Source organism: Rhizobacter fulvus, from assembly GCF_964020785.1.
The window spans coordinates 4842192-4897293 of sequence record NZ_OZ224516.1 but is presented as its reverse complement, the minus strand read 5'-3'; the positions used below and the strand labels follow the sequence as shown (position 1 = coordinate 4897293).

56 protein-coding genes and 2 tRNA genes (2 of these 58 only partly in view) are annotated in these 55102 nt (G+C 68.3%); 36 read left to right on the top strand and 22 right to left on the bottom strand.

Going from position 1 to position 55102, the window contains the following annotated elements; translation table 11 throughout:
• Positions 1 to 691 carry the 3' portion of an enoyl-CoA hydratase gene (locus tag ACWH49_RS23240; protein ID WP_448173601.1) on the top strand. It extends 92 nt beyond the left edge of the window, so 691 of the gene's 783 nt are visible here — the last part of the coding sequence; the start codon falls outside the window, past its left edge; its stop codon occupies positions 689 to 691.
• A gap of 14 nt (positions 692 to 705) precedes the next feature.
• Here ACWH49_RS23240 and ACWH49_RS23235 read toward each other — a convergent pair whose 3' ends face one another.
• The 3 genes from ACWH49_RS23235 to ACWH49_RS23225 form a co-directional block, all read right to left on the bottom strand.
• Positions 706 to 1566 carry a phosphate/phosphite/phosphonate ABC transporter substrate-binding protein gene (locus ACWH49_RS23235; RefSeq protein ID WP_448173600.1) on the bottom strand — a complete coding sequence of 287 codons (861 nt, stop codon included), beginning with the start codon at positions 1564 to 1566 and terminating at the stop codon, positions 706 to 708.
• Between the two features lie 84 nt (positions 1567 to 1650).
• Positions 1651 to 2211, bottom strand: a complete 561-nt coding sequence (locus ACWH49_RS23230) for a GNAT family N-acetyltransferase (protein ID WP_448173599.1) — start codon at positions 2209 to 2211, stop codon at positions 1651 to 1653.
• Positions 2212 to 2220: 9 nt separating this feature from the next.
• A complete protein-coding gene (locus ACWH49_RS23225) occupies positions 2221 to 3906 on the bottom strand; it encodes an electron transfer flavoprotein-ubiquinone oxidoreductase (protein WP_448173598.1) in 1686 nt (561 codons plus the stop codon).
• A 150-nt stretch (positions 3907 to 4056) separates the two neighbouring features.
• Between ACWH49_RS23225 and ACWH49_RS23220 the strand changes: the two genes are divergently transcribed.
• From ACWH49_RS23220 to ACWH49_RS23210, 3 genes are read left to right on the top strand one after another with little or no spacing between them, the layout of a single operon-like run.
• On the top strand, positions 4057 to 4839 hold the full coding sequence (locus ACWH49_RS23220; RefSeq protein WP_056469706.1) for an SDR family oxidoreductase: 783 nt from the start codon (positions 4057 to 4059) through the stop codon (positions 4837 to 4839).
• Positions 4840 to 4841: 2 nt separating this feature from the next.
• On the top strand, positions 4842 to 5510 hold the full coding sequence (locus ACWH49_RS23215) for a YceH family protein (protein ID WP_448173597.1): 669 nt from the start codon (positions 4842 to 4844) through the stop codon (positions 5508 to 5510).
• Positions 5511 to 5524: 14 nt separating this feature from the next.
• Positions 5525 to 5944: an acyl-CoA thioesterase gene (locus tag ACWH49_RS23210; protein ID WP_448173596.1), complete on the top strand. Its 420-nt coding sequence runs from the start codon at positions 5525 to 5527 to the stop codon at positions 5942 to 5944.
• A 9-nt stretch (positions 5945 to 5953) separates the two neighbouring features.
• Here the strand turns inward: ACWH49_RS23210 and ACWH49_RS23205 are convergent, their stop codons facing one another.
• Both ACWH49_RS23205 and ACWH49_RS23200 read right to left on the bottom strand, forming a co-directional pair.
• Positions 5954 to 6511, bottom strand: a complete 558-nt coding sequence (locus ACWH49_RS23205; RefSeq protein WP_448173595.1) for a LuxR C-terminal-related transcriptional regulator — start codon at positions 6509 to 6511, stop codon at positions 5954 to 5956.
• 2 nt (positions 6512 to 6513) lie between these two features.
• Positions 6514 to 6948 carry a PaaI family thioesterase gene (locus ACWH49_RS23200; protein WP_448173594.1) on the bottom strand — a complete coding sequence of 145 codons (435 nt, stop codon included), beginning with the start codon at positions 6946 to 6948 and terminating at the stop codon, positions 6514 to 6516.
• A gap of 109 nt (positions 6949 to 7057) precedes the next feature.
• On the opposite strand from ACWH49_RS23200, the gene ACWH49_RS23195 reads away from it, so the two are divergent.
• Genes ACWH49_RS23195 through ACWH49_RS23185 form a run of 3 tightly spaced genes read left to right on the top strand, consistent with a single transcriptional unit; the run spans position 7058 to position 9648 of the window.
• Positions 7058 to 7765, top strand: a complete 708-nt coding sequence (locus ACWH49_RS23195) for a CoA transferase subunit A (RefSeq protein ID WP_056469683.1) — start codon at positions 7058 to 7060, stop codon at positions 7763 to 7765.
• A 2-nt stretch (positions 7766 to 7767) separates the two neighbouring features.
• Positions 7768 to 8406 carry a 3-oxoacid CoA-transferase subunit B gene (locus ACWH49_RS23190; RefSeq protein WP_448173593.1) on the top strand — a complete coding sequence of 213 codons (639 nt, stop codon included), beginning with the start codon at positions 7768 to 7770 and terminating at the stop codon, positions 8404 to 8406.
• 21 nt (positions 8407 to 8427) lie between these two features.
• Complete coding sequence (locus ACWH49_RS23185) at positions 8428 to 9648, top strand: lanthionine synthetase C family protein (RefSeq protein WP_448173592.1); 1221 nt, start codon at positions 8428 to 8430, stop codon at positions 9646 to 9648.
• Position 9649: 1 nt separating this feature from the next.
• Here ACWH49_RS23185 and ACWH49_RS23180 read toward each other — a convergent pair whose 3' ends face one another.
• Genes ACWH49_RS23180 through ACWH49_RS23170 form a run of 3 tightly spaced genes read right to left on the bottom strand, consistent with a single transcriptional unit; the run spans position 9650 to position 12986 of the window.
• Positions 9650 to 10537, bottom strand: a complete 888-nt coding sequence (locus ACWH49_RS23180; RefSeq protein WP_448173591.1) for a hypothetical protein — start codon at positions 10535 to 10537, stop codon at positions 9650 to 9652.
• Positions 10538 to 10560: 23 nt separating this feature from the next.
• On the bottom strand, positions 10561 to 11943 hold the full coding sequence (gene cls, locus ACWH49_RS23175; RefSeq protein ID WP_448173590.1) for a cardiolipin synthase: 1383 nt from the start codon (positions 11941 to 11943) through the stop codon (positions 10561 to 10563).
• Positions 11940 to 12986, bottom strand: a complete 1047-nt coding sequence (locus ACWH49_RS23170) for a quinone-dependent dihydroorotate dehydrogenase (RefSeq protein WP_448173589.1) — start codon at positions 12984 to 12986, stop codon at positions 11940 to 11942. Before ACWH49_RS23170 ends, cls begins: the two co-directional genes overlap by 4 nt.
• Positions 12987 to 13063: 77 nt before the next feature.
• Here ACWH49_RS23170 and fumC point away from each other — a divergent pair, with 77 nt between their 5' ends.
• The 4 genes from fumC to ACWH49_RS23150 all read left to right on the top strand — a co-directional run bounded on the left by fumC (position 13064) and on the right by ACWH49_RS23150 (position 16681).
• Positions 13064 to 14467 (top strand): class II fumarate hydratase, encoded by a 1404-nt coding sequence (gene fumC / locus ACWH49_RS23165; protein WP_448173588.1) that lies wholly within the window; start codon positions 13064 to 13066, stop codon positions 14465 to 14467.
• A gap of 9 nt (positions 14468 to 14476) precedes the next feature.
• Positions 14477 to 15136, top strand: a complete 660-nt coding sequence (gene rpiA / locus ACWH49_RS23160) for a ribose-5-phosphate isomerase RpiA (RefSeq protein ID WP_448173587.1) — start codon at positions 14477 to 14479, stop codon at positions 15134 to 15136.
• Positions 15137 to 15240: 104 nt separating this feature from the next.
• A complete protein-coding gene (locus ACWH49_RS23155; protein ID WP_056469654.1) occupies positions 15241 to 15426 on the top strand; it encodes a hypothetical protein in 186 nt (61 codons plus the stop codon).
• A gap of 64 nt (positions 15427 to 15490) precedes the next feature.
• A complete protein-coding gene (locus ACWH49_RS23150; RefSeq protein WP_448173586.1) occupies positions 15491 to 16681 on the top strand; it encodes an esterase/lipase family protein in 1191 nt (396 codons plus the stop codon).
• Here ACWH49_RS23150 and mnmC read toward each other — a convergent pair.
• From mnmC to earP, 4 genes are all read right to left on the bottom strand, one after another.
• Entirely contained in the window at positions 16629 to 18404 is a 1776-nt protein-coding gene (gene mnmC, locus ACWH49_RS23145) for an FAD-dependent 5-carboxymethylaminomethyl-2-thiouridine(34) oxidoreductase MnmC (protein WP_448173585.1), read from the bottom strand. The genes ACWH49_RS23150 and mnmC overlap by 53 nt on opposite strands.
• 5 nt (positions 18405 to 18409) lie before the next feature.
• Positions 18410 to 19339 carry a heme-dependent oxidative N-demethylase subunit alpha family protein gene (locus ACWH49_RS23140; protein ID WP_448173584.1) on the bottom strand — a complete coding sequence of 310 codons (930 nt, stop codon included), beginning with the start codon at positions 19337 to 19339 and terminating at the stop codon, positions 18410 to 18412.
• A 19-nt stretch (positions 19340 to 19358) separates the two neighbouring features.
• A complete protein-coding gene (gene efp / locus ACWH49_RS23135) occupies positions 19359 to 19913 on the bottom strand; it encodes an elongation factor P (RefSeq protein WP_056469642.1) in 555 nt (184 codons plus the stop codon).
• A gap of 94 nt (positions 19914 to 20007) precedes the next feature.
• Positions 20008 to 21048: an elongation factor P maturation arginine rhamnosyltransferase EarP gene (gene earP / locus ACWH49_RS23130; protein ID WP_448173583.1), complete on the bottom strand. Its 1041-nt coding sequence runs from the start codon at positions 21046 to 21048 to the stop codon at positions 20008 to 20010.
• Between the two features lie 37 nt (positions 21049 to 21085).
• Here earP and uvrC point away from each other — a divergent pair, with 37 nt between their 5' ends.
• The 7 genes from uvrC (at position 21086) to ACWH49_RS23095 (ending at position 27806) form a co-directional block, all read left to right on the top strand.
• A complete protein-coding gene (gene uvrC, locus ACWH49_RS23125; RefSeq protein WP_448173582.1) occupies positions 21086 to 23017 on the top strand; it encodes an excinuclease ABC subunit UvrC in 1932 nt (643 codons plus the stop codon).
• Positions 23004 to 23549: a hypothetical protein gene (locus tag ACWH49_RS23120; protein WP_448173581.1), complete on the top strand. Its 546-nt coding sequence runs from the start codon at positions 23004 to 23006 to the stop codon at positions 23547 to 23549. The genes uvrC and ACWH49_RS23120 overlap by 14 nt, the downstream gene beginning before the upstream one ends.
• A 28-nt stretch (positions 23550 to 23577) precedes the next feature.
• Entirely contained in the window at positions 23578 to 24144 is a 567-nt protein-coding gene (pgsA, locus tag ACWH49_RS23115; protein WP_448173580.1) for a CDP-diacylglycerol--glycerol-3-phosphate 3-phosphatidyltransferase, read from the top strand.
• A gap of 44 nt (positions 24145 to 24188) precedes the next feature.
• Positions 24189 to 25058 carry a DMT family transporter gene (locus ACWH49_RS23110; RefSeq protein WP_448174385.1) on the top strand — a complete coding sequence of 290 codons (870 nt, stop codon included), beginning with the start codon at positions 24189 to 24191 and terminating at the stop codon, positions 25056 to 25058.
• Between the two features lie 216 nt (positions 25059 to 25274).
• Positions 25275 to 25547 (top strand): HU family DNA-binding protein, encoded by a 273-nt coding sequence (locus ACWH49_RS23105; protein WP_056469630.1) that lies wholly within the window; start codon positions 25275 to 25277, stop codon positions 25545 to 25547.
• Positions 25548 to 25578: 31 nt separating this feature from the next.
• Positions 25579 to 25654 (top strand) — tRNA-Val (locus ACWH49_RS23100).
• Positions 25655 to 25856: 202 nt separating this feature from the next.
• Complete coding sequence (locus ACWH49_RS23095; protein ID WP_448173579.1) at positions 25857 to 27806, top strand: SurA N-terminal domain-containing protein; 1950 nt, start codon at positions 25857 to 25859, stop codon at positions 27804 to 27806.
• Between the two features lie 59 nt (positions 27807 to 27865).
• Here the strand turns inward: ACWH49_RS23095 and ACWH49_RS23090 are convergent.
• The 4 genes from ACWH49_RS23090 to ACWH49_RS23075 form a co-directional block, all read right to left on the bottom strand.
• Positions 27866 to 27941 (bottom strand) — tRNA-His (locus ACWH49_RS23090).
• 32 nt (positions 27942 to 27973) lie between these two features.
• Complete coding sequence (locus ACWH49_RS23085; protein WP_448173578.1) at positions 27974 to 30283, bottom strand: sensor histidine kinase; 2310 nt, start codon at positions 30281 to 30283, stop codon at positions 27974 to 27976.
• A gap of 10 nt (positions 30284 to 30293) precedes the next feature.
• Positions 30294 to 31031 (bottom strand): LuxR C-terminal-related transcriptional regulator, encoded by a 738-nt coding sequence (locus ACWH49_RS23080; protein ID WP_448173577.1) that lies wholly within the window; start codon positions 31029 to 31031, stop codon positions 30294 to 30296.
• A 73-nt stretch (positions 31032 to 31104) separates the two neighbouring features.
• Entirely contained in the window at positions 31105 to 32082 is a 978-nt protein-coding gene (locus ACWH49_RS23075; protein ID WP_448173576.1) for an NADPH:quinone oxidoreductase family protein, read from the bottom strand.
• 95 nt (positions 32083 to 32177) lie between these two features.
• Between ACWH49_RS23075 and surE the strand changes: the two genes are divergently transcribed.
• The 6 genes from surE to ACWH49_RS23045 are packed head-to-tail and all read left to right on the top strand — an operon-like array spanning position 32178 to position 37666.
• Positions 32178 to 32933: a 5'/3'-nucleotidase SurE gene (gene surE, locus ACWH49_RS23070; RefSeq protein WP_448173575.1), complete on the top strand. Its 756-nt coding sequence runs from the start codon at positions 32178 to 32180 to the stop codon at positions 32931 to 32933.
• On the top strand, positions 32930 to 33826 hold the full coding sequence (locus ACWH49_RS23065) for a protein-L-isoaspartate(D-aspartate) O-methyltransferase (RefSeq protein ID WP_448173574.1): 897 nt from the start codon (positions 32930 to 32932) through the stop codon (positions 33824 to 33826). The genes surE and ACWH49_RS23065 overlap by 4 nt, the downstream gene beginning before the upstream one ends.
• A gap of 2 nt (positions 33827 to 33828) precedes the next feature.
• The gene (locus tag ACWH49_RS23060) at positions 33829 to 34731 is read left to right on the top strand and encodes a peptidoglycan DD-metalloendopeptidase family protein (RefSeq protein WP_448173573.1); all 903 of its coding nucleotides are present in this window, start codon (positions 33829 to 33831) and stop codon (positions 34729 to 34731) included.
• 26 nt (positions 34732 to 34757) lie between these two features.
• Complete coding sequence (gene rpoS, locus ACWH49_RS23055) at positions 34758 to 35837, top strand: RNA polymerase sigma factor RpoS (protein ID WP_448173572.1); 1080 nt, start codon at positions 34758 to 34760, stop codon at positions 35835 to 35837.
• Positions 35838 to 35874: 37 nt separating this feature from the next.
• A complete protein-coding gene (locus tag ACWH49_RS23050; protein ID WP_448174384.1) occupies positions 35875 to 36789 on the top strand; it encodes an alpha/beta hydrolase in 915 nt (304 codons plus the stop codon).
• A 16-nt stretch (positions 36790 to 36805) separates the two neighbouring features.
• On the top strand, positions 36806 to 37666 hold the full coding sequence (locus tag ACWH49_RS23045) for a YbgC/FadM family acyl-CoA thioesterase (protein WP_448173571.1): 861 nt from the start codon (positions 36806 to 36808) through the stop codon (positions 37664 to 37666).
• Positions 37667 to 37669: 3 nt separating this feature from the next.
• On the opposite strand, the gene ACWH49_RS23040 is transcribed toward ACWH49_RS23045, so the two are convergent.
• The 3 genes from ACWH49_RS23040 to ygfZ all read right to left on the bottom strand — a co-directional run bounded on the left by ACWH49_RS23040 (position 37670) and on the right by ygfZ (position 39952).
• Positions 37670 to 38641, bottom strand: a complete 972-nt coding sequence (locus tag ACWH49_RS23040) for an NRDE family protein (protein WP_448173570.1) — start codon at positions 38639 to 38641, stop codon at positions 37670 to 37672.
• Complete coding sequence (locus tag ACWH49_RS23035) at positions 38629 to 38937, bottom strand: DUF4936 family protein (protein ID WP_448173569.1); 309 nt, start codon at positions 38935 to 38937, stop codon at positions 38629 to 38631. The genes ACWH49_RS23040 and ACWH49_RS23035 overlap by 13 nt, the downstream gene beginning before the upstream one ends.
• 76 nt (positions 38938 to 39013) lie before the next feature.
• Positions 39014 to 39952: a CAF17-like 4Fe-4S cluster assembly/insertion protein YgfZ gene (ygfZ, locus tag ACWH49_RS23030; RefSeq protein WP_448173568.1), complete on the bottom strand. Its 939-nt coding sequence runs from the start codon at positions 39950 to 39952 to the stop codon at positions 39014 to 39016.
• Positions 39953 to 40032: 80 nt separating this feature from the next.
• Between ygfZ and mltG the strand changes: the two genes are divergently transcribed.
• The 12 genes from mltG (at position 40033) to ACWH49_RS22970 (ending at position 53487) form a co-directional block, all read left to right on the top strand.
• Positions 40033 to 41028: an endolytic transglycosylase MltG gene (mltG, locus tag ACWH49_RS23025; protein ID WP_448173567.1), complete on the top strand. Its 996-nt coding sequence runs from the start codon at positions 40033 to 40035 to the stop codon at positions 41026 to 41028.
• On the top strand, positions 41025 to 41639 hold the full coding sequence (gene tmk, locus ACWH49_RS23020; protein WP_448173566.1) for a dTMP kinase: 615 nt from the start codon (positions 41025 to 41027) through the stop codon (positions 41637 to 41639). Before mltG ends, tmk begins: the two co-directional genes overlap by 4 nt.
• A gap of 38 nt (positions 41640 to 41677) precedes the next feature.
• On the top strand, positions 41678 to 42670 hold the full coding sequence (gene holB / locus ACWH49_RS23015; protein ID WP_448173565.1) for a DNA polymerase III subunit delta': 993 nt from the start codon (positions 41678 to 41680) through the stop codon (positions 42668 to 42670).
• Positions 42667 to 43065 carry a PilZ domain-containing protein gene (locus tag ACWH49_RS23010; RefSeq protein WP_056469587.1) on the top strand — a complete coding sequence of 133 codons (399 nt, stop codon included), beginning with the start codon at positions 42667 to 42669 and terminating at the stop codon, positions 43063 to 43065. Before holB ends, ACWH49_RS23010 begins: the two co-directional genes overlap by 4 nt.
• 64 nt (positions 43066 to 43129) lie before the next feature.
• Positions 43130 to 43936, top strand: a complete 807-nt coding sequence (locus tag ACWH49_RS23005) for a TatD family hydrolase (RefSeq protein WP_448173564.1) — start codon at positions 43130 to 43132, stop codon at positions 43934 to 43936.
• Positions 43937 to 44024: 88 nt separating this feature from the next.
• The gene (locus ACWH49_RS23000; protein WP_448173563.1) at positions 44025 to 44576 is read left to right on the top strand and encodes an ankyrin repeat domain-containing protein; all 552 of its coding nucleotides are present in this window, start codon (positions 44025 to 44027) and stop codon (positions 44574 to 44576) included.
• 107 nt (positions 44577 to 44683) lie between these two features.
• The gene (locus ACWH49_RS22995) at positions 44684 to 44899 is read left to right on the top strand and encodes a hypothetical protein (protein WP_056469577.1); all 216 of its coding nucleotides are present in this window, start codon (positions 44684 to 44686) and stop codon (positions 44897 to 44899) included.
• Between the two features lie 747 nt (positions 44900 to 45646).
• The gene (locus ACWH49_RS22990; protein ID WP_448173562.1) at positions 45647 to 47086 is read left to right on the top strand and encodes a DUF3375 domain-containing protein; all 1440 of its coding nucleotides are present in this window, start codon (positions 45647 to 45649) and stop codon (positions 47084 to 47086) included.
• Positions 47070 to 47825, top strand: coding sequence for a DUF4194 domain-containing protein (locus ACWH49_RS22985; protein ID WP_448173561.1), 756 nt, complete (start codon positions 47070 to 47072; stop codon positions 47823 to 47825). The genes ACWH49_RS22990 and ACWH49_RS22985 overlap by 17 nt, the downstream gene beginning before the upstream one ends.
• Complete coding sequence (locus tag ACWH49_RS22980) at positions 47822 to 51247, top strand: ATP-binding protein (RefSeq protein WP_448173560.1); 3426 nt, start codon at positions 47822 to 47824, stop codon at positions 51245 to 51247. Before ACWH49_RS22985 ends, ACWH49_RS22980 begins: the two co-directional genes overlap by 4 nt.
• Entirely contained in the window at positions 51207 to 52400 is a 1194-nt protein-coding gene (locus ACWH49_RS22975; protein ID WP_448173559.1) for a Wadjet anti-phage system protein JetD domain-containing protein, read from the top strand. Before ACWH49_RS22980 ends, ACWH49_RS22975 begins: the two co-directional genes overlap by 41 nt.
• Positions 52401 to 52854: 454 nt before the next feature.
• Positions 52855 to 53487 (top strand): GIY-YIG nuclease family protein, encoded by a 633-nt coding sequence (locus ACWH49_RS22970; protein ID WP_448173558.1) that lies wholly within the window; start codon positions 52855 to 52857, stop codon positions 53485 to 53487.
• A gap of 42 nt (positions 53488 to 53529) precedes the next feature.
• Here ACWH49_RS22970 and ACWH49_RS22965 read toward each other — a convergent pair whose 3' ends face one another.
• The 3 genes in view from ACWH49_RS22965 to ACWH49_RS22955 are tightly spaced (at most 60 nt apart) and all read right to left on the bottom strand, a layout consistent with a single transcriptional unit that may run on beyond the window.
• A complete protein-coding gene (locus ACWH49_RS22965) occupies positions 53530 to 54171 on the bottom strand; it encodes a hypothetical protein (protein WP_448173557.1) in 642 nt (213 codons plus the stop codon).
• A gap of 60 nt (positions 54172 to 54231) precedes the next feature.
• The gene (locus tag ACWH49_RS22960; RefSeq protein WP_448173556.1) at positions 54232 to 54894 is read right to left on the bottom strand and encodes a hypothetical protein; all 663 of its coding nucleotides are present in this window, start codon (positions 54892 to 54894) and stop codon (positions 54232 to 54234) included.
• Positions 54891 to 55102 carry the 3' portion of a hypothetical protein gene (locus ACWH49_RS22955; protein ID WP_448173555.1) on the bottom strand. The gene runs 541 nt beyond the window's last position, so only the last 212 of its 753 coding nucleotides appear in the window; its start codon lies off the right edge, out of view; its stop codon occupies positions 54891 to 54893. Before ACWH49_RS22955 ends, ACWH49_RS22960 begins: the two co-directional genes overlap by 4 nt.

Here is a 55102-nt window from a genome sequence, read left to right as displayed (position 1 = left end):
GTCCGAGGCACTGCTGACGGCGTTGCAGCAGGAACTTGACGGCGTCGCCGAGGACGCCAGCGCGCGCGTTGTCGTGCTCGCCGCCTCGGGCAAGGCCTTTTGCGCGGGCCACGACCTGAAGGAGATGCGCGCCGCGCCGTCGCTGGACTACTACCAGCGCCTGTTCGCCCAGTGCGGCGCGATGATGCTGAGCGTGCAGAAGCTGCCGGTGCCGGTGATCGCGCGGGTGCAGGGCCTCGCAACGGCGGCCGGCTGCCAGCTGGTCTCGATGTGCGACCTGGCGGTGGCGGCGAGCGACGCGCGATTCGCCGTCAGCGGCATCAACGTCGGGCTGTTCTGCTCGACGCCGAGCGTCGCGCTGTCGCGCAACCTGGCGCGCAAGGCCGCGTTCGAGATGCTGGTCACCGGCGAGTTCATCAGCGCCGCGCAGGCGCTCGACAAGGGCCTGGTGAACCGCGTCGCGGCGCCGGACCGGCTGGATGCCGAGATCGAGTCGCTGGTCGCCAGCATCGTCGCCAAGCCGCGGGTTGCGATCGCGATGGGCAAGCAGCTGTTCTACCGCCAGCTCGAGACCGGCATCGAGGCGGCCTACGAAGACGCCGCGCAGACCATGGCCTGCAACATGATGGACGCCAGCGCGCTCGAAGGCGTGCAAGCCTTTATCGACAAGCGCGCGCCCGACTGGCGCTGAGCGCGCGCCGCCGGCTACTTCTTCGCCAGCCAGCCCAGCAGCGCGCGCAGCTGCGGCTCGGTGCCGGTGTCGAACTCCTTGATGCCGATGCGCTGCAGCGTCGCCTGGCCGGCCTCGGTGTCCTTCAGCTGCCCGAGCGCCTTCTGGATCGCGGCGACCTGCGCCGGCGTGACCTTGGCGTTGGCGATCAGCGGGAAATAGGGCTGCGCGATGCTCTTGTGGATCAACGTCGCGCCGTCCTTCTCGAACTCCTTGCGGGCGCCCGAGTACGAGGCCACCGCGCCGACATCGCCGAAGCCGTTGTCCAGGAAGAACTTCACCGCGGCCTGCTCGCGGACGAACTGCACCTTCTCGCTCGTGACCGTGATGCCGCGATCACGCAGCTCGGCGGTGCAGAAACGCGCCATGTAGGAGACCTGCTCCGGCAGCACCCAGCGCTGGCCCTTGGCCTGGTCGAGCGACTTGATCGGCGACCCCTTGCGGGTGAACAGCATGCACTGGCCGTCGGGCTTGGCGGTGGCGACATAGCGGTAGCCGTAGTCCTGGATGCCGCGCGCCGGGAAGTCGCTCGGCCGCGCCATCACGTAGTTCAGCCGGCCGCTGCGCATGCCTTCCTCGAGCTGGGCGAACTCGCGGATGAAGACGACGCGCACCTGCTGCTTCGCCGCCACGCCGATCGCCTGCGCCAGATCGCCGTACTTGGCGATCACGCGCGCGTGGTCGGTGCCGCCGGACGTGCCCTCGCTGATGCCGAGCACGATCTCGTTCGGCTCGGGGGCCGATTGCGACCAGGCGGGCAGGGCGGAGGCAAGCAGCACACCCAGCAGCGCACCCGCCCGCGTGACAACGCGCACGGCCGCTCGAATCGGAATCATCATCTGTCTCCAGGACGCCCCACGGGCCTGCCGGCTCTATCGGCGCGCCATGCCGGCGACGAAGGGCGGCTGTGCAATCAAACGTTACGGTGCTGACGGTGCGATCGGTGCCAGCGCCAGCTGCACGTGCACCACGCCGTCCTCCTCGGGCGACACGGTCATCGGCAGGCCGCTGCGGGCGAAGACCCGCAGCATCGGCAGATTGCGGGCCAGCACTTCGGCGTCGAAGCGCTCGATGCCGTCGTCACGCGCCAGCGCGGTGAGCACGTCCAGCAATTTGCCGCTGATGCCCTGGCCCTGCACGTCCTCCTCGACCGCGAACGCCACTTCCGCGGCGCGGGCACCGGTCGCCGCCGGCAAGGTCACGTAGCCGCCGCTGCCGACGATGATCTCGCCGGCCTCCGTCGGCAGCGTCACGACCAGCACCACCCGCTCGTGGAAGTCGGGGTCGCACAGGCGGTCCAGGTCGGCCTCGCTCAACTCGTGCTTGAACGAGAAGTAACGCAGGTAGACCGACTCGGGTTCGAGTGCGTGGAACGCCGCCTGCAGTCGGTCGCGGTCGTCCGGGCGGATCGCGCGTACCACCGCCCCGCTGCCGCCCCGGAGCGTGAACGCCTCGCGGAAGCCGCGTGCCGCGTCGTTCATGGGCGCGGCCTACATGCCGGCATAGTTCGGCCCGCCGCCGCCTTCGGGCGCGACCCAGACGATGTTTTGCGTCGGGTCCTTGATGTCGCAGGTCTTGCAGTGCACGCAGTTCTGCGCGTTGATCTGCAGGCGGTCCGTGTTGTCGGCGTTCTTGACGAACTCGTAGACGCCGGCCGGGCAGTAGCGGCTCTCGGGGCCGGCGTACTTCGCGAGGTTCACGGTGACCGGGATGCTCGCGTCCTTCAGCGTCAGGTGCGCCGGCTGGTGCTCGTTGTGGTTGGTGTTGCTGATGAACACGCTCGACAGGCGGTCGAACGTGAGCTTGCCGTCCGGCTTGGGGTAGGTGATCTGCGGGCAGTCGGCGGCCGGCTTCAGGCGGGTGTGGTCGGCCTCGGTGCGGTGGATCGTCCACGGCGGCGACTTCACGCCCATCATCGGCAGCAGCCATTGCTCGATGCCGGTCATGAACGAGCCGACGTACACGCCCTTCTTGAACCACTGTTTGAAGTTGCGCGACTGGTCGAGCTCGGCCTTCAGCCAGCTGGTTTCGAACGACTGCGGGTAGGCGCTCAGCTCGTCGTGCTGGCGGCCCGCGGTGACCGCGGCGAACGCGGCGTCGGCTGCCAGCATGCCGGTCTTGATCGCGGCGTGGCTGCCCTTGATGCGCGCGGCGTTCAGCGTGCCGGCCTCGCAGCCGATCAGCGCGCCGCCCGGGAACACCAGCTTGGGCAGGCTCAGCAGCCCGCCGGCGGTGATCGCGCGCGCGCCGTAGCCGATGCGCTTGCCGCCTTCGAGGAAGGTCTTGATGCGCGGGTGCGTCTTCCAGCGCTGCATCTCCTCGAACGGGCTCAGCCAGGGGTTCTGGTAGTCCAGGCCGACGACCAGGCCGAGCGTGACCAGGTTGCCCTCGAGGTGGTACAGGAAGCCGCCGCCGTAGGTCATCGGGTCCATCGGCCAGCCGGCGGTGTGCACCACCAGGCCGGGCTGGTGCTTGGCCGGGTCGATCTCCCACAGCTCCTTGACGCCGATCGCGTAGGACTGCGGGTCCTTGCCGGCATCGAGCTTGAAGTTGGCGATCAGCTGGCGGCCGAGCTGGCCGCGCGCGCCCTCGGCGAACACGGTGTACTTGGCATGCAGCTCCATGCCGAGCTGAAACTCGCCGGTCAGCTCGCCATTCTTGTCGACGCCCATGTTGCCGGTGGCGATGCCCTTGACAGCGCCCGCCTCGTTGTAGAGCACCTCGGTGGCGGCGAAGCCCGGGAAGATCTCGACGCCCAGCCCCTCGGCCTGCTGCGCGAGCCAGCGCACCACGTTGCCCAGGCTGATGACGTAGTTGCCTTCGTTGTGGAAGCAGTCGGGGATCAGGAAGCTCGGCGTGTCGAACGCGCCGGTCTCGCTCAGGAACAGCACCTGGTCGGCGGTGACGGGCTGGTTCAGCGGCGCGCCGAGTTCCTTCCAGTTGGGCAGCAGCTCGGTCAGGGCCTTCGGGTCCATCACGGCGCCGCTCAGGATGTGGGCGCCGGGCTCGGAGCCCTTCTCGAGCACGACGACCGAGATCTCCTTGCCCTGCTCGGCGGCGAGCTGCTTCAGCCGGATGGCGGTCGCCAGGCCGCCGGGGCCGCCGCCGACAACGACCACGTCGTATTCCATCGCTTCGCGCGGGCCGTGTGCGGCAAGGATTTCAGCGGGCGTCATGCGGCTTCCTTCGGGTTGTCATTGGCGGTGGATTCTAGGCGCGCAGGCGCCTCGAACAGCCCCTTGCCGCGCGGGTTGGAGGAGGCTCCCCAACACCGGCTGCGTGCTATCGTGCCTGCGCATTCACGCATCCGTGGGAGAGACGAGCACATGAGCTACAACATCGATCTGTCGGGCCGGGTCGCGCTGGTGACAGGCGCGTCCAGCGGCCTGGGCGAGCAGTTCGCCAAGACGCTCGCGAAGGCCGGCGCCGGCGTGGTGCTCGCCGGGCGCCGCATCGAGCGCCTGAAGACGCTGCGCGCCGAGATCGAAGGCGACGGCGGCGATGCGCACGTCGTCACGCTCGACGTGACCGACCGCGACAGCATCAAGTCGGCGGTCGCGCATGCCGAGACCGAGATGGGCACGATCGACATCCTGGTCAACAACTCCGGTGTCGGCACGACCCAGCTGCTGACCGAGGTCACCGAGGACGACTACGACTACGTCTTCAACACCAACACCCGCGGCGCGTTCTTCGTCGCGCAGGAGGTCGGCAAGCGGATGATCGCGCGCTCCAAGGGCGCGGCACCCGGCACCTTCACCGGCGGGCGCATCGTCAACATCGCGTCGATGGCCGGCATCAAGCCGCTGAGCCGGATCGGCGTGTACGCGATGAGCAAGGCGGCGGTCGTGCACATGACGCGCGCGATGGCGCTGGAATGGGGCCGCTACGGCATCAACGTCAACGCGATCTGCCCCGGCTACATCGACACCGAGATCAACCACCACCAGTGGAGCACCGAGCAGGGACGCAAGCTGATCGAGATGCTGCCGCGCAAGCGCGTCGGCCAGCCGTCCGATCTGGACGCGGTGCTGATGATGCTGGTCGCGAACGAGAGCCACTTCGTCAACGGCGCCGTGATCCAGGCCGACGACGGTTTCGGCGTCTAGGCATGCAGCTCCGGCCCCTGTCGCTGCTGGAAGCACGCGTGCTGGGCGTGCTGATCGAGAAGGCCCACACGGTGCCCGACAGCTACCCGCTGTCGCTCAACTCGCTGACGCTGGGCTGCAACCAGAAGACCGCCCGCGAGCCGGTGCTGAATGCGCTCGAAGCCGAAGTGCAGGACGCGGTGCTGGCGTTGAAGGCGTTGAACCTCGTGTTCGAGGCCAGCGGCTCGCGCGTGACGCGCTACGAGCACAACGCGGGGCGGGCGCTCGCGCTGCCGTCGCAATCGATCGCGCTGCTGGCCACGCTGGTGCTGCGCGGGCCGCAGACGGTGTCGGAGCTGCGCACGGCCTCCGAGCGGTTGCACAAGTTTGCCGACCTGTCGTCGGTCGAGGGTTTTCTCGACGAGCTCGCCGCGCGGGCGGACGAGAAGGGCGGCGCGCTGGTCGTCAAGCTGCCGCGCGCCCCGGGCGCGCGCGAGCCGCGCTGGGCGCATCTGCTGAGCGGTGCGGTCGACACCTCGTTGATGCCGGTCGCCACCGATTCGGCCGATTTCGTCGCCGCCAGCGAACTGGTGGCGCTGAAGGCGCAGCAGGGTGCGATGCAGGCCGAACTGACGGAACTGCGCGGGCTCGTCGATCGGCTCTATGCCGAACTCGGCGTGACCCGCACCTGAAGGAACCGAGACCGATGCGATTCGACCTGCCCGACGAGAAGAAGCTGACCCACGAGATGATCATCCCGATGCGCTGGGGCGACATGGACGCGATGGGCCACATCAACAACACGATCTACTTCCGCTACATGGAGTCGGTGCGGCTGGAGTGGCTGTTCAAGGTCGGCGGCGCGACCGACGCGCAGGGCAACGGCCCGGTCATCGTCAACGCCTTCTGCAACTTCATCCGCCAGCTCAAGTACCCCGGTGACCTGCTCGCGAAGCACTACGTGGCGAACCCCGGACGAACCAGCTTTGACACCTACCTGACGCTGGAGCGCACCGACGCGCCCGGTGTGATCTGCGCCTCCGGCGGCGCGAAGACGGTGTGGGTCAACTACGCGGCGGAGAAGTCGGTGCCGCTGCCGGAAGCGGTGCGCGCGCTGATCGCCTGATCGGCCCGTTCAGGCCCGCAGCAGTTTGTGCACCAGTTCCGGCGTGGTGCTCGCCAGGTGCTTTTTCATCAGCCGCGCGCGGTAGACGTCGACGGTGCGTGGGCTGATGCCGAGCCGCTTGCCGATCTGCTTGCTGGTCAACCCGTCGATCAGCAGCGCGGCGATCTCGCGCTCGCGCGGCGTCAGCTCGACGCCGACGCGGCGCTTGGCCGACAAGTCCTCGAACGACCAGATGCCGGCCGCGTGCGGTTGGGCCGGGTCGAGCGCGCGGCCCGAGACGTGACACCAGAACAGGGCATCGCGCTGCGCGCCGCCCAGGCGCTTCATCACGCGCTCGTCGGCATAGCCGCCGCGGGCGTTCAGGCTGGCGACGATGCGCGCGCCGGTGTTCTCGAACTCGGCCTGCGAGGGGTACAGCAGCTCGAAGCTCTGGCCGACGAGCGCCTCGCGGGTGGTGCCGAACATGTCCAGCAGCTCGCGGTTGCAGTCGACCATCAGGCGGTTGCGCGACAGCACCAGGCCGATCGGCGCCAGGTCGAAGGCGGTGCGGTAGTCGAGTGCCGTCACGGTCAGAGCAGGGCGTAGCTCGTGGTCGCGTGGGCGGCGAGGACGTTGTCGCCGGTCGTGATGCGGATGTCGCCGAAGGCCATCGTCTTGCCCAGGCGCAGCACGGTCGCCGTCACACGCACCTCGCCGGCGTTGCCGGGGACCGGGCGCAGGAACGTGGTCTGAAGCTGCACCGTCGTCATCGGGCGGAACGCGCCGAGTCGGGTCACCACCGCCAGCACCATCGCGGTGTCGGCGGCTGCCATCAGCGTCTGGCCGCACATCACGCCGCCGGCGTGCACGTGGCGCGGCGTGACCGGCAGGCCGAGCACGACTTCACCCGGGCTCGCGGCGATCACCCGCAGCTCGAGCAGCTTGACCCAGTCGGCGAACACGTTCGCCAACGCGTCGTCGAGGAAAGCGGTGTCGAATGCGGGCGCGGGGGTCGTGTCGGTCATGGCAGGCTGCGGAAGTATGCTTAGGCGATTCTACGTAACGACTACGTAATGCCATACGTAGTACGCTCCCGCGCTGCATCTCGCACGCGTTTCTCCAGGAGGCATCCGAATGAACAAGATCTTCCCCAGCGCCGCCGCCGCGCTCCAGGGTGTCGTGAAGGACGGCCAGCTGATGGCCGTCGGCGGCTTCGGCCTGTGCGGCATTCCCGAGGCGCTGATCGAGGCGCTGCGCGACTCGGGCGTCAAGGGCCTGACCGTGATCTCGAACAATGCCGGCGTCGACGGCTTCGGCCTCGGGCTGCTGCTCGAGACGCGCCAGATCAAGCGGATGATCTCGAGCTACGTCGGCGAGAACAAGGAGTTCGAGCGCCAGTACCTGGCCGGCGAACTCGAGCTCGAGTTCACGCCGCAGGGCACGCTGGCCGAGAAGCTGCGCGCCGGCGGCGCCGGCATCCCGGCGTTCTTCACGAAGACCGGCGTGGGCACGCTGGTGGCCGAAGGCAAGGAGACGCGCGAGTTCGATGGCCACGTCTACGTGATGGAGCGGGCGCTGGTGCCCGAGGTCGCGCTGGTCAAGGCGTGGAAGGCCGACAAGAGCGGCAACCTGATCTTCCGCCGCACCGCGCGCAACTTCAACCCGGCCTGCGCGATGGCCGGCAAGACCACGATTGTCGAGGTCGAGGAGATCGTCGAGACGGGGTCGTTCGATCCCGATGCCGTGCACCTCCCCGGCATCTACGTTCACCGCATCGTGCTGAACGCGAACCCCGAGAAGCGCATCGAGAAGCGCACCATCACCGAGAAAGCGGGAGCCTGAACATGGCCTGGACACACGACCAAATGGCTGCTCGCGCCGCCAAAGAGCTTCAAGACGGCTTCTACGTGAACCTGGGCATCGGCCTGCCGACGCTGGTCGCGAACTTCGTCTCGCCCGATATCGAGGTCTGGCTGCAGAGCGAGAACGGCATGCTCGGCATCGGCCCGTTCCCGACCGAGGACCAGGTCGACGCCGACCTCATCAACGCCGGCAAGCAGACGGTCACCACGCTGCCGGGCTCGTCGATCTTCGGCTCGCACGACAGCTTCGCGATGATCCGGGGCGGCAAGATCAACCTGTCGATCCTCGGCGCGATGCAGGTCAGCGCCAAGGGTGATCTGGCCAACTGGATGATCCCGGGCAAGATGGTCAAGGGCATGGGCGGCGCGATGGACCTGGTCGCCGGCGTCGCGCGCGTGCTGGTGCTGATGGAGCACGTCGCGAAGAAGAAGGACGGCACGATCGACCTGAAGATCCTGCCCGAGTGCACGCTGCCGCTGACCGGCGTGGGCGTGGTGAATCGCATCATCACCGACCTGGCGGTGCTCGACGTCACGCCCGCCGGGCTCAAGCTGGTCGAACTGGCCGACGGCGTGACCCGCGAAGAGCTGCAATCGAAGACGGGCGTACCGGTGCTCTGACCGCCGACGTCGGCCACCGCGATGCTGCACGACCCGGCACGCCACGAGGCCCTGACGGCGACGCCGTGGCAGGAGGCGCCGGTGCGCGCGGCGCTCCAGGCGATCGCCGACGACATCTGCGAGCGCTTCGATCCGGCCACGCTCTGGCCCTCGCATCCGCGCGAGCGCGAAGAGGGCGACGCGGCGGTGCCGCAGCCGATGCTCTACAACGGCGCAGCGGGCGTGGTCTGGGCGCTGCAGCGCCTGCGCGATCACGGCGTCGCGCGGGTCGAGCTCGACCTCGCGCCGATCGTCACGGGTCTGCACGAGCACAGCCGGCGCTGGATTGCTGCCAACGAGTCCGAATGGCCGTCGTATTTCCTCGGCCACTCGGCGGTGCTGCTGCTGCAGTGGTCGCAGGACCGCCCGCCCGCGGTCGCGGATGAGCTGTTTGCGCTGGTCGAGAGCAACCTCGAGAACAAGGCGCTCGAAGCGTTGTGGGGCTCGCCCGGCACGCTGGTCGCGGCGCTGCACATCCTCGAGGCGACCGGCGAGGCGCGTTGGCACGCGCTGTTCCGCCGCGGCATCGACATCCTGTGGTCGCAGATGAGTCCGGTACGCCACAGCGCGCACCCCGATCGCGAAGTCTGGATCTGGATCCAGCAGCTCTACGGCAAGACCAGTCACTACCTCGGTGCCGGCCACGGTTTCGCGGGCAACCTGTTTCCGGTGATCCGTGGCGCGCGCTGGCTCGATCCATCGGTCGTGGCGGCGTTCGAGGCGCGGGCCGCCGACACGCTCGACGTGGCGGCCGTGCGCGAGCCGGGCCTCGTGCACTGGGAGCCGATGTTCGACCGCGCGTTCTTCGGCTACCCGCCGCGCCCGATGGTGCAGGACTGCCACGGCGGCCCGGGCATCATCTGCCGCCTGGCCGGGACGCAGTCGGCGCCGCTGCGCGCGATGCTGGTCGAGGCCGGCGAGCTGGTCTGGCAGGCGGGGCCGCTGGTCAAGCGACCGGGCCTGTGCCACGGCACCGACGGCAACGGCTATGCGTTCCTGAAGCTGCACGCGATGACGGGCGAGAGCGTCTGGCTGGATCGTGCGCGCGCCTTCGCGATGCACGCGATCGGGCAGTCCGACGCGCTCGCCGCGCAGTACGGCTGCCGCGTGCCGTCGTTATGGACCGGCGACCTCGGTCTGGCGATCTACCTGTCGGCCTGCCTGCGCGTCGACCCGGACCTGCCGGCGCTCGACAGCTTCTGATTCAGCGCGGCGTCGCAGCCCGCTGTCGCTGCACCTCGTTGCGCTTCATCTTCAGGTACTCGTCGCGTTCCACCTCGTGGAGTTGCCGCGCGTGGCGTTCGGTCGCGTCGAACCAGTCGCGCAGGCGCTTTTCCTGGCGGTCACCGGCCGGGCTGGCCATCGACCCGAGGTAGGCCTCGATCGCGAGGTAGTAGCGCATCGTGTTTCGCTCGACCACGCCGCGCACGCCGTCGATGTAGGTCGGCTTGCCGTCCTCGCCCTTGCCGGTGACGCTGAAGCCGACCTTGTCGCGCCCGGCCGTGGCCAGGTAGGCCTGCATCGCCAGCCGCGCCGCGGTGCCGTAGCCGTAGGCGTACGACATGTGGACGAAGCTGCGCTTGTCGTCGAGCGGGATCGCCTCCAGCGCGAGCCGGTAGTTCTTCGTGCCCATCGGCCCGTCGTCGGCGCTCATCTGGACCCGCAGGTAGTCCGCGCTCGCGGCCGGCATCGTGTAGTTGAAGGCGACCTTGTAGCCGTCGTCGAGCGGCTGGTCGAACTTGCGACCGACGACCAGGCTCAGCACCTCGGCCGGCGGCTTGCCGGTGAAGGTGCAGCCCTTGACGTTGAGGTGCAGGATCAGCAGATCGCACCAATGGTCCATGCCTTGCAGCGCGGGGCCGACGAGCGTGAACGGCTGATCGACCACCGCGTAGACGTCGCCCTTCAGGTCGCCCGACGACTGGGCCGATTCCAGCACCAGCGGCCGCTGGAACGGGTTGTTCGCGAGCTTCTCCTTCAGGCTGTCGTGCCGCGCCTTCAGGCCCGCCGCGTCCTGGGCGTGGACCGGTGCGATCAGCGCCAGCGCGAGGGCGAGGGCCAGCCCGGCGGCGTGCTTCCATGAGGTGTTCATCGCGTTGTCTCCTTGGTGTCTCGTCAGAGCCAGTACTGCCAGATCCTCCCGAACGTCTCCTTGGCGCGCTCGAGCGGCGAACGCCGTTGCCACTGCTCGAGCGTGACCTGCTTCGACTGGGCCAGGTCGTCGTCGAACGCCGCGCGCATGCGCTGGCCGAACTCCTTGCCGAGCACGACCGCGTTGACCTCCTGGTTGTGCAGGAAGCTGCGCCAGTCCAGGTTGGTCGAGCCGACCGTCGACCAGACGCCGTCGATCAGCGCCGTCTTCGCATGCAGCAGCGCGTTCTGGCGCTCGTAGATCTTGATGCCGCCGGCCAGCAGCTCGTCGTAGTAGGAGCGGCCGGCGTGGAACACCAGCGCGGAGTCGGTCGCACCGGGCAGCACGATCTTCACGTCGACGCCGCGCGCCACCGCGCCCTTGAGCGAGGCGATCAGCTGCGGGTCCGGCACGAAGTACGCGTTGGTCAGCAGGATCTCGGTCTCGGCCGAATCGATCGCCGAGATCAGCGTCGCGTAGATCACGCTGTAGGGTTCGTCCGGCGAGCCGCCGAGCGCGTGCACCACCTCGTTTCCCTGGCGCGTGAGCTTCGGGAAGTAGTTGCGCGGTGCCAGCGGCTTGCCCTTCTGTTTCTCCCAGGTCGCGATGAACAGCTTCTGCAGCTCGGCGACGACCGGGCCGTCGATCTGCAGGTCGGTGTCGCGCCAGGGCTGCTTGTTGCCGGGGCGGTCGTTCTTCGAGCCCTGGCTGAACGAGCCGCCCGAATAGACGCTGCTGATGTTGATGCCGCCCAGGAACGCGGTCTGGCCGTCGACGACGAGCAGCTTGCGGTGGTCGCGCTGATTCACCTCCCAGCCCGCCTTGGCGGTCAGCGGGTTGACCGGGTTGAACTCGACCACGTTGATGCCGGCGTCCGTCAGCGCCGTGAAGAACTCCTTCGGGGTGCTCAGCGTGCCGACGCTGTCGCGGATCAGGTTGACCGTGACGCCCTGGCGCTGCTTGGCGATCAGTGCGGCGGCGAAGCGCTGGCCGACCTCGTCGGCCTCCAGGATGTAGGTCTCCATGTTGATGTGGTCGCGCGCGCCCTCGATCGCCGCGAACATCGCCTGGTAGGTGGCTGGCCCGTCGAGCAGCAGCGAGACGCGGTTGCCGGCGACCAGCGGGCTGTCGCTGATCGCGGCTTCCAGCGCGAGGTGCCGGTCGAGGACATCGGTTTCCTTGCCATCGGCGCGCAGGCGATCGAGGATCTCCTTGCTGCGCGCAGCCGACAGCGGGCCGCGCCCGCCCTGCAACTGAGGTTCGCCGCTGCCGCGCGCCATGTCCGGCACGACGCGCGGCAGTGCGGTGCAGCCGCCGAGCAGCAGGATCGAGGCGACGAGCATCCAGCGGGGGAGCCAGCGGGTCATGCGGGGACTTTCTGCGCCAACGCGCGTGCGGCGGCGGCGACCAGCGCCGGGCCTTGGTAGATGAAGCCGGTGTAGAGCTGGACCAGGTTGGCGCCGGCCGCGACCTTGGCGCGCGCATCGGCGGCGCTCATCACGCCGCCGACGCCGATGATCGGATAGGCGCTGCCGAGTGCGGCACGCAGCTGGGCGATCACGCGGTTCGACGCCGCCAGCACCGGCGCGCCCGACAGGCCTCCGGCCTCGTCGCCATGCGCCAGGTGCTTGACGGCGTCGCGCGCAATCGTGGTGTTGGTCGCGATCACGCCGTCGATCGCGTGGCGCTTCAAGGTCGCGGCGATCGCGTCGACTTGCGCCTCGTCCAGGTCGGGCGCGATCTTCAGGAACACCGGCACGCGGCGGCCATGCTTCGTCGCGAGTTGCTCGCGGCGCCGCTGCACGGCGCCGAGCAACGCGTCGAGCGCGTCGTCGCCTTGCAGCGCGCGCAGGTTCTTGGTGTTCGGGCTCGAGATGTTGAGCGTCACGTAGTCGGCGTGCGGGTAGACGCCGTCCAGGCACAACAGGTAGTCGGACGCCGCGTCCTCGATCGGCGTGGCCGCGTTCTTGCCGATGTTCAGGCCCAGGATGCCGCCGTTGGCGCGAAAGTGCGCGCGCTTCACGTTGGCGATGAAGGCGTCCAGTCCCTCGTTGTTGAAGCCGAGCCGGTTGATCAGCGCGTTCGCCTCGGGCAGGCGGAACATGCGCGGCTTCGGGTTGCCGGGCTGGGCCTTGGGCGTCACGGTGCCGACCTCGATGAAGCCGAAGCCCATCGCACCCAGGCCGTCGATGCAGCGGCCGTTCTTGTCGAGGCCAGCGGCCAGACCGATGCGGTTCGGGAACTTCAGACCGGCCAGCACCACCGGGTCGTCGACGCGGTTTTGGGACCACACGCATTGCAGCGGCGTGTTCTGCATCCGCGCGATCGAATCGAGCGTCAGGTCATGGGCGCGTTCGGGGTCGAGACCGAACAGAAAAGGGCGGGCGAGGGCATAGGGAAGCAGCGACATGGTTGCAGATTGTCGCAGTGGATGTCGCGTCATACTGTGTCGTCGGACACGTCCTACCCGCTTTTCAGGGAACCTTTATGAGCCCGTACCACCCCGTGGAACCGCACCGCTTCGAGCGCGACACCTTCGGCGAGATCGCCGTCGCCGACACCGCCCTGTGGGGCGCACAGACGCAGCGCTCGCTGCATCACTTCGCGATCTCGTCCGAGCGCATGGCGCCCGAATTGATCCACGCACTCGCGCTCGTCAAGCGCAGTGCCGCGCTCGTCAATCGCGAACTCGGCGTGCTCGATGCCGCGAAGGCGGACGCGATCGTCGCGGCCGCCGACGAAGTGCTCGCGGGTCGGCACGACGCGCAGTTCCCGCTCTCGGTCTGGCAGACCGGCTCGGGCACCCAGACCAACATGAACATGAACGAGGTGCTGGCGAACCGCGCCTCGCAGCTGCTCGGCGGTCCGGTCGGCGAGGCGCGGCTGGTGCACCCGAACGACGACGTGAACCGCGGCCAGTCGTCGAACGACGTGTTCCCGACGGCGATGAGCGTCGCGGCGCTGACCGCGCTGGAGTCCCGCCTGCTGCCCGCGCTCGACACGCTGCGCGCGACGCTGGCCGCCAAGGCACACGCGTTCGCCGACGTCGTCAAGATCGGCCGCACCCACCTGCAGGACGCGACGCCGCTGACACTGGGGCAGGAGATCTCCGGCTGGGTCGCTCAGATCGACCATGGCATCCGGCACCTGCGCACGACCCGCCCACACCTGCGCGAACTGGCGCTCGGCGGCACGGCAGTCGGGACCGGGCTGAACGCCCATCCGGAATTCGGCGTTCGCGTCGCGGCGGAATTGGCGCGCACGACCGGCTATCCGTTCGAATCGGCGCCGAACAAGTTCGAGGCGCTGGCCGCGCACGATGCGATGGTGTTCGCGCACGGCGCGCTGAAGACCGTGGCCGCGTCGCTGACCAAGATCGCCAACGACGTGCGCTGGCTCGCGTCCGGCCCGCGCTCGGGCCTCGGCGAGATCACCATCCCCGAGAACGAGCCCGGCAGCTCGATCATGCCGGGCAAGGTCAACCCGACCCAGTGCGAGGCGCTGACGATGCTGGCCGCGCAGGTGATGGGCAACGACGTGGCGGTGAACATCGGCGGCGCGTCGGGCAACTTCGAGCTCAACGTGTTCAAGCCGCTGATCATCCACAACCTGCTGCAGAGCATGCGCCTGCTGGCCGACGGGGTGCGCAGCTTCGAGGAGCACTGCGCACGCGGCATCAAGGCCGACCGCGCCCGCATCGGCGAGCTGGTCGGCCGCTCGCTGATGCTGGTGACGGCGCTGAACCCGCACATCGGCTACGACAAGGCCGCCAAGATCGCGAAGGCCGCGCACGCGCAGGGCCTCAGCCTGAAGGAGGCGGCGCTGGCCTCGGGGTTCGTGACGGCCGAGCAGTTCGACCTCTGGGTGAGGCCCGAGGCGATGGTCGGATAATCGCAGCCCATGACCCAGGACGAACTCAAGGCCCTCGTCGGCCAGGCCGCGACGGCCTACGTGGAACCCGGCAGCATCATCGGCGTCGGCACCGGCTCGACGGTGAACTGCTTCATCGACGCGCTCGCGAAGATGCCGCTGCCCATCAAGGCCGCGGTGTCGAGCTCGCATGCCAGCACCGAGCGGATGCGGGCGCTCGGCATCGAGGTGCTCGATGCCAACCAGGTCGAGTCGCTCGCCGTCTACATCGACGGCGCCGACGAGATCGACCACGCCGGCCACATGATCAAGGGCGGCGGTGCCGCGCTGACGCGCGAGAAGATCGTGGCCGACATCGCGGTGCGGTTCGTCTGCATCGCCGACGAATCCAAGCTGGTGACGACGCTGGGTCGCTTCCCGCTGCCGATCGAAGTGATCCCGATGGCGGCGGCGCAGATTGCGCGCCGCGTGCGCGCGCTCGGCGGCGAGCCGGCGCTGCGGGCCGGCGTGGTGACCGACAACAGCGGCCAGATCATCGACGTGCGCGGCCTCGCGATCACGGACCCCGCAGCGATGGAGCGCGAGATCAACCAGTGGCCGGGTGTTGTCAGCGTCGGCATCTTCGCGCGCAACAAGGCCGATCTGTGTCTGCTGGGCACTGCACAGGGCGTGCGGACGCTGACTTTCTGAGCCGCGGGTGCGCGCCGGCGGCCGAGTGCGACCGAAAAGCGCGTAACCTCGGGCCTCGGCACCCGCGCGGGCGCCGGACCCGGCACTGACACAAAGGACGGCCCATGGCCAAACCAAATTATTCGTTCGAGAAGCGCCAGCGCGAGCTGGCGAAGAAGAAGAAGAAGGAAGAGAAGCTGAAGGAGAAGGCCGGCCGCAAGGCGGGCGAACCGGGCAGCGACGACGCGCCCGCGGACGAAGACACCAGCGCCGAGGCGCAACCTGTCGACGGGCAGGCGCCGGCCCCATGACGTGACGCGGCGCCGCCGACCCGCAGCGGACGCCGCGGCGCCAGCGCCACCTGCCGCATCGCCGGTGGCCGCGTACGCGCCCACCTTCAACGCCGGTTTCCAGGCGACCGCGTCGCGGGTGCAGGAGATGCACCAGGCGATCGCCGGCAAGACCTTCGACAGTCTCCTGCGCGTTCCTGGCCTGTCGATGCCGACCCGGATCGTGCAGGGCGTCCACGACGCGATCACCCAGGGCGTCTACGCCGCGGTGCGGCATGGCGGCAGCGCCGCCTTCGCGCTGGCGGGCGGCGTCGAGCGGCGCGTGGACGATCCGGCGCGCACACCCGGTCCCAAGGAACAGTTCTTTCGCAGCGCGCTCAACGGCGCGGTCGGCGACACGCTGGCAGCCGCCGGCAGCGCGCTGGCCGTGCAGATGAGCCTGCGCGAGCGCGACGGGCCGGTGACGCGGGAGCGGTTTGCGGGTTTGCCGGCACGGGCCTGCATCTTCCTGCACGGCCTGGCCTGCGACGAGCACAGCTGGCGCCTGCGCCAGGACGCGTGGGCCGATTCGCCGTGGGCCGCGCGCCACCGGCCCGGTGAGGGCGTCACCTATGGCGAACTCCTCGAGAGCGAACTGGGCATCGGCGCACTCTGGCTGCGCTACAACACCGGCCTCGCGGTCGATCAGAACGCGCAACAACTGGCCGAGCTGATGCAGCGCGCGGCCGCCGCGGCGCCGCAGGTGAGCGAGTGGGTGCTGGTCGGCCACAGCATGGGCGGCCTGGTCGCGCGGCGCGCGCATGCGCTCGCGACCGACGGCGGGCTCGACTGGGCGACGCGCGTCCGCACGATCGTCTGCCTCGGCTCACCGCACCAGGGCGCGCCGCTGGCCGGTCTGGGCCACGCCGCCGCGGCGGCGCTCGACGTGTCCGACGTGACCCGGCCGCTCGCGCGGGTCGCGAATGCCCGCAGCCGCGGCATCAAGGACCTGCGACGGGGATTGAAAGGCCAGACGGCGCCGGCACTCGCGCTGCGGCTGGTGTTCGGCACGCTCGGCGACCCGGGCGAAACCGGGCTCGGCACGCTGGTCGGCCGCTGGCTCGGCGATGGGCTGGTGCGTGCCGGCAGTGCGTCGGCCGACGAACTCGGCGGCGACGTGCAGCGCGTCGAACTCGCGGGTCTCGGCCACATGGCCCTGTTGAACCACCCGCGCGTCTACGGCGTCATTCGCGGCTGGATGGCGCGCGATTCGGCCTGCGCCGCGCCCGGCGGCTGACGAAGCGGGCCGGGTCGAGCGCATCGAGCAGGCTGGCTTCCACCGGCGCCGGCGCACCGGCGACCCACGACGCCAGCACCTGCGCGCCGAGCGCGCTCCAGGTCACGCCGCGCGAGCCGAGCGCGGCGAACAGGAACAGGCCGGGTTGACGCGGCACCTGGCGCCGCTGTTCGAGCCGTGCGCCGTGCGGCGCGAGTTCGGGGACGGCGCCGATCAGCGGCAGCCTGTCCCGCGCGCTGCAGCGCCACCCGGTGCGACCGCGCAGGTCGGCCGGCGTGAGCGCGACCGGCCGGCCGGTCAGGCGCGCGAGTTGCGCGAGGTTGGCGACGTGGTCGGCCTCGCGCACCGACGGATCGGTGTCGCCGGGTTGTGCGGTCGCGCCGAACATCGCTTCGCCGCCGATCGCCGGCAGCAGGTAGCCGCGGCCGGCGATCGGCACCTGCGGCGTCGCCACGCGGGATGCATCGGCCACGCTGATCTGGCCGCGCACGCTGTCGATCGGCCAGTCGGCCGCGCCGATCAGGCGCAACGCGTCGGCGGCGTTCGCGAGCACCACGGTGGACGCCTCGGCCAGCGTGTTGCCGCCCGCATCGATCAGGCGCCAGGCCGAACCGATGCCCTCGATGCGCTGCACCGCGGCCTGCGGGCGCCACGCCGTGCGGTCGCCGGCGCGGGCAATGAAGTGGCGCGCCAGCCCGGCGGGCTGGACCCAGCCTCCGCCCGGATAGAACCACGCCGGATGATCGAGCGCGAGGCCGGCCCGGGCGCTGGCCTCGTCCGCGGCCAGCGCCTCCACATAGGCGTGTGGCAGGTCGAGTTGGTGCAGCACCGCGCGCATCTGCGTGACGGTCAGGGTGGTTTCCAGGCGGAGCAGGCCGCGCGCGCTGCCGGGCACGCCGGCGTCGACCGCCGCCTGCACCGCGCCGCGCGCGGCCAGCGCGGCGGCGCGATTGAAGCGCGCGTGCAGGCCGTCCTGCGCATTGACGATGCCGTGAAACAGTCCGGCCGGGTTGCCCGAGGCCTCGGTGGCGGGCGCGACGTGTCGGTCGAGCAGCGTGCTGCGCCAGCCCTGCGCGGCGAGGGCCCAGGCGGCCGCACAACCGGCCAGGCCGGCGCCGACGATCACGGCGTGGCGCTCGCCGTCGGCACGTTGCGCGGGCATGCGCGCGGGGGCGCGCCGCGGCCTGAACGCCGGGGCGAAGCGCGCGCGGATCGCCCCGCGTCCGGCGTGCTGCTCGATGTCGACGCTGAAGCCCGCGGCGGACAACGCCGCGCCCCACGCCGGCGGGTGGCCGATCGCGACCAGCATCGCGTCCGGTGCGGCGAGCCGGGCGAACGCCTTGGCCAGGCGCGCATCGGAATCGGACGGGAGCGTGGCCAGCTCGAACGCATCGACGGTGGCCACCACCTCGGGCAGCCAGGCGCGCAACCCGCCGATGGCGAGCAGCAACTCGACCCCCCCGTGATCGAACGACAGCCGATGCAGGTTCGGCGTCAGCGGTGGCCAGGCAGCGCGCAGCGCCGCGACAAGCGGCGACGCGGCGTCGTGGGCGGCGCCGAGTGCGTCGTCCGTCGGCGGTTCCGGCTCGATGGCGATGTAGACGAGACGCTCGCAGCGCTGCCGGTCGTCGCGCCAGGCTTGCCAGGCATCGAGGAACGCGTCCCCGGCGCCGAACCCGGTGGCGAGGATGACGAACCGTTCGCGACCCTGCCAGCGATGCATCGCCGTCACGTGCTGCGCGCGGCCAGCCAGGCGAGCAGGCGGTCGCGCGCCGGCGCCAGGCCGCGGTAGTCCAGCACCGCCGGGCTCATGCTCGCGAGCGCCGCGTGCAGCGCCCGTGCACGCTGCGCGGTGTCGATCGCCGTCGTCAGTGGTCGGCATTCGACCAGGATCGTGAACACCGCCTGCTGCGCTCCCGGAACGGGGAGGAAGGTCTGATGCTCGGTGCGCAACGTCGCGGTCGCGGCCAGCGCGTCGGCGCCCGCGTCGACCCGCCAACGCGCCGGCGGCACATGGTCCGGGTGCTGCGACAGGCGCGCGTCGCTGGCGACGCTCCAGACGAAGCGTTCCCAGCGCTCGCTGCCGGTGACGAGCCGCGCGAGGTGGTCGGCGGCGGTGATCAGGAGCTGGTTGTCCGCGACCGGCGCGTGGACCTCGGCGAAGTGGCGCCCGACCTTGTCCGCCGGCGCCCAGCGCGACGGCAGGCACACGGCGAGCCAGGGGATGTGCGCCGTCCGCCCATCGATGACGGCAAGGTCTTCCGCGAGCGCGAGGCTGAGCAGGCCCGGCAGGCGCCACGCGGCCGGCAGCGCGCGCAGCACGGCGCCGATCGCAGGATCACCGTCGCCCTGCACCTCGGTGCCGCGCACGGACCAGCCGAGCAGCGCGGCGTCGAACGCCAGGTCGCCATCCCAGTCGAAGGCATCGGGGTGATCGCGCAGCGCCCGGTCGAGCAGCGCGTGGAGCGCGGGGCCGGCGTCGAAGCCGGGCGCCGTGAGCAGGGCGGTCAGCGGCCGGTCGCGCAGCACCGCGGTCTTTTCGAGCAGGGCCGCCGAACCGGGTTGGTTCGGGGTCAGCGGCGCCGTGCCGGGTGCGATGAGCCGAAGGCCCGGTTGCATCCGGAACGGGGCGGCGACGGCGCTGAAATCGAAGGCCATGCGGCCCTCCGGCAACGCGTCAGACGCGCTTGCGGTACTCGTGGGTGCGGGTGTCGATCTCGACCTTGTCGCCGGTCTGCACGAACAGCGGCACCGAGATCTCGAAGCCGGTGGCGATCTTCGCGGTCTTCAGCACCTTGCCCGAGGTGTCGCCCTTGACGGCCGGCTCGGTGTCGGTGATCTCGCGGACCAGGCTGGTCGGCAGCTCGACCGAGATCGCCTTGCCGTCGTAGAACACCACTTCGACGGGCATGCCGTCTTCGAGGTACTGGATCGCGTCGCCCATGTTCTCGGACTCGACCTCGAACTGGTTGTACTCGGCGTCCATGAACGCGTACATCGGATCGGCGAAGTAGGAGTAGGTGCACTCCTTCTTGTCGAGCACGACCTGGTCGAGCTTGTCGTCGGCCTTGAAGACGACTTCCGTGCCCGAGTTCGACAGCAGGCTCTTCAGCTTCATGCGCACGGTGGCCGAATTGCGGCCGCCGCGGCTGTACTCGGTGCGCAGCACGACCATCGGGTCCTTGCCCTGCATGATGACGTTGCCGGCGCGAAATTCCATTGCGGTCTTCATAGCTGTTTCCGTATGCGGTGGGGGTGGCGCGACGCTGCGCCTGAACTCGCACACGCGGAGCCGAAAGACTCTGGTGCGCGAAAAGCCCTCGATTTTAGCGTGTTTCGGCGACGAAACCGAGCAGCTGGGAGGTCAGGTCCGGCTGGGCGAACAGGGAATCGCGCCACTGTCGGCAGTTTCGGAGCCAGTCGGTCGCGTCCGGGAACGGCGGCAGTGTGGCGGCCGCGCCGTTCCAGGCCTGCCAGAGCGCGCGCAGGTCGGCTTTCGCGCCGAAGCGGTCGAGGAACGCCTCGAGCTTGGCCACGTGCGCGTCATCGTGCTGCGGATAGATGTGCCACACGAACGGGCGGGCCGCCCATTGCGCGCGCACGAACGAGTCCTCGCCGCGCACGAAATTCAGGTCGCTGGCCCACAGCAGGTGGTCGTAGTCGCGCTGGGTCAGCCGCGGCAGCAGGTGGGCCCGCAGCGCGCCGCGCCGCAGCGCGCCGCCGAGGCGCTCCTGCGCCAGGCGAGACGCTTGTCCGGCGGTCGCCAGCAACAGCGTGGGCTGGCGCGCCAGCTGGTCGAACAGCGCATCGATGGCCGGCGGCTCGTAGCAGAACAGGCTGACGATGCGTTCGTCGGCTTGTCGCGCGGCGCCCTGCGCCGCCAGCCAGGCGGTCGGATCGAAGGCCGCCTGCCGCGTCGCGAGTTCGGGTTCGCGGATCAGCCCGCCGGTGCGCGGCGTGAAGCCAGGATAGAAGAACCACTTGCGCATCCCGGCGCCCGCGCCCTGGGTCTGCGGCGATGCCAGCCGATGGGTACGTTCGACGTACGGCTCGGCGCTGAGGTACTCCAGGTTGATCCAGATCGGCGGTCGACCGCGGTCGGCCATGCGGCGCACAAAGGATTCGGGCAGTTCGCAGCCGAAAGCCTCGATCACGACGTCCCCCGGCGCGTCGAGCTCTTCGCTCGCGGACCAGTCGCGCACCGCAACGCCCGGCGCGCCAGCGGGTGCCAGCCACTGCAGCGCCGTCGCATCGTCGACCCACAGTCGCACCTGCTCGCCGCGCCCGGCCAGGTCGGCGGCGAGGCGCCAGCACACACCGATGTCGCCGAAGTTGTCGACGACGCGGCAGAACAGATCCCATTGCATCGGGTCATTATCCGGAGCGGCGGCACAATCGCGCTCGATGACCGACGACGACGTTTCCACTTCAGCGCAGGTGCCGCACGACGCTGCCCGCGCACAGCTGCTGGCCGAAGTGGCCGCGCTGCCGAACCTGCCCGGCGTCTACCGCTACTTCGACGCGCAGGATGCGGTGCTGTACGTGGGCAAGGCGCGCGACCTGAAGAAGCGCGTGTCCAGCTACTTCCAGAAGAACCACGGCGGCACGCGCATCGGCCACATGATCACGAAGATCGCGCGGCTGCAGACGACGGTGGTGCGCTCGGAAGCCGAGGCGCTGCTGCTCGAGAACAACCTGATCAAGACGCTCGCGCCGCGCTACAACATCTTGTTCCGCGACGACAAGAGCTACCCGTACCTGAAGATCGTCTCGGGTCCGTTCCCGCGGGTCGCGTACTACCGCGGCTCGGTCGACCAGAAGCACCGCTATTTCGGTCCGTTCCCGAGCGCGTGGGCGGTGAAGGAATCGATCCAGATGATCCAGAAGGTGTTCCGCCTGCGCACCTGCGAGGACACCGTGTTCGCCAACCGCACCCGGCCGTGCCTGCTCTACCAGATCAAGCGCTGCTCCGGGCCGTGCGTGAACCTGGTCTCGGCCGACGACTACGCGCATGACGTGAACCACGCCGAGCGCTTCCTGCTCGGCGAGCAACAGGAATTGATGGACGACCTGCAGGCGCAGATGATGGCGCACGCGCAGGCGCTGAAGTTCGAGCAGGCGGCGGAGATCCGCAACCAGATCGGTGCGTTGTCGCGCGTGCTGCACCAGCAGTCGGTGGAGGACAACACCGGCGTGACCACCAAGGATGCCGACATCCTCGCCGTCAAGGTCGAGGGCGGCCGCGCCTGCGTCAACCTGGCGATGGTGCGCGGCGGCCGCCACCTGGGCGATCGGCCGTATTTCCCCAAGCACGTCGACGAGGTGATGGATTTCGGGCCCGAGGACGACGAGGCGGCCGTGCCGGCATCGGTCTCGCCCGAGGTACAGGTGCTGGAGGCGTTCATCGCCCAGCACTACCTCGATGGCGGCGTGCCGCCGCTGCTGGTGCTGAGCCACGCGGTCGACAAGACGCTGCTCGAGGCGCTCTCGCTGCAGAGCGGCATCAGGGTCACGGCCCAGCACCAGCCGCGCGAGCCGCGCCGGGCGTGGCTGGACATGTGCATCAAGGGCGCGCAGCTCAAGCTCGCGCAGTTGCTGGCGGAAGAGGGCTCGCAGCAGGCGCGCACGCGGGCGCTGGTCGAGGCGCTCGATCTCGCGGTCGAGAACATGGACGCGTTCCGGATCGAGTGCTTCGACATCAGCCATACCGCCGGCGAGTCGACCCAGGCCTCGTGCGTGGTCTTCGAAGGCCACAAGATGCAAAGCGCGCAGTACCGCCGCTACAACATCGAAGGCATCACCGGTGGCGACGACTACGCGGCGATGCGACAGGTCCTGACGCGCCGCTACGCGAAGCTGGCCGAGGCCGCGAGCCGCGGCGAGACGCGCCTGCCGGACCTGGTGCTGGTGGATGGCGGCCGCGGGCAGGTCAGCATGGCGCGCGAGGTGTTCGAGGAGCTGGGCATCGACCTCGGGCGCATCGTCGGCGTCGAGAAGGGCGAGGGCCGCAAGGTGGGCCTCGAGGAACTCGTGTTCGCCGACGGCCGCCCGAAGGTCTTCCTGGGGCGCGACTCGGCCGCGCTGATGCTGGTCGCGCAGATCCGCGACGAGGCGCACCGCTTCGCGATCACCGGCATGCGCGCGCGACGCGCCAGCGTGCGCACCGGCGGCAGCAAGCTCGAGGACATCGCCGGCATCGGGCCGAAGAAGCGTGCGAAGCTGCTGCAGCGCTTCGGCGGCGTACGCGGCGTGGGCAATGCGAGTGTCGAAGACCTGCTGAGCGTCGACGGCATCTCGAGAGAACTGGCAGAGGAAATCTATCGTGTCCTTCATTGATCGCCGCCGCGCCCTCGAGACGCGCTTGCGGGTGGGCCTGGCCAGTCTGGGCCTGATGGCGGGGTGCTCGGCGCCGCCGCCACCGTCGTCCGCCGCGCGTACTGCCGAGCCGACGCCGACGGCAACGCCGGCGCAGCCCGTCGCGGCCGCAGCGAAAGCGGCCGCCGCCTCCGACGTGCCGCTGAAACTGCCGCCCCCCGGCCCGGTGCGCAACTGGACCGAGGTCCGGCTGCAGGCCGCGCATCGCCTGGTCGCGGCGAATCCGAACGGCACCTACATGGGTGTCCCGCCCGAGCCCCTGCTCGGCATCCCGGTGCTAGAGATCGAGCTGAACGGCGACGGCAGCGTTCGACGGATCGTCTTCCTGCGGCACCCGCAGGAGGCCAAGGACACGTCCAAACTCGCCGAAGCGGCGGTGTACCGCGCGGCCCCGTTCGGCGACGTTTCGCGCCTGCCCAAGCCGTGGCGCTTCACCGAGACCTTCCTCTTCAATCACGAGCGCAAGTTCAAGCCGCGCACACTCGACCAGTGAGCGCTCGAACTGGGGCGACAATGGCGAGATGTTCTTCAACCTGCCGACCCTGCTGACCTGGGCGCGGATCGTCGCGATCCCGCTGATCGTCGGCGTGTTCCAGCTGCCGCTGTCCGAGCCCGACCGCAACCTCGTCGCGACGGTGCTGTTCGTGATCGTGGCGCTGACGGACTGGGCCGACGGCTACCTCGCCCGGAGACTGAACATGACCTCGTCGTTCGGCGCGTTCCTCGATCCGGTCGCCGACAAATTTCTCGTTTGCGCCGCGTTGCTGGTGCTGGTCGAACTCGATCGCGTGCAAAGTCTGATCGCACTGATCATCATTGGTCGCGAGATCGCCATTTCTGCGCTGCGCGAGTGGATGGCGCAGATCGGCGCGTCGCGCAGCGTCGCGGTGCACATGCTCGGCAAGGTCAAGACCGTCGTGCAGATGGTCGCGATCCCGTTCCTGCTGTTCCACGGCCGGCTTTTCGGCGTGATCGACACGCAGGTATGGGGCACGTGGCTGATCTACGCGTCCGCGGTGCTGACGATCTGGTCGATGGTGTACTACCTGCAGAAGGCGCTCCCGGAAATCCGCGCCAAGGCCCGCTAGCCGTGACGGCCCCGGCCGACCCGCGCGGTGCGCTCGTCCGCGCCATGCCGTGGGTGTTCGTGCTGATCTGGAGCACCGGTTTCGTCGTCGCGCGCTTCGGCATGCCGCACTCGCCGCCACTGACGTTCCTGTCGATGCGCTATGGCCTGTCGCTGCTGTGCTTCCTCGTGTGGGTCTGGTGGGCCGAGGTGCCGTGGCCGCGCGAGCGCGCGCAGTGGGGCCATCTCGCGGTCGTCGGGATGCTGCTGCATGCCGGCTACCTCGGCGGCGTGTGGGCGGCGGTGAAAGCCGGCATCGGCGCGGGGACGGTCGCGTTGCTGGTCGGGTTGCAGCCGGTGCTGACCGCGCTGTGGATGTCCTGGTCCAGCCGCGGCAACGGCGATTCGCACGGCCGCGTGCTGCCGCAGCAGTGGCTCGGCCTGGCACTCGGCTTGGGCGGGCTGACGCTGGTCGTGTGGCACAAGCTCGGCGGCGGCGAGGTGACGCACTGGAACCTGGCGCTTGCCATCTTCGCGCTGTTCAGCATCACGATCGGAACGCTGTACCAGAAGCGCTTCGTCGCACCATGCGACGTGCGCAGTGCCAGCGCGATCCAGTTGCTCGCGGCCCTCGCCGTCAGCGCGCCGCTGGCCGTGTTCCAGACGGAGTCCGTCGTGTGGCACCCGCAGATGATCGGGGCGATGGCGTGGTCGGTCCTGGCGCTGACGCTCGGCGGCAGTTCGTTGCTCTATCTGCTGATCCAGCGCGGCGCGGCCACGTCCGTCACCAGCCTGATGTATCTCGTGCCGCCATGCACCGCGGCGCTGGCCTGGCTGCTGTTCGGCGAGGCGTTCACGTGGAGCATGGCGCTCGGCATGTTGCTGACCGCAAGCGGTGTGGCGCTCGTCGTGCGAACGCCCACGCGCACGGCTTGATCCCGCGCAGTGCCGCGTCGCGCACGTCGCCGTGTCAAGCGAGAAAGCACGCGCATCTCCTCGGTAAACGGGGCGTGGATTACGAATAGAATCCGCTTCCGCGCTTGACACTGAGTGAGGGCGCGGCTGTAATCGTCCGGAGCTGCCGCGTCAGCGCACACGCTCCGAACACCCACCCGAATTCTTCGTGAAATACCTTTAGAGGGGGAATGGCCCGTGAACAAATCCGAGTTGATCGAGCACATCGCCAAGCAGGCCGACATCTCCAAGGCGGCCGCATCGCGCGCCCTGGAAGCGGTGATCGGCGGTGTGAAGACCACGCTGAAAAAGAACAACACTGTCTCGCTCGTCGGCTTCGGCACCTTCAGTGTGGGCAAGCGTGCGGCACGCAGCGGCCGCAACCCGCGGACCGGCGCGACGATCAAGATCAAGGCCGCCAAGGTGCCGAAGTTCCGGCCCGGCAAGGCGCTCAAGGACGCGGTCAACTGATCGACTCCCGCGGTCCGCGCAACTGGCTCACGGGTGCTTAGCTCAGTTGGTAGAGCGGCGCCCTTACAAGGCGTAGGTCGGGGGTTCGAACCCCTCAGCACCCACCACCCGAACGGCCACCCGATTCGGCCACGCAAGCCGGTCAAGCAGCACCGGAGGCTCGGCTAGAATTGCAGCCGCCACCCAGTCAAAGGCGAACCTCGGTTCGCCTTTGTTGCATCTGGGTCGCAGGTTTGCACCGACGCGCATTGCGTCGCACTCCATGCGCCCGATCCCTTGCGATCGGGTCGCCGTTGACAGAGGCATTCGATGTTTGACTTCTTCCGCAAGCACACCTGGCTGCTGCAGGTGATCCTGGGGTTCGTGATCCTCGCGTTCGTCGGCGGCGGCGTGTACCAGGGCTATGGCAGCTTCATGGGCGACGACAACTCGACGGTCGCGAAGGTGGACGGCCGCAAGATCACGCGCAACGAATGGGAGCTCGCGCAGCGCGAGCAGATCGAGCGCGTGCGCCGCCAGATGCCCAACGTCGACCCGAAGGTGTTCGACACACCGGAGATGAAGCGCCAGTCGCTCGAGGCGTTGGTGCGCGACCGCGTGATGCTCGCCGCGGCCGACAAGCTGCACCTGGCCACCACCGACGACCGCCTGCAACGGCTGTTCGCGACCGATCCGCAGTTCGCGTTCCTGCGCAATCCCGATGGGAGCGTCAACAAGGACGCGCTGTCGGCGCAAGGGATGTCGTCGGAAATGTTCGCGCAGCGCCTGCGCCAGGATTTCTCGCAGCGCCAGGTCGCCGCGGGCATCACCGGGACCGTGTCCGCGCCGCTGGCCGTGACCGCCGCGGCGCTCGATGCGATGTTCCAGCAGCGCGAGGTGCAGGTCCAACGCTTCGCGACCAAGGATTCGATCGCCTCGGTCACGCCGACCGATGCCGACATCGAGAAGTACTACAAGGATCCCGCGAACGCGGCGCAGTTCATGGCGCCGGAGACCGAATCGATCGAGTACGTCGTCCTCGATCTGGATTCGCTGAAGAAGGGCGTCACCGTCTCCGACAAGGAACTGCGCGAATACTACGCAGCCAATGAACGCCGCTTCACGACCCCCGAAGAGCGTCGCGCCAGCCACATCCTCGTGAAGGTCGATGCCGGCGCGTCGGCTGCCGATCGCGCGAAGGCCAAGGCGAAGGCCGAAGGGCTGCTCGCAGAGGTCAGGAAGAACCCGGCATCGTTCGCGGACCTGGCACGCAAGAATTCGGACGATCCGGGTTCCGCCGAGAAGGGCGGGGATCTCGACTTCTTCGCCCGCGACGGCCTGGCCGCCAAGCCGCTCGAGGATGCCGCATTCAAGCTCAAGCCCGACGAGATCGGCGATCTCGTCGAGAGCGAGTTCGGCTACCACGTCGTCAAGCTGACGGCGGTGCGCGGCGGCGACAAGAAGCCGTTCGATGCGGTGAAGGCCGAACTGGAGAACGAGGTCCGCACCCAACTCGCGCAGAAGCGCTTCTCCGAGGCGGCGGTCGAGTTCACCAACACGGTGTACGAGCAGCCCGACAGCCTGAAGCCGGTGATCGACAAGCTCAAGCTGGAACTGCGGACCGCGCAGAACGTGAAGCGCACGCCCGCGCCCGGCGCCACCGGCGTGCTGGCGAACCCCAAGTTCCTCGACGCGTTGTTCGGCACGGATGCGGTGCGCAACAAGCGCAACACCGAGGCCATCGAGGTCGCGGCGAGCACGCTCGCGTCGGGCCGCGTCGTCAAGTACGAAGCGGCGCACCAGTTGCCGCTGGAAGAGGTGAAGGCCGGCTTGCGCGAGCGCCTGATCGTCGTGCAGGCCGCGGCCCGTGCGCGCAAGCTCGGCGAGGCGCGACTCGCGGAATTGCGCGCCGCGCCGGCCACTGCGTTGCCGGACGCCTCGGTGATCGTGTCGCGGGCGCAGACGCGTGAACTGCCGGGCACGCTGGTGGATGCGGTGCTGAAGGCGCCTGTCGCGACGCTGCCCGCATTTGTCGGTGTCGACCTGGGCGATCAGGGCTACGCGGTCGCGAAGATCGTCAAGGTGCTCGGTCGCGATCCGGCCACCGCCGATGCGACCCGTGCCCAGGCGCAGTATGCGCAGGCCTGGGGCGAGGCCGAGGCGCAGGCGTACTACACCGCGCTGAAGAGCCGACTCAAGGTCGAGATCCGGCCGAGCGCGCTGCCGGTCGGCAGCGGCGACGCCGCGTCGGCACCGGCCGCGGCCGCTTCAGCGAAATAGCGCCAGCGGCGTACGCATGAAAAAGCCGGGCGCTGGGCCCGGCTTTTTTCATCGAGAACTGGGGTGGCTGATGGGGCTCGAACCCACGACAACAGGAATCACAATCCTGGACTCTACCAACTGAGCTACAGCCACCGTAGAGCCGACGATTATAGCGGAGCGCGCGGCTACCAGCGCGCCGAGAGATCGCGAATCACGACGCGGCAGCTGATGCCGTGCGGCGTCACCTCGCGCCACTCGACCGTGCCGCCCAGCTGCTTGACCCGCTTGCGCACGCCACCGAGGCCCAGGCCGTGCGACCAGGCGCGCGGATTGCGGCCGACGCCGTTGTCGCTGATCGTCAGTTCGATGCGGTCGTTCTCGAGGCGGAAATCGATCTCCAGCTGCTCCGCATGGGCATGCGTGATCGCGTTGCTGACCAGCTCGCGCAGGATGCGCGTCAGCGCCGACCAGTGCACCACGGTCAGCAGGATGTCGTCGTCGAACACGAAGGTCCATTTCAACCCGATGTGCGCCGCGGTCAGGCGGTGGGTCAGGTCGGACTTCCATTCGGCGGCCGCGTGCGAGAGCCGGTGGTTCGAGGCCGCGAGGCCGCGCGTCAAGGTCTTCAGGTCCTGCAGCGTGTGGCGGACGTACTCTTCCATCTCCGGCGACTGGGCCTTGTACATCAGCGTGAGCAGGCGCGCGCCGATGTCGTCGTGCAGGTCCTGCGCCAGCCGCAGCCGCTCCTCGCTGCGGCCTTGCTCGACCGCCTTGTCGAAATGCACCGCGCGCCGCAGTTGCTCGACGACGCGATCGGTCAGGCGCGCGTCCTCGGACGTGAACAGGCGGCGCCCGCGCTGCGCGAAGCGGATCAATACCGAGCCGCGCGGCGTGGTGTCGCCGCCGAGCAGCGGCACCGGCACCAGCATGCTCGAGCCGTCGCGGGCGACGCGGGTCTTGTCGGTGCGGCGTTCGACGGCGTTCACCTCGAGCGGCTCGAACAGGTCGGCGATCAGTTGCGAGAGCAGGGCGGGCGTGCGCTCGGGCTGCACCTCCACCTCGCGAGCGATCCGGTAGAGCTGCTCGAACATGCGCTCGGTGGTCTGCATGCTGTTGCCCAACAGCTGCGCCAGGATCCAGTGGCGCACGCCGGTGTAGACCGCCAGCGAGATGAACAGCGAGAGCGTCAGCGACGCGAACTGCCCGAGCCCGAACACCGAGATGAACAGCAGGTCGAGCGAGGTCGCGACGGTGCTGATCGCCGCGAGCAGCGAGAACTCCCGCATGAAGTTCTGCGACTTCGCGAGGAAGGGCACCAGCAGCAACAGCGAGCCGAGGAACACATACCAGACGAGCGAGCCGACATCGGCGATGTTGTGGGTCACCCCCGGTTGCTTGTCGGCCGCGGCCAGCGCGATCGTCAGCAGCGCCCAGGTCGCAACCGTCACCACGCCGAACCGGCGCAGCACAATCGCGAAAGGGTGCGGTTCGATCTGGTACGACCAGCTCAGCAAGCCGATGGCGCCGAGCCCGAGCACGACGACCGCGCCTTGCGTCCACCACCACGCGTGTCCGATCGCACCCGAGCCGATGCCGAATGCCAGCGCGAGTGCGAGCGCCCAGCCCGCGAGCGCGATCCAGCCGGAGCCCGGCAGCCGGCGCGGATGCAGGCAGGCCGCATTGATCATCGCCGCCGCAGTGCACAGGTCGAACGCGGTGCGCGCCGGCATGTCCCACGCGGCGAACGGCGCGGGCAGGCCGAAGTCGAAAGCGGCCTCCATCGCGATGAACAGCAGGTTGCCGGCCTGGCAGGTGGTCATCACCGCGTAGACCGCATTGCGGGCCGACACGTTCGACAGCAGCACCGCCATGCCGGTCATGAACAGGCCGACCGCGAACAGCGTCAGCGCGCCGGACAGCAGCGGCAGCCGCGTCCAGCCGCGCGGCCGCGGCGTCACCTCCGCCTTGGCGCCGTCGGTGAAGAACAGCTTCAGCTGGGGCTGCGCGAGCAGGGTCGACATCTCCGCCTGCAACTGCTGCTGGCGCTCGCGCTGCGAGTCGTCGATGACCCAGCGCGCGGCGCGCTGCAGCACCAGCGCGTCGGGCAGGGCGAGGGTGGTCGGGCCAGCGATCGCGCCCTTCAGCGCCTGACCAACGTGGACGCGAAGCGCCGGGTCGTTGCTCGAGGCCAGCGTGATCCGGCCCGATGCGTCGACGCGCCAGCTGGCGTCGACGTGAGGCGCGGCGGCGAGCATGCGCGTCAGCAGCGCGGCGCCGACGATGCACGCGCCAGCTGCCAGGATCAATAGCCAGAGCCGCCAGCCGGTCCAGTGGGCCGGCGAAAGCACCTTGTCGGACGGTCGATCGCTCAGGCTGGCATCGAGCGCCGAGTCGGCAGCGGCGCTGGGCAAGCCCGTCCAGGTGGGCGAGGTCAGCCCCGGCCAGGTGTTGTTCAGCCCGGGGATGCGCGACCGGTCGGTGCCTTCATGCGCCACGGCATCGGACTCAGACCAGCCCTTGCTTGCTGGCCAGTACCGCCGCTTCGGCGCGGCTCGACACGTTCAATTTCTTGTAGATCGACTTGATGTGGTCGTTCACCGTGAACCACTTGATGCCCATCAGGTTCGCGATCTCCTTGATCGTGAAGCCCTTGCTCAGGTAGGTCAGCACCTCGCTCTCGCGCGGCGTCAGGCGTTCGTGGTCGAGCGGGGCGCCGCGGCCCATCGGCACCGGGCGGCTGCTCTGGAAGCCGGAAACCAGCGGGATCGGGCCGGAGGTCGGCGCCGGCCCGCCGGCGGGGCCGTGGCGGAAGTGCGTCAGCAGGCGGCGCGCGATCGCCGGCGACAGCGGCGGCTGGCCGCGCACGATCTTCTGCAGCTCCTCGACCAGGACCTCGAACCGGTCCTCCTTCAGCAGGTAGCCGTCGGCACCGCATTGCAGGGCCGGAAACAGGTGGTCGTCGTCCGAGTAGAGCGTCGTGACGATCTTGGTGGCGGGGTAGCTGCCGAGCTCGGCGAGCAGCTCCATGCCGTTGCCGTCGGGCAGTTCGAGGTCGACCAGGATCAGCTTGAACGGGTCGACGGCGGCCACGTCGGTCCGCACCGGGCCGATCTGGCGGCGTGCCGTCTCCAGGTCGCCGGCCTCGGTGATCACCAGCGCGTCGCTGAAGCTCTCGCGCACGACGCGGGTCAGGAAACTGCGTGCGACCGGGTTGTCCTCGACGATCAGTACCTTGACTGGCATCTCCATCCCTCGTAAGTGATCGAGGTCGATGGTAGCGCAACCACCCGGCGCGCCGTTCCTTGAATGCGACGGATCACGGGTTGGTCATGACCAGCTTGCCGCGCACCTGGCGGCTGGCCATGATCGCGAAGGCATCGAGCAGCCGGTTCATCGGCAGGCGCTGGTCGATGACCGGCTTGACCTTGCCCTGCGCATACCAATGCGCAAGCTCCGCCAGCGCCTTGGCGTTGGCCTGCGGTTCGCGGCGCGCGAACTCGCCCCAGAACACGCCGACGATCGAAGCGCCCTTCAGCAGCGCCAGGTTCCACGGCAGCGCCGGGATGCCGCCCTGGGCGAAGCCGACGACGAGATAGCGGCCGCGCCAGGCGATCGAGCGGAACACCGGCTCGGCCAGGTCCCCGCCGACCGGGTCGTACACCACGTCCGGGCCCTTGCCGTCGGTCAGTGCCTTGATCTGGTCGCGGATGTTGCCGCTGCTGTAGTTGATCGTCGCGTCGGCGCCGAGCGTCTTGCACAGCTCGCACTTCGCGTCGCTGGACGCGGCCGCGATCACGCGGGCGCCGACCGCCTTGGCGATCTGGATCGCCGCCGTGCCGACGCCACCTGCCGCGCCGAGGATCAGCACCGTCTCACCGGCCTTCAACGCCGCGCGGTCGAGCAGCGCGTGGTGCGTGGTCGCGTAGGTCAGCACGAACGCGGAGGCGTCGTCGAACGCGAAATCGGGGGGCAGCGGCATCGCCAGCGCGGCCTTGACGATCGCGTGCGTGCCGAACCCGCCGGTGCCACCGAACGCGGCGACGTGGTCGCCGATCTGGAGGTGCTTGACGCCTTCGCCGACGGCCTCGACCACGCCGGCGTACTCGGAGCCCGGCACGAAAGGCAAGGGCGGCTTCATCTGGTACTTGTTCTGGACGATCAGGATGTCCGGGAAGTTCAGGCTCGCAGCCTTGATCGCGACGCGCACTTCGCCGGCCTGCGGCTCGGGCGTCGGCAGTTCTTTCCAGACCAGGGCGTCCACGCCGATGGGGTTCTCGCACAGCCAGGCATGCATGGGTGTCTCCTCGGAGTTCTGATGTTGCGAGGCATCATACGCAGCGGGCCCCACGCACCGCGTCACCGACGTGACGTGTCCATACAATCGTCGCCATGCGCATCCTCATCGCCAACGACGACGGTTATCTCGCTCCCGGCCTCGCGGCTCTCGTCAAGGCCTGCGAAGGCCTGGGTGACCTCGACATCGTGGCCCCCGAGCAGAATGCCAGCGGCACCTCGAACTCGCTCACGCTGGGCCGTCCGCTCAGCGTGCACACCGCGACCAACGGCTTCCTCTACGTCAACGGCACGCCGTCCGATTGCGTCCATCTGGCGCTGACCGGCGTGCTGCCGAACCGCCCGGACCTGGTCGTCTCCGGCATCAACAACGGCGCCAACATGGGCGACGACACGCTGTATTCGGGCACTGTCGCTGCCGCGATGGAAGGCTTCCTGTTCGGCATCCCGGCGATCGCGTTCTCGCAGGTGCAGAAGGGCTGGGGCGACTTGGAAGCTGCCGCGCGCGTGGCGCGCGGCGTGATCGAGCGGGTGTTGCAGCAGCCGCCGGCGCGCTCGCCGTTCCTGCTGAACGTCAACATCCCGAATCGGCCGGATGCCGACACGCTGCCCCGGATCGTCACGCGCCTCGGGCGTCGTCACGCGAGCGAGCCGCTGATCGCGCAGACCAGCCCGCGCGGCGACACGATGTACTGGATCGGCCCGGCCGGCGACGCGCGCGAGGCCGGCCCCGGCACCGACTTCCACGCCACCGCCAACGGCCAGGTCTCGATCACGCCGCTGCAGGTCGACCTTACCGAGCACGCGGCCTTGCCGGACTGGACGCAGTGGCTCGGTCGGGCGCCCGCATGAGCAGCAGCGGGGACAAGCGCAGCTCGAAGTTCCCGTTGCGCCTGAACGAGCTCGGCTCGCGCATCAAGGTCGCACGCACGCCGCTCGTGCCGGTCGCGGCGCCCGCGTTGGTCGCGGCACCGAAGCTGCAGCCGACCGCCGCGGCCGCACGCGCGGTGCTTCGACCGCAGCGGCTGGTCGAGCACGCGCATGCCGATGCGGCGCGACGTGTCGCGCCTTCCGGCCTCGGGCTCGATTCGGCCGACGTGCGGCGTCGCATGGCGCAGCGGCTGCGCGGCGCCGGTGTCTCGCACGAGGCGGTGCTCGAAGCGATGGCCACCGTGCCGCGGCATCTGTTCGTCGATGCCGCGCTGGTCACGCAGGCCTACGAGGACACCAGCCTGCCGATCGGGCATGGCCAGACCATTTCGAAACCGTCGGTCGTCGCCCGCATGATCGAGTTGATGATGGGCGGCGCCAATGCGCGCGCGTCCGGCTCGCTGGGCCGCGTGCTCGAGGTCGGCACCGGCTGCGGCTACCAGGCCGCGGTGCTCGCGCAACTCGCCAGGCAGGTGGTCTCGATCGAGCGCCTGCGCCCGCTGCACGACAAGGCACGCGATCTGCTCGCGCCGTGGCGGCCCGCGAACCTGCGGCTAGTGTATGGTGACGGCATGCGGGGTCACCCGCCGAACGCGCCGTACGACAGCATCATCGCGGCCGCCGGCGGTGACGCCTTGCCGCCGGCCTGGCTCGAGCAGCTCGCGATCGGCGGGCGCCTGGTGTCGCCGGTCCGCCAGGCCGGCTCCGACCGGCAGGTGCTGATGGTGGTCGACCGAACCGAGCGGGGTTTCGAACAAAACGCCTATGAGGCGGTGCACTTCGTCCCTCTAAAATCGGGCATGGTTTCAGGATGACGATGAACAAGAACGAGTTGGTGATGAACACGAGGTGGATGAGCGTGCTGGCGCTCGCCGGCGCGCTGCTGGCGGGCTGCTCCAACACGCCGAACCGCGCGCCGGTCGAAGACCGCGTGGCGGCGCAGAAGGCACCCACGGTCGCGGTGGCCCCGGTGCCTGCGGTCGTCGAAACGGCCAAGCCGCTGCCAGGCGCCGAGAACAGCGGCAAGCCCGGCTACTACACGGTGAAGACGGGCGACACCCTGATCCGGATCGGCCTCGAGAACGGGCAGAACTGGAAGGACCTGGTCAAGTGGAACGCGATCGAGAACCCGAACATCATCGAAGTCGGCCAGGTGCTGCGCGTGGTGCCGCCGGGCGTCGATCCGAATGCGGCGTCGAGCAAGCCGATCACGACCGCCAAGGTCGAGACGAAGCCGCTCGAACCGAAGCCGGCTGCATCGGCGGCGAGCGGCGCGGCGTCCATGCCGGCTCCGGCTGCGACACCGGCGCCGGCGCCGCCGCCGCCGCCGCCGCTTGCCCGCGAGGGTGACGACGACGTCAATTGGGCCTGGCCTGCGGCGGGCCCGGTGATCGCACCGTTCGATGAAGGCAAGGTCAAGGGACTGGTGTTCGCGGGCAAGGCCGGCGACCCGGTGCTCGCCGCGGCCGACGGTCGCGTGGTGTATGCCGGCTCGGGCCTGCGGGGCTACGGCAACCTGGTGATCCTGAAGCACAACAACACCTACCTGACCGCCTACGCGCACAACCAGACGCTGCTGGTGAAGGAAGACCAGAGCGTGCGCCGCGGCCAGAAGATCGCGGAGATGGGCTCGACCGACGCCGATGGCGTCAAGCTGCACTTCGAGATCCGTCGCCAGGGCAAGCCGGTCGATCCGGCGCGCCTGCTGCCGCCGCGCTGACCGGCTGGTGAGCGAGGAATGACGCCATGGCCAGGAAGCGCACCCCGCTCGCTGGCCCCACGCTCGACGCCGCTGCGGAGATCGACGGCGCATTCCACCCTGCGCCGACGCCACCGCACCTGAACGGCACGTCCGCGCTGCCGGTCGCCACGATCGATGCGCCAGTCGATCCCGAACCGGACGCGCCGGTCGACGAATCCGTCGCCCTGGTAGCCGAGCCGGTCGAGATCGCGGCCGGCGAAGCCGAAAGCGGCAACACGCTGCAGACCTACCTGCGCGAAATCCGGCGCGCGCCGCTGCTCACGCCGCAGCAGGAGTTCGACACCGCGACGCGTGCGCGGCAGGGCGACTTCGCGGCACGCCAGACGATGATCGAGCACAACCTGCGCCTGGTCGTCAGCATCGCGAAGAACTACCTCGGCCGCGGCCTGCCGATGACCGATCTGATCGAAGAGGGCAACCTCGGCCTGATGCACTCGATCGGCAAGTTCGAGCCCGAGCGCGGTTTCCGGTTCTCGACTTACGCCTCGTGGTGGGTGCGCCAGAGCATCGAGCGCGCGATCATGCACCAGGCCCGTCTGGTGCGGCTGCCGGTGCATGTGGTGCGCGACCTGAACCAGGTGCTGAAGATGCGTCGCTCGCTCGAGGCCCAGTCCGCGAGCGCCGGCCACAGCGATCGTCCCGTGCGGGTCGACGAAGTCGCCCTGGCGCTCAAGCGCCCGGTGCGGGAAGTCGACGCCCTGCTGAAGTTTGCCGAACAACCGACCTCGCTCGACGCGCCGATGGACCGCGGCATCACCGACGGCAGTGGGGACTCGGTGCTCGATGGCGTCGCCGACGATGGCGCGAGCGACCCGATGAGCCTGACGCTGAGCAACGAGGTCGAGCTGCTCCTGAACCACGGCCTGGACGAGCTCAACGAACGCGAACGCGAGGTCGTTGCCGGTCGCTATGGCCTGGGCGATCGGGAACCCGAGACGCTCGAGGTGCTCGCGGCGCGGCTCGGCCTGACGCGCGAGCGCATCCGCCAGATCCAGCAAGAGGCATTGCTGAAGCTGCGCCGCCGCATGCTTCGCCAGGGCGTGGACCGCGATTCGATCTTCTGACCCGCCGCCGATGCCCGAACCGACGCTGACGCGCCGCATGGCGGCATTGCTCGAAAACATCCGCCGCGCCCAGCGTCCGCCGTTCCACACGATGAGTCCGGCCGAGGCGCGCCGTTCGTACGACGCTGCGGCTGAGATCCTCGAGCCCCCGCGCGCGCCGCTCGCACGGGTCGAGGAACTCGCGCTGCCGGCCGCCGACGGCACGCCGCTGCCGGCGCGCCTGTATGCCGATTCGCGCGCCGCCGGGTTGCCGGTTCTGCTGTATCTGCACGGGGGCGGCTTCACGATCGGCAGCCTCGAGACGCACGACAGTCTGTGTCGTCAGCTCGCGTTGCGCAGCGGCGCCGCGGTCGTCGCGCTCGATTACCGGCTCGCACCGGCCCATCGATTTCCGACCGCCGTCGACGACGCGTGGGCCGCCATGCGGTGGCTCGCCGCGCACGGCGCAGTCCTGGGCCTGGACAGTGCTCGCCTGGCCGTCGGCGGCGACAGCGCGGGCGGCACGCTGGCCGCGGCCAGCGCGATCCACGCCCGCGACATCGGTCTGCCGCTGCGCCTGCAACTGCTGATCACGCCGGGGACGACCGCCCTGGCCGACTTGCCCTCGCACGCGCGCTTCGCGCACGGCTACCTGCTCGAGGCCGAGAGCATCGCGTGGTTCTTCGACCAGTACATCGACCGCGCGCAGCGGCATGACTGGCGGTTCGCGCCGCTCGAGGCGGAGTCGCTCGACGGCGTCGCGCCGGCCTGCGTGGTGCTGGCCGAATGCGACCCGCTTGTCGACGAGGGCCTGGCCTACGCCGATCGCTTGCGTGCGGCCGGTGTCGCGGTCGAACTGGAACTGGCGCGCGGCGTGACGCACGATTTCATCAAGCTCGGCCGCGTGCTGCCCGAGGCCGGGACGGCGCAGGCGCTGATCGGCGCGGCGCTGCGATCGGCCTTCGAACCCTGATCCTGAAAGCTTCCGAATGAACCGACGCGACTTCCGACACTTCGAACGCCTGCGGGTGCGCTGGGCGGAGATCGATTCGCAGCAGATCGTCTTCAACGGCCACTACCTGATGTATTTCGACACCGCGGTCGCTGGGTACTGGCGCGCGCTGGCGATGCCGTACGCGCAGACGATGGAGCGGCTCGGCGGCGACCTGTACGTGCGCAAGGCGACGGTCGAATACCTCGCGTCGGCGCGCTACGACGACGTGCTCGATGTCGGCATGCGCTGCGCCCGCATCGGCACCTCGTCGATCGGGTTCGGCGGTGCGGTGTTCCGGCAGGACCAGCTGCTCGTCACCGGCGAACTGGTCTACGTGTTCGCCGACCCGCAGACGCAGAAATCCAGGCCGGTGCCGGACGCGCTGCGCTCGATCCTCGACGCGTTCGAAGCGGGCGAGCCGATGGTCGACGTGCGCGTCGGTGACTGGGACGCACTCGGCCTGCATGCCCGCGCGATCCGCACCGCCGTGTTCATCGAGGAGCAGCGCATCCCCGTCGAGATGGAATGGGACGCGGCCGATGCCAGCTGCCCGCACGCAGTCGCGCTGAACCGCTTCGGCCTGCCGCTGGCGACCGGCCGGCTGCTCCAGGAAGCGCCCGGCGTGGCGCGCATCGGACGCATGGCGGCGGTGCAGTCGGTGCGGGGCAGCGGGGTGGGGCGCGCGGTGCTCGACGCGCTGATGCAGGCGGCGCGCGAACGCGGCGACCGCGAGGTCCGGCTGCACGCGCAGGTGAGCGCGCAGGGGTTCTACGCGCGTGCCGGGTTCACGCCGATCGGCGCGGTGTTCGAGGAAGCGGGCATCGCGCACATCGAGATGGCGCGCCCGCTCGTGTGAGCGTCAGGCGATCACGACCGTGCTGCGGCGGCGCCGGCGGTCCGGCGGCGGCTTCAGCAGGCTGCGCACGCGCGTGCGCGGCAATCGGGCGTCGCCATCCTCGACGTCGTGCCCGCCGTGCTCCGACACGAGGCCGGGTTCGACCGGCGCATTGACGTCGTCGGCCAGGTAGCGCGGCGGCCAGTTCTTCAACACCGCGCGCCGCATCAGCTCCGCCTCGCCGCTCGGCGCGAAGCTGCGTTCGTAGACATGCGTGACCGGCGCGCGGCCGATCTTCTCGGTGATGATCAGCGTCGAGCTGCGGGTGCCGTAGGCGTTGTCCGCCGTACGGATGAAGGCCGGCGACAGCTGACGCTCCAGTTCGAGCGGGACGCCGGTCTGCGGCAGCGCGTCGTCGGCGGCGATGGTGCGGTCGGCCAGGCTCTCGAACAGGCGGGCCGCGAGCTCGTCGGCCGTCATCGAGGCGCTCATCGACGCCTGCATCTGCGCCTTCAACGCGGTCACCTTCGGCCACGGTGCATCGAGCCCGCCGTTGGACAGGCCGTAGATGCCCCGGTCCAGGCGGCGCGGATGCGCGCCGGTGTTCGAGCCCCAGAAGCACTCGCCACGCAGGAAATCCGCCGCGATCAGGTTGAAGCCGTTGTAGCCGGACAGCGCGGTGCGCATCCAGAAATCCCCGGTTTCCTCGCCGCCTGCCAGCCAATCGGTGACGACGCGGCCGCGCGAGGGGGCGCCGCACTCGGCGGCGCGCGGACCGCGCACGTTGGTCAGCAGCGCGAGGCGTCCCTGCGCCGTCAACCCCATCCAGGTGCCACCGGAGTCGAGGTCACGGCCGCCCAGGATCGGCGGCTCGCCGGGTTGGGCCGACCACCAGCCCAGGCGTGCCGTCTCGCGCTTGAAGAACTCGTCGCGGTTGGCGGCGACGACAAGGGGAAAGCGACGGCTCTGGTCGATCGCAAGGGCTACGAGACACATGCGGAGAACACCTCGGTGTGGCGTGGCCCGTCGAGCAGTGGCACCAGCACGGCGGCTTGTGCGGCGATCGCGGCTTCGAGTTCGGCGGTCACGCCGCGGGGCTCACGCATGGGGTCGGTCGAATACGTTTCCATCCAGGTCTGCCGGCCATCGACACCGATGTCGGAGCGACGCAGCAGGCGCGGAATCAGTGGCGGATACTGTTGGCGCAACTGCGCCTGAAACCCGATCACGAGCGCTTCGGCAGCCGCTGCGTGGATCGATTGAAGGCGATAGTAGATGAACAGTTCGCGCATCGCGGGCACGCCGCCAGCCGACCGGGACGCTCTCGTTGAATTGTTAACGATTGTCGACCGAGCGGTCGACTCCCGCTCAGGCGAGCAGCGCCGCCTCGCCGGGCAAGGGGTAGGGCAGTTCGAGCTGGCGCAGCGACGGACCGCCCGCGTGGCCCAGATGCAAGCTGCCACCCTCGAGCGCGGCCAGCTTGACCTCGACGAGCACCACGCCGCTGCCCGGAGCGCCCGCCTGCGGCGCGGCGTTGACGACCATGCCCGCCGGCTGCGCCGGGTCGGCGCTGTGGAAGACCTCCTGACCGGCATGCCCGGCCTCGTCGACCGCGAACAGGAACATGCGGCGCTTGATCGTTCCGCGGTACTGGCTGCGCGCGACCACTTCCTGTCCCGGGTAGCAGCCCTTCTGGAAATCGACGCCGCCGACGACCTCGTAGTTCAGCATCTGCGGCACGAACTGGTCGACCGTGGCGGCTTCGATGACCGGGATCGCGCTGCGCACTTCGAGCAGCCGCCACGCGTCCAGCGCGAAGTCGGGTGCCGACGGAAGCGGCTCGGCCAGTGATTGCGCGAGCAGCGCGCGTGGCAGGCCGTCCACGTCGGGCAGGCGCACCGCGCTGCCGCCTGCCGCGGCGCGCTGGCCCCAGACGGGCAGGTCGGCCGTCCAATGCCGGGCGGTGGCGCCCACGGCGCCGAGCAGCCGCCACTCGCTGCCGGCGTCGCTGAGCTTGCACTGCGCGCGCAGCACGAACATCGACAGGCGCTTGAGCGTTGCAGGCAGCACGCTCGCGTGGCACGCCAGCAGCAGATCGTCGGGCGCGAGCTGCCAGACCACGAAGCTGGCCTGCAGTCGGCCCTTGGCGGAACAGAAGCCGGCCAGGCGCGCGCGGTCCGCGCCAAGCGTGGCGACATCGTTGGTCAGCTGGCCCTGGAGGAACTTCACGGCATCGGCGCCGCGGGCGCGCATCAAGCCCCAGTGGGTGAGGACGACAAGTCCGTCCGGAATCGGTTGCATGGTCATGCCCGATTATCATCAGCGCCCATGATTCTTGTCTCATCAGGGGTACGGCGCCGCGGCGCTTCGGGCGGCGCCCTCGCTCGATGAAGTGGCTGCGCGCACTGGTGATCCTGGTGCTGCTCGCCGCGGTCGGCGTGGGCGGGTTCGCGTTCTGGTGGCTGAACCGGCCGCTGGCCCTGAACAGCGATTCGGTCGAGCTCTCGATCGAGCTCGGCACGCCACCGCGCGAGATCGCCCAGGCCTGGGTGCAGGCCGGCGTTCAGGCTTCGCCGGTGCTGCTGTACGAATGGTTCCGCTGGTCGGGGCAGGCGCGCAAGATCCGCGCCGGCAGCTATGAGATCGGTCCCGGCACGACCCCGGTGGCGCTGCTGAACAAGATGGTGCGCGGTGACGAGACGCTGGCCGTCGTTCGCTTGATCGAAGGCTGGACGTTCCGGCAGTTCCGCGCCGAGCTTGCGAAGGCGGAGGCGCTGAAGCCGACCACCGCGGGCATGAGCGAGGAGCAGATCATGGCCGCCGTCGGCGCGGCGTCCGGCGTGCCCGCCGAGGGTCGCTTCCAGCCCGACACCTATGCCTACAGCAAGGGCAGCAGCGACGTCGCGGTGCTGCGCCGCGCCTACCGTGCGATGCAGAAGCGCCTCGATGCCGCCTGGCAGGAGCGCGCCCCGGACACCCCGCTGCGCAGCCCCGACGACGCGCTGGTGCTGGCCTCGATCGTCGAGAAAGAGACCGGCGTCGGCGCCGACCGCGGCAAGGTCGCCGGCGTGTTCGTCAACCGGCTGCGCATCGGCATGCCGCTGCAGACCGACCCGACCGTGATCTACGGGCTCGGCGCGAGCTTCGACGGCAACCTGCGCAAGCGCGACCTGCTGGCCGACACGCCGTACAACACCTACCTTCGCCCTGGACTGCCGCCCACGCCGATCGCGATGCCGGGCCATGCGTCGCTGCTCGCCGCGGTCCGACCGGACCCGACCAAGGCGCTGTATTTCGTCGCCCGGGGCGACGGCAGCAGCGAGTTCAGCGAGACGCTGGCCGATCACAATCGCGCGGTGAACCAATACCAGCGCAAGAAGTGAAGACCGGCCGCTTCATCACCTTCGAGGGCATCGACGGCGCCGGCAAGTCGACCCATCTCGATGCGCTCGCGCAGCGGCTGCGCGAGCGTCGGGCCACGGTCGTGTGCACCCGCGAGCCGGGCGGCACGCCGTTGGCGGAACGGGTGCGCGAGATCTTCCTGCACGAGACGGCGGATGTGCTGACCGAGACGCTCCTCGCCTTCGCGGCGCGTCGCGACCATCTTCGCAGCGTCATCACTCCGGCACTCGCGGCCGGCCGGACCGTGCTCTGCGACCGCTTCACCGATGCGACCTTCGCGTACCAGGGTGGCGGGGGCGGAGCGCCGGGGGCGGTGCTGGCGCAACTCGAAACCTGGGTGCAGGGCGGCCTGCAGCCCGACCTGACGCTCTGGTTCGATCTGCCCGCGGAGATTGCCGCGCAGCGCCGCGCGCGGGCCCGCGAGGCCGATCGCTTCGAGCAGCGCGACCTCGACTTCTTCGAGCGCGTGCGCGGCGGCTACGCGGCGCGCGCCGCCGCCGACCCGCAGCGCTTCGCCCGCATCGACGCCTCGTCGTCGCGCGACGCGGTCTGGGCGCAGATCGAATCGGTGCTGGAGTCACGCGGGTGGTAGGCCCGGACGGCGCCTTGCCGCTGCCCTGGCTGGGTCCCTTGCTGCAACGCGCACTGCAGGGGCCGCAGGCGCATGCGCTGCTGTTGCACGGGCCGCAGGGCGTGGGCCAGTTCGAGCTCGCGCTGACGATCGCACAGGCCTGGTTGTGCGAGCGCGCCGATCGCCCGTCGTCCGAGGCGCCCTGCGGCGTCTGCGCAAGCTGCCGGCTGGTGCAATCGCATTCGCATCCTGACCTGCTGGTCCTGCTGCCCGAGGCGCTGCGAGAGCCGCTGGGCTGGTCGAACGGCGCGGACGACGACGGCGCGGAACGCGCGACCAAGAAGGCGCAGCCCAGCCGCGAGATCAAGGTCGATGCGGTCCGGCTGGCCGTCAACTTCGCGCAGACGACCACTGCTCGCGGTCGCGCCAAGGTAGTGGTGCTGCACCCGGCCGAACGCATCAACCACGTCTCGGCCAACACCCTGCTCAAGACGCTCGAGGAGCCCCCGGGCGCGGCGCGCTTCATCCTGAGCTGCGCGGCACCGGACGCGTTGCTGCCGACCATCCGCAGCCGCTGTCGCAGCCTGGTGCTGGGGCTGCCGCCGGCCGCGCAGGCCGGCGACTGGCTGGCCGGGCAGGGCGTGTCCGACGCAGCGGTGATGCTGGCCGCGACCGGCGGGCAGCCGCAGGAGGCGCTCGACTGGGTGCAGCAGGGCATCGACGCCGCCAGCTGGTTGCGCGCCCCGATGGCCGTCGCGCAAGGCATGCCGGGTGTCTTCGCGAGCTGGCCGCTGCCGCGCACAATCGATGCACTGCAGAAGATCTGTCACGACACCCTGAGCCTGTGCGTCGGCGCGGCGCCGCGCTATTTTCCGGTCGCGTCACTGCGCCGCGGCGCCGAACCCGCCGCGCTGCACGCGTGGATGCGCGAGTTGAACCGCGTCGCGCGTCACGCCGATCATCCCTGGAACGCCGGCCTGCTCGCCGAAGCGCTCGTGGAGCAGGGCCGGCAGGCGCTGGCGGCCGGCACTTCGGTACACTCGGCGCCATGAGCGAACCGACGCCGCCACGCACCGTTCCCTCCGCCCTCGCGCCGGCGCCCGCATCCGCGCGGCCCAGCGTCATCCAGCTCGTGTTCCGCGAGAAGGGCGCGCTGTATGCCGCCTATATGCCGGTCTTCACCGATGGCGGGCTGTTCGTACCGACGACCCGGGAATACCGACTGGGCGAGGACATCTACCTGCTGCTCTCGTTGCCCGACGATCCGCAGCGCTACCCGGTCGCCGGGAAGGTCGGCTGGATCACGCCGGCGAACGCCTCGGGTGGACGCACGCAGGGCGTCGGCGTGCGCTTCCCGGCCGACGAGAAGACGCGCGGCCTGAAGCTGAAGATCGAGGAAGTGCTGGGCACCTCGATCTCGTCCGCGAAGCCGACGCAAACGATTTGAGGCGATGCAACGGTTGGCGCGCTGCGCGCCGACTGAGTTCGCCGCCTGCTCTCCATCCCCGCGCATGTACGTCGATTCCCACTGTCACCTGAGCTTTCCGGAACTCGCCGCACGCCTCGGCGAGATCCGTGCCGACATGGCGAGCGCGCAGGTCGACCGCGCGCTGTGCATCTGCACCACGCTGGAGGAATTCGACGAGGTGCAGGCGCTTGCCGCGGCGTACGACAACTTCTGGTGCAGTGCGGGCGTCCATCCGGACAACGAGGGCGTCGCGGAGCCGTCGCTCGATGACCTGCTGGCGCGGGCGCAGCGGCCCAAGGTCGTCGCGATCGGTGAGACCGGGCTCGACTACTACCGGCTCAATGGACGCAGCATCGCCGACATGGAATGGCAGCGCGAGCGCTTCCGCGTGCACATCCGCGCGGCCCGCGCCACCGGCTTGCCGCTGGTCGTGCACACGCGCAGCGCGTCCGACGACACGCTGGCGATCCTGCGCGAGGAGGGCGCCCAGGCGGACCGCGGCCCGGGCGGCGTGTTCCATTGCTTCACCGAGACCGACGCGGTGGCGCGCGCGGCGCTGGACCTGGGTTTCTACATCTCGTTCTCGGGCATCCTGACCTTCAAGACGGCGCAGGCCCTGCGCGATGTGGCTGCCTTCGTGCCGCTGGACCGCTGTCTGATCGAAACGGACAGTCCCTATCTCGCCCCCGTGCCGTACCGGGGCAAGACCAACAGCCCGGCGTACGTGCCCTACGTCGCGCAACAGATCGCGGCATTGAAGGGCCTGCCGGTCGAAGCCGTCGCAGCCGCCACCAGTGCCAACTTCGAGCGGCTGTTCAAGCTGCCGCCGCTTGCCACCCCCTCGTCCTGACCTCATGAATCACTTTAAGAAAATTGTCTATCTGGTTGTCGCTCTGTCATTTTCTTCGGCGCACGCCGGGTCGTACGAAGACTTCTTCGTGGCGATCAAGAACGACAACGCGAGCCTGCTCAGCGGCCTGCTGGACCGCGGGTTCGATCCCAACACCCGCGATCCGAAGGGCCAGCCCGGCCTGACGGTGGCGCTCCAGGAACGCTCGCCGAAAGCGCTGAAGGCCTTGCTGGAGCGTCGCCACATCGACATCAACGCGCTGAACCAGGCGGGCGAATCGCCGCTGATGATGGCGGCGCTCAAGGGCGATGTCCCGGCCGCGCAGCAGCTGCTCGAACGCGGCGCCAAGGTGAACCAGTCGGGCTGGGCACCCTTGCATTACGCCGCAACCGGGCCCGAAACCCGACTCGTGCAGTTGCTGCTCGAGCGCGGCGCCGAGATCAACGCACCGTCCCCGAACGGCACCACGCCGCTGATGATGGCCGCGCAATACGGCACCGAAGACAGCGTCAGGTTGCTGCTGGAACGCGGTGCCGATGCATCCCGCCGCAACGACCGCGGGATGCGCGCCGCCGATTTCGCGAAACTCTCGGGCCGCGAGCCGGTGATCAAGCGCCTCGAGCAGGCAGCGCCGCGCTGACGGCCGAAGTAAGAAGAAACGAGACAGTCCGTTTGGGGCGCCGCCCACTGGGGCGACAAGAGGCTGACGCCTAGAGTGCAAGGCATCCGATCACCGGAAGGACTGCCATGACCACTGCCCAGACTGTCGCCGCCAACCCGTTCGCCCTGATGATGGACCCCGAGGCGGTTTTCGCCGCCGTGGCCAGCTCGGACCGGCTCGCGCGCCTGCACAGCCGCATCTGCCGCCCGCTGGACAAACCGCTGGTCGCGCAGCAGGAGGACGGTGCGCCGCCGTTCTACGGCGAGACGCTCGAAGACATTGCCGATCCCATTGAGGATTGATCGACAATGTATATTATGTAAACTTGCATTGACGGATTGACCTAAGGCCTTGTCTCCATGTTGAAACACGCTTAGGTTGCCAACATGCCTGCCTAGACCTGCCAACGGCTCCAAGCTAAGACTGCCAACGACGACGCCACTAAGAGTTGCTCGCTTGCGGGCCTCGAATACTCGCTAAAATGCTGGTGCTCACCTGGTGCGGAGGCACGGTGCGAGGACAACCATCCGCTGCACGTGAGCATGGTCGAGCTCAGGGCTGCCTCCGGCCTCGGTTTCCAGGGCAACCGATGGCCTGCGATGTTGCGCCGCACCTACTGTCCGCAAATCTGCTTGAGCGCGTGAAGCTGCCCAAGGACGACGCTAAGCCAAGAGTCGCCGCCGGGGCGCTGCTCGCGAAGCACCTGCACTACACCGGAGTCTGGCTGACCTCGTTGCCGACGCTCGAAGAGGCCGAGCTCATCTCCACGGTCCGGCGCCAGGGTCGCAAAAGCCGTGGGGCTGGAGGTCAGGTTCACGACCGGCGCCGAGGTGCAGCAGCGCTACGTCGAGCTCATGGCGGGTCGAGAAGTCCAAGGTCCCCACCGAGGACCAGATGTGCCTGGATGGAATCTGACCCTGTATCCGCGGCCCCACACTAGCTCACCCCATGAGCCTAGTCGATGCCACCCTCCACCCTTGGCTTGTCGACACAACAAGGGTGTGATGTTTCCAGATGATGCTTTCCGACGCTCCCAAAGCGAGGCGGCGATGAGCGCCCTCCTAGGCGCCGCCGCGCTGCACAACCTTCGCCAGCAGCCGATGTGGAAGCTTCTGGCCGCACATCGCGCGCCCGTCATCGTCGCCTTGCTTGATTCCCTCTTCGCTCGCGGTCCATTGTCAAGTTCCATACTGTTTGAGCGGCTCGACCAGGAGCTCACACGCCTCGCCGACACCAGCCAGTCCGACCTGGACCAGACGCCCCAGGCCGCTGTGGCCGAGTGGATTCGCGAGGGCTGGGTCACCCGGCACCTTCCCGCAGCGGGAACCGAGGAGGTGTACGAGCCGTCCGTGGCGGCGCTGGCCGGCATCCGCTTCATCACCAGTTCGCTGAAGCCGCGCACGGTCGCCACTGAGAGCCGCCTGCAACTGGTCATCCATCAGTTCGTCCGGCTGGCCCAGGAGACCGACCCGGACCCCGAGGCGCGCCTGAGCTCCCTCCGCCTGGAGCGCAACAGACTCGACAGAGCGATAGCGGACATCGAGACCGATGGCGTGGAGCCGCTCCCACCGGCCCGGGCTCTGGAGCGCCTCACCGAGGAATTGGCCGGCGACTTTCGAGTCGTCAGCGCGGAATTCGACCGGCTGAACCGAGGTCTTCGAACCAAGCTGGTCGAGAATGACGGCAGCCGCGGCGTCGTTCTCGAGGCCTTGTTCGCGGGTGTCGACCTCATTGCCGATAGCGACGCCGGCCGAACGTTCAATGCGTTCTGGCGCCTGCTCATGGACGCCGAGCAGAATGCTGCGCTGAACGACGCCGTCGACGCCTTGCCCCAGCGCGCTTTTGCGGCTGCGCTCACGCCGGACGAGCGCCGGTTCTTGCGCGGCATCACTGATACGCTGCTGAACGAAGGTGCGGCCGTTCACAACGTCATGCAGTCATTCGCAAATAGCCTGAAGCATTTCGTCCAGAGCCGCGAGTACCTGGAGCAGCGCCGGATGCGCGGGTTGCTCAGCGACGCGACATCGGCGGCCTTGACAGCCAAGGAGGTGCTGCGCCCTCGCGGCTTCTACTTCGAGCTGCAGATGTCGAACTGCACCATCAATTCCGTGGCTCGGGCCGTCTTGTACGACCCGTCGCTGAGTGCTGCACCGAAGGCCATGGAGCTTGCCGCGCCAACGCTTGAGGACATCGCCGCAGCCGGCCTTCTGCTTCAGAACGCGGGTATCGATGTGGACGCCCTGCGCCGAAATGTGTGCACCCTACTCGAAACGCGCTCCCAGGTATCGGTCGGCGACGTGCTGCAGCAGTACCCTGCGGAGCATGGACTAGGCACGGTGTTCGGCTACCTGGACCTGGCCACGAAGCATGGCGTGGCCACGCCTGACCACGAGCATCTGCAGTGGCGCACGACCGACGACGAGCCGAGACGCGCGCGAGTGACAACCTACTACTTCACCAGGGAACGCCGGCATGAACTCTTCCGCTGATGACGAGATGTTCGTTGCCGAGGTGCCCGTCGCCCCGCTTCCCGCGGGCTATGACGCTTCGCGAAGCTCCTTGTTCACGGGCGACACTGGTGCCCTGCCCCTGGACACGCGTCGCGTGCTGGTCCAGCTGATGCTCGGGCCTTCGATGGACTCTACCCGACAGACACAACTGTGGCCGACCCTGTTGCGCGACGAGGCCATCATTCGTTCGCGGCTGCACGACTTGTTCCTCGAGCTCGTCGTCGACCGCGACCAGCAAGTCGCCTTCACGCGCCAGGCCCCAGCAGGTGACGTGCCCTTCCCCGTTCTGCTGCGCAAACTGACGCTCAACTTCCTGGAGACGGCCGCCGTCCTGTACTTGAGGCTCCAGCTGACGCAAGCGGACGCACAGGTCGAGCGCTCCGTACTGTCTGGCCAGGACCTGCGGGACCACCTGATGGTCTACGAGAAGGCAGACAACGTCGACCGGTCTGGTTTCGCCGCCCGCGTACGAAAGGCCATCGAGAAGCTAACCGCGTCCCACATTCTCACGCCCCTTGGCGCCGGTACCGACCGTTTCGAAATCTCGCCGACCCTCAAGTTGCTGTTTTCCGCGGATGAAGTCCAGTCGCTCACGCGCCTGTATACCGAGGCGGCGCAGCGCACTAGCCGGGGGTATGTCGACGACGACACGACACGCCGATTCTGGAACAGCGCCGGCTCGAGCGAACAGGACCCGGACGAGGGCGACGACCAATGAAGGTAGGCACCCAAGCAGCGCTCGGGCTCGAAGGTCTGGACGACCAGTTCAAACTGGTCCGGATTCAGATGTTCGACTGGGGGACGTTTTCGGGCGTGCACAGCTTCGAGGTCTCGCCCGAGGGGTACCTTCTCGGCGGCCCTACCGGGGCGGGCAAGTCGACCATCCTGGACGCCCACACGTCGCTGTTGTCCCGCCCTCGTTGGATGCAGTTCAACACTGCCGCGCGAGACAGCAACTCCCAGAAGCGCGAACGTACCGACCTGACCTACGTACGCGGCGCCTGGGCGCAGAAATCATCTGCGGACGCCGCCAACGAGACCGTAACCAGCTATCTGCGCGGCAAGGAATCTACTTGGTCGGTCGTGGCCGAGGTGTACCTGGATGGCCGCCAGCACTGCGTGACTTTGTTGCGCATCCTGTGGGTCCGCGGCGCGTCCAACTCACCCAAGGACGTTCACAGCGTCTACGCCGCGGCCGAGCGCGCTATTGACCTGCGTGAGTTCCAGTTCTTTGGCGACAGCAACTTCGACGTCAAGCGCATCCGGCACCAATTGCCCGATGTGCACGTTTTCAACGACTTCGGCTCGTACCAGGAACGCTTTCGGCGCTTGCTCGGCATCGAGAACGAACGCGCACTGCACTTGTTGCACAAAACGCAGTCCGCCAAATCCTTCGGGGACCTGAACGAGTTCTTGCGCACGTACATGCTTGACGAGCCCGACACGTTCAAGGTCTCCGAAAGCTTGGTCGACGAGTTCGTGAAGCTCGAGGCGGCGCACAAGGCGGTCGTCGAGGCACGGAAGCAGGTGGACGTGCTGACGCCGGCGAAGCGAGCAGCCGACGAGCGGCTGCGCGCCGAACGCGAGAGGTTGCGACTTCAGGAGGTCCAACTCGGCATCGACGCGTACGTCGCTCAGTTTCGTCTGGAGCTGCTGCAGGAGCGGGTTGCCCTTTTGAAAGGCGAGCGCGACGGGTCCGCCATGGCGCTTGAGCTGCTCGAGACCAATCTGGCGAACGCTGAAGCGGAACACAAGCAGCTGATGAATCGCCGCCACGAGCATGGCGGCAGCGACCTGGAGCTCCTGCAAGTGCAGCTGGCAGAGGCAGTGCGGCTCAGGCCGCAGCGCGAGGCGAAGAACAAGCGGGCCCTCAGTGCGTGCTCGACGCTCGGTCTGACCATGCCCGAGACTCCTGAACGGTACGGCGAGATGGTCGAAGTCGCGGTGACTGCAGTCCAGCAGTCCAGCGCCAAACGCAACAGCCGTGAAGAGCAGATTTTCGAAGTGCAAGAAAAGAAGTCGGACGAAAGCAAGCGGCTGGCCGCTGTGCACCAACAGCTGGCGGCTATGGAGCTGCGGCGCTCCCTCATTCCGTACGAACTGCAAGCCGTACGCGCGCAGATGCTTGCCGACCTCGGCTTCGACGAGAACAAGCTGCCTTTCGCGGGCGAGCTGATGCAGGTCCGCAATGACGAGCTGCAGTGGCGCGGCGCCATCGAGCGTGTGCTGGGCGGGCTGGCAAGGAACATCCTGGTCGAGGAGACCGACTACCAGGCCGTGGCGGAGTGGATGCAGCGAGACACGGGTCAACGGATTCGCTACCTCACGATGCGCGAACGCAACTCCAGCAATACGCGCGCTGCCGGGCCGAAATCGCTGTCGCGCAAGGTGGCCTTAGCTGACACGTCACCTTACTGCGGGTGGCTTGGGGAGGAACTGCGCCACCGTTTCGACTACGAGTGCGTCGACTCCACTCAGGAGTTCCGCGCCGCAGTGAAGGCAGTGATGGTGACCGGCCAGGTCAAGCACAACGTGGCCGCGCACGAAAAGGACGACCGCCAGAGCATCAACGACAAGCGCCATTGGGTTCTCGGCTTCGATGCAGCCGAAAAGGTGGCACTTTTCCAGTTGGAGGCAGAACAGCTGCAGACGAGCATCGCAAAGTCGGACACCAGGCTCATCGAGCTGCGCTGTGCTGACGCCCGCGACAACGCGCGGGCATTGGCGGCCAACACGCTGCAGACGCTCACCTGGCTGGATATTGACATCGTCAGCGCCGTGACCCGCATCGCCGCCCTGGAGCACCAGGTGGCCGCGTGCCTCGCGGCCAATCCGGATTTGGCGAGGTTGGACCAGCAAATCAGCGCCGCCGAATCACAGGTGCGCGACGTCCGCAAGAAGCGCGACCATGAAACGGTGCGAGGCCAGAAGCTCGAAGGCTTTATGGGGAAGGACGCGGTCGCCATCGAGCGCATCCAGGCGGTGCCGACCATCGCCCTCACCCCCACGCAGCAGGAAAACCTCGAGCGGCGATTTAACGAGTCGGCGCGCCGAGTGGCGCTCGAGCCCCACGAGCACGGCTCGGAACGCGACGACGGCGCTGTCACTCCGGACGTCTGCGGTCGCGCCGTCGAACGCGGACTGGTGCGCGAAATTGCGGCTTGCGTGAACGACATGGCGGAACTGAAGCAGGTCATCGAGGCCATCTTCGTTGCCTTCAATGCCGAGTTCAAGAGCGATTCGGCCGACCTGGACCCCGTCTTGGCGAGTGCCGACGGGTACTTCGCCAAACTCGACCGGCTGCTGAAGGACGGCTTGCCGGCCTTTGAGGCGCGTTTCCTCTCGCTGCTGACCCAGCAGACTGACGAGAACCTCGTCATTCTTCGCAACAGGCACCAGAGTGCGGCGAAGAGCATCGAGGACCGGCTGGAAAGCGTGAACGATGGCCTGCGCGACGTGCCGTTTCACGACGATACCCACCTTGAAATCAAGACCATCAAGCGGCCGTTGCGTGAGGTTGCGGAGTTCCTCCAGTCGCTGCGTGACGTCCTGACGGACACGTTCAACACGGACGAGGCCACGGCCGAGGCGCGGTACGCGGTGCTGGCTCGCCTGGTGCGGCGTTTGGGGAGCCAAGACAAGGTCGACGTCGAATGGCGCGAGCTGGTGCTCGATGTGCGCAAGCATGTTGACTTCATCGCGCGCGAGTTGAACGTTCACGGGCAGGAAATCGAGGTCTACCGGGGTAACGACGGCAAGTCGGGTGGGCAGCGCCAGAAACTCACCGCGACCATCCTGGCATCTGCCCTGCGTTACCAGCTCGGCGGGTCTGAGCGGACGGTGCCGCGCTACTCGACCGTGGTGCTGGACGAGGCGTTCGTGCTGGCTGACTCCCAGCACACCAGCCTGGCGATGAACATCTTCCGGGAGTTCGGGTTCCAGATGCTCATCGCCGCACCGCTGGACAAGGTGCGCACCCTGGAGAAGTTCGTCGGGGGTGCCGCCTTCATCACTATCAGGGACCGCAAGCACTCCATTGCCGTGCCAATTGAATACGACACCGTCGAGCGTCGCCTGCAAATCACCGCAGAAATGGAGCGTGACTATTCAACCGTCGAAGCCGAAGCTGCTCCTACCTGAGGCAGCCAGGGCGCAGCTCGGGACTCGCTACGACAACGGGCACCGTACCTGGCTCGAGGGGGGCGGCGAATGGCCGTTGACCATCAAGCTCGGCTCGCCGGTCGAGCAGGACCTGGTTGGGGACATTGCCTCCATGCGCGGCTGGGTCACCGCGTGGATGGGCTGGCAGCCTGCCGGCCAGGTCGTCTGGCAGGAGCGACGGTGGCCGCGGGTCGGCACTCAGAATCTTCCTGCCAGCCTGCAGATTGCCACGCCTCGCGACTGCGCTGCGCTGTGCGGTCAGGAATCGCGCTGGGTGCGAGCGGTGGCCAGGTCGGGCGAACTCTGCGAACGCTTCCCACTCCTTGCAGGGTCGGGTCGCTTGGCACGCCACTTCGACGCACTGGCCGACTACACAGACGACGACTTCGCGCGCCTGATTCGCCTGCTCGCATGGCTTCAAGCCAACCTGGGCTCTGGCTACACTCTGCGCCAGCTTCCAGTCGTCGGGTTGGACACGAAGTGGCTCGAGAAGAAGCGCGAGGAGCTAGTGACGGACCTGCTGCGCGTCATCGTCGGCGCCACAGCCTTAGGGGACCTCTACGAGTTGACCGGATTGCAGCGTCCTCCCCATCGCTTGCGGGTCAGCATCCTCTGCCCCCAACTCAGGCTGCGCTTCAACGGAATGCGCGATGTCGAGGCACCGCTGGACCAATGGCGCGATTCGCCGGTGCCCGCGAGGCGAATCATCATCGTCGAGAACAAGGAGACCGGGCTGGCGTTTCCGGATATTGAGGGTGCCATCGTGTTCATGCGACTGGGTAACGCGGTCAGCGTGCTGTCGACGTTGCCTTGGTTGCGAGAGTGCCAGGCGGTGTATTGGGGGGACATCGATACCCACGGTCTCTTCATCCTGAACCAAGCGCGGCGTGCATTGCCTCAGCTGTGTTCGGTCATGATGGACGAAGAGACGCTGCTGCAGCATCGAGAACTTTGGGGCAAAGAGCCGGTTCAGTCTGCCGCCAGCCAGCTACCGCACCTTACGCATATAGAACGCGACTTGTTCGACGGCCTCAAGTCGAACCGTTGGGGCTACAAGCTGCGTCTCGAGCAGGAACGGGCACTGTGGCCCGACGCGCTCACCGCAGTTGAGGCCGCGCTTTCCGCTGGATGACTGCCGCTGCTGCCACAAACGCCCGACGTCTGAGGTCTCTCTCGTGGACCTCGGCAGGCAAGCTGGCCAAGTGGCGGCGGTTCCAGCTCAAGCCAACGTGCGCGGTGACGGAACAAGGGGTCGTGTAGGTCGGTCCGCATGCCGCGTAACTCTGGGCGCAATGGAGAAGCTGTTCACGATGACAAATTCAGCAAGTACATCCGCTCCCGTATGCTGAGGCGGGGTACCGCCGCCGTGCTTACTGCCCCTATGACGCGTGGCGACCTTCGAAAATCGTCAGGCATAGTTGCGGCCTCGACTTTGCCTTGCGAAGGTTCCTATGGCGAGAACACCCCCTTCTTACTGGCGCATCGCTCGCTCCGTGGAGGAGCTAGAGAACCCGCCTCCGGAGAACTTCCAGCTTCCAGCCTCCTTCGCGTCGCGCAAGCGCCGGCCACAGGCCGGAGACGGCCTCTTGCTCGCTGACTACATCGTCGAAGACGAGTCGGGACTCGTAAAGCACATTGGTTTGGTTGAGAGCGCAGGGAGCGAAATCTCTCGAGTTTCGTGGCGGTCGGTCGACGCATCCATCTGGGTCGACACGCCAATTGGACGGCGCTTCTGGCAGCAACCCGACGGGTTCATGTTCGCTGGTGCAAAGAACGTCGACTACGGTTTGCATGAGCTGTTCGCGGATAATTTCGTGGGTCTCCAGGCCGCAGATTTGATAGTGTCAGTACCCGGCGGAAGGCCTCGTCCAGTCGCCGCCGGCGTCGCCCACAGCAGGATTCCAACAGGGCGCCTGCTGCCGCGGGAGGTCATCGGCGAGCCGACCGACGCACCGCGCGGCGGCTACGTATACGTGCTCGACTCGCGTTACGGACAAAAGGTGGGACACACCAAGTCGATGCCTAACCGGATGCGGACCTTCGGGGTGAAGCTCCCGTTCATGTACACCATTCCACTGTGCGCATGGTTCGACGACCGAATCACTGCCGAGGCCTATTACCACCGGCTCTTCGCCATCAAAAGGCTCGATGGGGAGTGGTTCACCCTGAACGACGTCGACATCGACGCGGTCCGGCAGCGAGTAGCTGAGCAAGTTTGATGGGCGCGCCCTAGAACTCGCGCTCGTCGATTTGCGCGCAGATTACAGGTCAAGAGTCCCAACCGCGCTCTCAGGCTCCAACACCAGTTCCGCGCTGAACAATTCAATTGCCGTGGCCGCGACCTTCTTGGTGTCGTAGAAAGCATATGCAGCCACTCCCGCAGCCCCCACCAGAGGTGCGTATCGGGCGACGGCCTTACCCACGGCGCGCTGAGTGACCTTGATGCCAATCGCGGTGGAAACTTTTTGGAGCGCTCGTAGCGACATTCGACGGACGAGAAATCGCTCACCAGCTCGTACCACCACATCTCGCAGACCCTGCGAAACCAGATGCCTAAAGAGGCAATGAAGCATCTGCTCTTTTGTAAGTGTGTGCGATTTACCGTAGGCCGCCGCGATGTCCGCAACCATCTGCGCTTGGACTTTCCAGACCCCGAGTATGTCGGGCAGCAAGGTGACCATACCGGCAGGTCCCGGCACCAAAGCAGCGCTGCCTGAAATGGTCGCTGCCGCTTTGGATGCTCGCAGGCCGAGTTGTAGAGCTCGAGCGTACGGTGTGTCGCTGTCGGCCTCTGTCGACTTCGGAATCGCCCCGACCACATCGAGGATGGCGTCGGCAACTCGGGAGCCAATACCGACCTTCTTCGCGAGTCCTATCACTTCCGCTGCCTCGTACGTCGCCATCTCGCTAGTCCTCCTGCCCCGATGGTATCGGCTCAACTGCACGTCCGGGGTGCAACGCAGTCAATTACTTCTCTCGACTAGACGCTTCGCCTCTTGGAACTCCCGCTCCTCCCGCTCTCCGGCGGACAAACTACGAGCGCCCGCAGCTTGGTATCGTTCGGCAGCCACGCGCAGACGCTCACGACAGTCGCCGAACTCTGCCTGCTGCAAAGGGCTACCGTAAACCAAGCGGCCATCCCTTCCCGCCAATCTAACTTGCCCCTTGGACCACTTGAGTGCTTCTTCTGCTATGGCCAGCGCTTGGAACAAGGCTGCATCTACCTCCGCATTGCCCCGAAGCATGTCCAGGTAGTAAGCGTTCAACCTCGCGACAGGGTCGTCGAGATTGGCGCGCGGAACGTTCGCCTTCATAAACTCAGCAGCCTCTGTCTGCATGGCGAGAACTAGCGCGTTGCGTTCAGCCACTACTCTTCGCGCTTTGTCGATGTCGGCCATGGCTGCTTCGCGTACAGCCGGTATGGTCAGCGACTCGACAGTTATGGCGCCCGCGGCTTTGAGCAGTTCCAGCTTGCGCGCCGCCTCCGCAAGGAATGCCCGGTGCTTAGTCACCACAGCGAGCGACTGGCGCTGGAATGCGAGTTCCTCTTGGCTGTACCGTTGCTGTTCGCCCACGCCCGATGCAAGCCTGATAGCGATAAAGGTTGCTGTGGCCAAAACGTTCATGCCGCGACTTCCTGCGACAAAGCAGCCTTGACATCGTGGGCAAGCCGTTCTCTTGAGAATGTATCCAAGGCCCTTTGACCTGAAAGCATGCCACTCAAGATGAAGCGTGCATTCGGCATCTGGTCCCAGCGGTAGACCAGCTTGTCCTGCGTCGTCAACGGCAACAGCTTCCGGGCAATGTTCGAGGCGCCGGCGTTGGCAATGAGAA

Excerpts from the sequence above, each read along its gene's own strand:
- cls (WP_448173590.1), bottom strand. The coding sequence starts at position 11,943 with ATGACCCGCTGGCTCCCCCGCTGGATGCTCGTCGCCTCGATCCTGCTG.
- ACWH49_RS22990 (WP_448173562.1), top strand. The coding sequence starts at position 45,647 with ATGAGCGCCCTCCTAGGCGCCGCCGCGCTGCACAACCTTCGCCAGCAG.
- surE (WP_448173575.1), top strand. The coding sequence starts at position 32,178 with ATGCGCATCCTCATCGCCAACGACGACGGTTATCTCGCTCCCGGCCTC.
- ACWH49_RS23005 (WP_448173564.1), top strand. The coding sequence starts at position 43,130 with ATGTACGTCGATTCCCACTGTCACCTGAGCTTTCCGGAACTCGCCGCA.
- ACWH49_RS23075 (WP_448173576.1), bottom strand. The coding sequence starts at position 32,082 with ATGCATGCCTGGCTGTGCGAGAACCCCATCGGCGTGGACGCCCTGGTC.
- ACWH49_RS22960 (WP_448173556.1), bottom strand. The coding sequence starts at position 54,894 with ATGAACGTTTTGGCCACAGCAACCTTTATCGCTATCAGGCTTGCATCG.
- ACWH49_RS23155 (WP_056469654.1), top strand. The coding sequence starts at position 15,241 with ATGGCCAAACCAAATTATTCGTTCGAGAAGCGCCAGCGCGAGCTGGCG.
- ACWH49_RS23010 (WP_056469587.1), top strand. The coding sequence starts at position 42,667 with ATGAGCGAACCGACGCCGCCACGCACCGTTCCCTCCGCCCTCGCGCCG.
- ACWH49_RS23230 (WP_448173599.1), bottom strand. The coding sequence starts at position 2,211 with ATGAACGACGCGGCACGCGGCTTCCGCGAGGCGTTCACGCTCCGGGGC.
- ACWH49_RS23225 (WP_448173598.1), bottom strand. The coding sequence starts at position 3,906 with ATGACGCCCGCTGAAATCCTTGCCGCACACGGCCCGCGCGAAGCGATG.
- fumC (WP_448173588.1), top strand. The coding sequence starts at position 13,064 with ATGAGCCCGTACCACCCCGTGGAACCGCACCGCTTCGAGCGCGACACC.
- ACWH49_RS23140 (WP_448173584.1), bottom strand. The coding sequence starts at position 19,339 with ATGGCCTTCGATTTCAGCGCCGTCGCCGCCCCGTTCCGGATGCAACCG.
- uvrC (WP_448173582.1), top strand. The coding sequence starts at position 21,086 with ATGACCGACGACGACGTTTCCACTTCAGCGCAGGTGCCGCACGACGCT.
- ACWH49_RS23060 (WP_448173573.1), top strand. The coding sequence starts at position 33,829 with ATGAACAAGAACGAGTTGGTGATGAACACGAGGTGGATGAGCGTGCTG.
- ACWH49_RS23180 (WP_448173591.1), bottom strand. The coding sequence starts at position 10,537 with ATGAACACCTCATGGAAGCACGCCGCCGGGCTGGCCCTCGCCCTCGCG.
- ACWH49_RS23095 (WP_448173579.1), top strand. The coding sequence starts at position 25,857 with ATGTTTGACTTCTTCCGCAAGCACACCTGGCTGCTGCAGGTGATCCTG.
- ACWH49_RS23110 (WP_448174385.1), top strand. The coding sequence starts at position 24,189 with ATGCCGTGGGTGTTCGTGCTGATCTGGAGCACCGGTTTCGTCGTCGCG.
- ACWH49_RS23235 (WP_448173600.1), bottom strand. The coding sequence starts at position 1,566 with ATGATTCCGATTCGAGCGGCCGTGCGCGTTGTCACGCGGGCGGGTGCG.
- mltG (WP_448173567.1), top strand. The coding sequence starts at position 40,033 with ATGAAGTGGCTGCGCGCACTGGTGATCCTGGTGCTGCTCGCCGCGGTC.
- ACWH49_RS23050 (WP_448174384.1), top strand. The coding sequence starts at position 35,875 with ATGGCGGCATTGCTCGAAAACATCCGCCGCGCCCAGCGTCCGCCGTTC.
- ACWH49_RS22995 (WP_056469577.1), top strand. The coding sequence starts at position 44,684 with ATGACCACTGCCCAGACTGTCGCCGCCAACCCGTTCGCCCTGATGATG.
- ACWH49_RS23220 (WP_056469706.1), top strand. The coding sequence starts at position 4,057 with ATGAGCTACAACATCGATCTGTCGGGCCGGGTCGCGCTGGTGACAGGC.
- ACWH49_RS23190 (WP_448173593.1), top strand. The coding sequence starts at position 7,768 with ATGGCCTGGACACACGACCAAATGGCTGCTCGCGCCGCCAAAGAGCTT.
- ACWH49_RS22985 (WP_448173561.1), top strand. The coding sequence starts at position 47,070 with ATGAACTCTTCCGCTGATGACGAGATGTTCGTTGCCGAGGTGCCCGTC.
- rpiA (WP_448173587.1), top strand. The coding sequence starts at position 14,477 with ATGACCCAGGACGAACTCAAGGCCCTCGTCGGCCAGGCCGCGACGGCC.
- ACWH49_RS22965 (WP_448173557.1), bottom strand. The coding sequence starts at position 54,171 with ATGGCGACGTACGAGGCAGCGGAAGTGATAGGACTCGCGAAGAAGGTC.
- ACWH49_RS22980 (WP_448173560.1), top strand. The coding sequence starts at position 47,822 with ATGAAGGTAGGCACCCAAGCAGCGCTCGGGCTCGAAGGTCTGGACGAC.
- efp (WP_056469642.1), bottom strand. The coding sequence starts at position 19,913 with ATGAAGACCGCAATGGAATTTCGCGCCGGCAACGTCATCATGCAGGGC.
- ACWH49_RS23195 (WP_056469683.1), top strand. The coding sequence starts at position 7,058 with ATGAACAAGATCTTCCCCAGCGCCGCCGCCGCGCTCCAGGGTGTCGTG.
- pgsA (WP_448173580.1), top strand. The coding sequence starts at position 23,578 with ATGTTCTTCAACCTGCCGACCCTGCTGACCTGGGCGCGGATCGTCGCG.
- earP (WP_448173583.1), bottom strand. The coding sequence starts at position 21,048 with ATGCAATGGGATCTGTTCTGCCGCGTCGTCGACAACTTCGGCGACATC.
- mnmC (WP_448173585.1), bottom strand. The coding sequence starts at position 18,404 with ATGCATCGCTGGCAGGGTCGCGAACGGTTCGTCATCCTCGCCACCGGG.
- ACWH49_RS23045 (WP_448173571.1), top strand. The coding sequence starts at position 36,806 with ATGAACCGACGCGACTTCCGACACTTCGAACGCCTGCGGGTGCGCTGG.
- ACWH49_RS23170 (WP_448173589.1), bottom strand. The coding sequence starts at position 12,986 with ATGTCGCTGCTTCCCTATGCCCTCGCCCGCCCTTTTCTGTTCGGTCTC.
- ACWH49_RS23200 (WP_448173594.1), bottom strand. The coding sequence starts at position 6,948 with ATGACCGACACGACCCCCGCGCCCGCATTCGACACCGCTTTCCTCGAC.
- ACWH49_RS23040 (WP_448173570.1), bottom strand. The coding sequence starts at position 38,641 with ATGTGTCTCGTAGCCCTTGCGATCGACCAGAGCCGTCGCTTTCCCCTT.
- ACWH49_RS23080 (WP_448173577.1), bottom strand. The coding sequence starts at position 31,031 with ATGCCAGTCAAGGTACTGATCGTCGAGGACAACCCGGTCGCACGCAGT.
- ACWH49_RS23210 (WP_448173596.1), top strand. The coding sequence starts at position 5,525 with ATGCGATTCGACCTGCCCGACGAGAAGAAGCTGACCCACGAGATGATC.
- ACWH49_RS23035 (WP_448173569.1), bottom strand. The coding sequence starts at position 38,937 with ATGCGCGAACTGTTCATCTACTATCGCCTTCAATCGATCCACGCAGCG.
- ACWH49_RS23185 (WP_448173592.1), top strand. The coding sequence starts at position 8,428 with ATGCTGCACGACCCGGCACGCCACGAGGCCCTGACGGCGACGCCGTGG.
- rpoS (WP_448173572.1), top strand. The coding sequence starts at position 34,758 with ATGGCCAGGAAGCGCACCCCGCTCGCTGGCCCCACGCTCGACGCCGCT.
- ACWH49_RS23215 (WP_448173597.1), top strand. The coding sequence starts at position 4,842 with ATGCAGCTCCGGCCCCTGTCGCTGCTGGAAGCACGCGTGCTGGGCGTG.
- ygfZ (WP_448173568.1), bottom strand. The coding sequence starts at position 39,952 with ATGACCATGCAACCGATTCCGGACGGACTTGTCGTCCTCACCCACTGG.
- ACWH49_RS23065 (WP_448173574.1), top strand. The coding sequence starts at position 32,930 with ATGAGCAGCAGCGGGGACAAGCGCAGCTCGAAGTTCCCGTTGCGCCTG.